Annotated in this window: 43 protein-coding genes (1 of these 43 running past the window's edge); 26 read left to right on the forward strand and 17 right to left on the reverse strand. The window is 34.3% G+C overall.

Going from position 1 to position 57,671, the window contains the following annotated elements:
- The first annotated feature begins 132 nt into the window (after positions 1-132).
- From CW751_RS09760 to CW751_RS09770, 3 genes are read left to right on the forward strand one after another with little or no spacing between them, the layout of a single operon-like run.
- Positions 133-696 carry a LemA family protein gene (locus CW751_RS09760; protein ID WP_101334824.1) on the forward strand — a complete coding sequence of 188 codons (564 nt, stop codon included), beginning with the start codon at positions 133-135 and terminating at the stop codon, positions 694-696.
- Positions 697-714: 18 nt separating this feature from the next.
- Entirely contained in the window at positions 715-1,674 is a 960-nt protein-coding gene (locus CW751_RS09765) for a M48 family metallopeptidase (protein ID WP_101334825.1), read from the forward strand.
- A 9-nt stretch (positions 1,675-1,683) separates the two neighbouring features.
- The gene (locus CW751_RS09770) at positions 1,684-2,718 is read left to right on the forward strand and encodes a helix-turn-helix transcriptional regulator (protein WP_101334826.1); all 1,035 of its coding nucleotides are present in this window, start codon (positions 1,684-1,686) and stop codon (positions 2,716-2,718) included.
- A gap of 7 nt (positions 2,719-2,725) precedes the next feature.
- Here the strand turns inward: CW751_RS09770 and CW751_RS09775 are convergent, their stop codons facing one another.
- Positions 2,726-3,346, reverse strand: a complete 621-nt coding sequence (locus CW751_RS09775) for a hypothetical protein (RefSeq protein WP_101334827.1) — start codon at positions 3,344-3,346, stop codon at positions 2,726-2,728.
- Positions 3,347-3,416: 70 nt separating this feature from the next.
- Between CW751_RS09775 and CW751_RS09780 the strand changes: the two genes are divergently transcribed.
- Complete coding sequence (locus tag CW751_RS09780) at positions 3,417-5,228, forward strand: T9SS type A sorting domain-containing protein (protein WP_133122193.1); 1,812 nt, start codon at positions 3,417-3,419, stop codon at positions 5,226-5,228.
- 73 nt (positions 5,229-5,301) lie between these two features.
- On the opposite strand, the gene CW751_RS09785 is transcribed toward CW751_RS09780, so the two are convergent.
- The 6 genes from CW751_RS09785 to CW751_RS09810 all read right to left on the reverse strand — a co-directional run bounded on the left by CW751_RS09785 (position 5,302) and on the right by CW751_RS09810 (position 13,214).
- Positions 5,302-6,246, reverse strand: coding sequence for a GNAT family N-acetyltransferase (locus CW751_RS09785; RefSeq protein WP_240612560.1), 945 nt, complete (start codon positions 6,244-6,246; stop codon positions 5,302-5,304).
- Between the two features lies 1 nt (position 6,247).
- Positions 6,248-7,066, reverse strand: a complete 819-nt coding sequence (locus CW751_RS09790) for a 1-acyl-sn-glycerol-3-phosphate acyltransferase (protein WP_101334829.1) — start codon at positions 7,064-7,066, stop codon at positions 6,248-6,250.
- A 35-nt stretch (positions 7,067-7,101) separates the two neighbouring features.
- Positions 7,102-8,346, reverse strand: coding sequence for an SPOR domain-containing protein (locus CW751_RS09795; protein ID WP_101334830.1), 1,245 nt, complete (start codon positions 8,344-8,346; stop codon positions 7,102-7,104).
- Positions 8,347-8,381: 35 nt separating this feature from the next.
- Positions 8,382-9,233, reverse strand: a complete 852-nt coding sequence (locus CW751_RS09800) for an MBL fold metallo-hydrolase (protein WP_101334919.1) — start codon at positions 9,231-9,233, stop codon at positions 8,382-8,384.
- A 190-nt stretch (positions 9,234-9,423) separates the two neighbouring features.
- Positions 9,424-10,710, reverse strand: coding sequence for a citrate synthase (locus CW751_RS09805; protein ID WP_101334831.1), 1,287 nt, complete (start codon positions 10,708-10,710; stop codon positions 9,424-9,426).
- A gap of 323 nt (positions 10,711-11,033) precedes the next feature.
- On the reverse strand, positions 11,034-13,214 hold the full coding sequence (locus CW751_RS09810; RefSeq protein WP_101334832.1) for a S9 family peptidase: 2,181 nt from the start codon (positions 13,212-13,214) through the stop codon (positions 11,034-11,036).
- Between the two features lie 550 nt (positions 13,215-13,764).
- Here CW751_RS09810 and CW751_RS09815 point away from each other — a divergent pair.
- The 18 genes from CW751_RS09815 to CW751_RS09900 all read left to right on the forward strand — a co-directional run bounded on the left by CW751_RS09815 (position 13,765) and on the right by CW751_RS09900 (position 37,581).
- On the forward strand, positions 13,765-14,787 hold the full coding sequence (locus CW751_RS09815) for a lamin tail domain-containing protein (protein WP_101334833.1): 1,023 nt from the start codon (positions 13,765-13,767) through the stop codon (positions 14,785-14,787).
- Between the two features lie 61 nt (positions 14,788-14,848).
- Positions 14,849-17,575: a TonB-dependent receptor gene (locus CW751_RS09820; protein WP_165779279.1), complete on the forward strand. Its 2,727-nt coding sequence runs from the start codon at positions 14,849-14,851 to the stop codon at positions 17,573-17,575.
- Positions 17,576-17,594: 19 nt separating this feature from the next.
- Positions 17,595-19,889, forward strand: a complete 2,295-nt coding sequence (locus tag CW751_RS09825; RefSeq protein WP_101334835.1) for an endonuclease — start codon at positions 17,595-17,597, stop codon at positions 19,887-19,889.
- Between the two features lie 39 nt (positions 19,890-19,928).
- Positions 19,929-20,615 (forward strand): 5'-nucleotidase C-terminal domain-containing protein, encoded by a 687-nt coding sequence (locus tag CW751_RS09830; RefSeq protein WP_205677814.1) that lies wholly within the window; start codon positions 19,929-19,931, stop codon positions 20,613-20,615.
- Positions 20,616-20,621: 6 nt separating this feature from the next.
- Complete coding sequence (locus CW751_RS09835) at positions 20,622-21,530, forward strand: bifunctional metallophosphatase/5'-nucleotidase (RefSeq protein WP_101334837.1); 909 nt, start codon at positions 20,622-20,624, stop codon at positions 21,528-21,530.
- A gap of 311 nt (positions 21,531-21,841) precedes the next feature.
- The gene (locus CW751_RS09840; RefSeq protein WP_101334838.1) at positions 21,842-22,339 is read left to right on the forward strand and encodes a transposase; all 498 of its coding nucleotides are present in this window, start codon (positions 21,842-21,844) and stop codon (positions 22,337-22,339) included.
- A gap of 223 nt (positions 22,340-22,562) precedes the next feature.
- Positions 22,563-23,378, forward strand: a complete 816-nt coding sequence (gene panB / locus CW751_RS09845; protein ID WP_101334839.1) for a 3-methyl-2-oxobutanoate hydroxymethyltransferase — start codon at positions 22,563-22,565, stop codon at positions 23,376-23,378.
- A 12-nt stretch (positions 23,379-23,390) separates the two neighbouring features.
- Positions 23,391-24,089 (forward strand): RluA family pseudouridine synthase, encoded by a 699-nt coding sequence (locus tag CW751_RS09850; RefSeq protein ID WP_101334840.1) that lies wholly within the window; start codon positions 23,391-23,393, stop codon positions 24,087-24,089.
- Between the two features lie 422 nt (positions 24,090-24,511).
- Entirely contained in the window at positions 24,512-25,882 is a 1,371-nt protein-coding gene (mnmE, locus tag CW751_RS09855; protein WP_101334841.1) for a tRNA uridine-5-carboxymethylaminomethyl(34) synthesis GTPase MnmE, read from the forward strand.
- Between the two features lie 373 nt (positions 25,883-26,255).
- Positions 26,256-27,242, forward strand: coding sequence for a helix-turn-helix transcriptional regulator (locus CW751_RS09860; protein WP_101334842.1), 987 nt, complete (start codon positions 26,256-26,258; stop codon positions 27,240-27,242).
- 82 nt (positions 27,243-27,324) lie between these two features.
- Positions 27,325-27,564, forward strand: coding sequence for a hypothetical protein (locus CW751_RS09865; RefSeq protein WP_101334843.1), 240 nt, complete (start codon positions 27,325-27,327; stop codon positions 27,562-27,564).
- 313 nt (positions 27,565-27,877) lie between these two features.
- On the forward strand, positions 27,878-28,231 hold the full coding sequence (locus CW751_RS09870) for a hypothetical protein (protein ID WP_101334844.1): 354 nt from the start codon (positions 27,878-27,880) through the stop codon (positions 28,229-28,231).
- Between the two features lie 96 nt (positions 28,232-28,327).
- Positions 28,328-29,863 (forward strand): class I SAM-dependent DNA methyltransferase, encoded by a 1,536-nt coding sequence (locus CW751_RS09875; RefSeq protein ID WP_101334920.1) that lies wholly within the window; start codon positions 28,328-28,330, stop codon positions 29,861-29,863.
- A 1-nt stretch (position 29,864) separates the two neighbouring features.
- Complete coding sequence (locus CW751_RS09880) at positions 29,865-30,785, forward strand: restriction endonuclease subunit S (RefSeq protein WP_101334845.1); 921 nt, start codon at positions 29,865-29,867, stop codon at positions 30,783-30,785.
- 609 nt (positions 30,786-31,394) lie between these two features.
- Complete coding sequence (locus CW751_RS09885; protein WP_101334846.1) at positions 31,395-31,967, forward strand: hypothetical protein; 573 nt, start codon at positions 31,395-31,397, stop codon at positions 31,965-31,967.
- On the forward strand, positions 31,964-33,055 hold the full coding sequence (locus tag CW751_RS09890) for an AbiH family protein (RefSeq protein WP_101334847.1): 1,092 nt from the start codon (positions 31,964-31,966) through the stop codon (positions 33,053-33,055). Before CW751_RS09885 ends, CW751_RS09890 begins: the two co-directional genes overlap by 4 nt.
- A gap of 80 nt (positions 33,056-33,135) precedes the next feature.
- Positions 33,136-33,504, forward strand: a complete 369-nt coding sequence (locus tag CW751_RS09895; RefSeq protein WP_101334848.1) for a hypothetical protein — start codon at positions 33,136-33,138, stop codon at positions 33,502-33,504.
- Positions 33,505-34,095: 591 nt separating this feature from the next.
- Positions 34,096-37,581, forward strand: a complete 3,486-nt coding sequence (locus tag CW751_RS09900; protein WP_101334849.1) for a DEAD/DEAH box helicase family protein — start codon at positions 34,096-34,098, stop codon at positions 37,579-37,581.
- 174 nt (positions 37,582-37,755) lie between these two features.
- On the opposite strand, the gene CW751_RS09905 is transcribed toward CW751_RS09900, so the two are convergent.
- Positions 37,756-39,624: a T9SS type A sorting domain-containing protein gene (locus CW751_RS09905; protein ID WP_165779280.1), complete on the reverse strand. Its 1,869-nt coding sequence runs from the start codon at positions 39,622-39,624 to the stop codon at positions 37,756-37,758.
- Between the two features lie 384 nt (positions 39,625-40,008).
- Here CW751_RS09905 and CW751_RS09910 point away from each other — a divergent pair, with 384 nt between their 5' ends.
- Positions 40,009-41,394, forward strand: coding sequence for a hypothetical protein (locus CW751_RS09910; RefSeq protein WP_101334851.1), 1,386 nt, complete (start codon positions 40,009-40,011; stop codon positions 41,392-41,394).
- 37 nt (positions 41,395-41,431) lie between these two features.
- Here CW751_RS09910 and CW751_RS09915 read toward each other — a convergent pair whose 3' ends face one another.
- The 9 genes from CW751_RS09915 to dnaK all read right to left on the reverse strand — a co-directional run bounded on the left by CW751_RS09915 (position 41,432) and on the right by dnaK (position 52,391).
- On the reverse strand, positions 41,432-42,076 hold the full coding sequence (locus tag CW751_RS09915; RefSeq protein ID WP_101334852.1) for an alpha/beta hydrolase: 645 nt from the start codon (positions 42,074-42,076) through the stop codon (positions 41,432-41,434).
- A 1-nt stretch (position 42,077) separates the two neighbouring features.
- Positions 42,078-42,476 (reverse strand): hypothetical protein, encoded by a 399-nt coding sequence (locus CW751_RS09920; RefSeq protein ID WP_101334853.1) that lies wholly within the window; start codon positions 42,474-42,476, stop codon positions 42,078-42,080.
- A gap of 56 nt (positions 42,477-42,532) precedes the next feature.
- Positions 42,533-43,144 carry a fumarylacetoacetate hydrolase family protein gene (locus tag CW751_RS09925; protein ID WP_101334854.1) on the reverse strand — a complete coding sequence of 204 codons (612 nt, stop codon included), beginning with the start codon at positions 43,142-43,144 and terminating at the stop codon, positions 42,533-42,535.
- A gap of 6 nt (positions 43,145-43,150) precedes the next feature.
- On the reverse strand, positions 43,151-44,011 hold the full coding sequence (locus CW751_RS09930) for a 3'-5' exonuclease (protein ID WP_101334855.1): 861 nt from the start codon (positions 44,009-44,011) through the stop codon (positions 43,151-43,153).
- Positions 44,012-44,298: 287 nt separating this feature from the next.
- Positions 44,299-46,461 carry a PD40 domain-containing protein gene (locus tag CW751_RS09935; RefSeq protein ID WP_101334856.1) on the reverse strand — a complete coding sequence of 721 codons (2,163 nt, stop codon included), beginning with the start codon at positions 46,459-46,461 and terminating at the stop codon, positions 44,299-44,301.
- 68 nt (positions 46,462-46,529) lie between these two features.
- Entirely contained in the window at positions 46,530-47,870 is a 1,341-nt protein-coding gene (locus CW751_RS09940) for a dihydrolipoamide acetyltransferase family protein (protein ID WP_101334857.1), read from the reverse strand.
- A gap of 82 nt (positions 47,871-47,952) precedes the next feature.
- Complete coding sequence (locus tag CW751_RS09945) at positions 47,953-49,908, reverse strand: glycosyltransferase family 2 protein (protein WP_101334858.1); 1,956 nt, start codon at positions 49,906-49,908, stop codon at positions 47,953-47,955.
- Between the two features lie 21 nt (positions 49,909-49,929).
- On the reverse strand, positions 49,930-50,307 hold the full coding sequence (locus tag CW751_RS09950) for a RidA family protein (RefSeq protein WP_101334859.1): 378 nt from the start codon (positions 50,305-50,307) through the stop codon (positions 49,930-49,932).
- A 167-nt stretch (positions 50,308-50,474) separates the two neighbouring features.
- The gene (dnaK, locus tag CW751_RS09955) at positions 50,475-52,391 is read right to left on the reverse strand and encodes a molecular chaperone DnaK (RefSeq protein WP_101334860.1); all 1,917 of its coding nucleotides are present in this window, start codon (positions 52,389-52,391) and stop codon (positions 50,475-50,477) included.
- Between the two features lie 279 nt (positions 52,392-52,670).
- Here dnaK and CW751_RS09960 point away from each other — a divergent pair, with 279 nt between their 5' ends.
- The 3 genes in view from CW751_RS09960 to CW751_RS09970 are tightly spaced (each overlapping or abutting the next) and all read left to right on the forward strand, a layout consistent with a single transcriptional unit that may run on beyond the window.
- Entirely contained in the window at positions 52,671-56,177 is a 3,507-nt protein-coding gene (locus CW751_RS09960; protein ID WP_165779281.1) for a DUF7948 domain-containing protein, read from the forward strand.
- Positions 56,178-57,176, forward strand: a complete 999-nt coding sequence (locus CW751_RS09965) for a PorP/SprF family type IX secretion system membrane protein (protein WP_101334862.1) — start codon at positions 56,178-56,180, stop codon at positions 57,174-57,176.
- A protein-coding gene (locus CW751_RS09970; RefSeq protein ID WP_101334863.1) for a tetratricopeptide repeat protein crosses the window boundary here: on the forward strand, positions 57,158-57,671 show its beginning. The gene runs 1,424 nt beyond the window's last position; the window shows 514 of its 1,938 coding nt (coding positions 1-514); the start codon lies at positions 57,158-57,160; the stop codon falls past the right edge of the window. Before CW751_RS09965 ends, CW751_RS09970 begins: the two co-directional genes overlap by 19 nt.

Consider the following 57,671-nt stretch of genomic DNA (forward strand, 5'->3'; position numbering starts at 1 on the left):
AACGGTATGCAGGGTGGTGTGAGAGGACAGGTAGGGAATTAATCCCTATCTTCCTACTCGATTTAATTTGAATGGTTATTGTAAAAATTAAATCCAAATTAGTATCTTTAACTCAAATATAAATTTAAGATTATGAGCGGAATGTGGATTGCTATAATAATTGTTGCTGTTATTGTAATTTGGGTAATATCCATTTACAATACATTGGTAAGGCTGAGAGAAAACAGAGAAAATGCTTTCGCAGATATTGATGTTCAACTAAAACAGAGACACGACTTAGTACCTCAATTAGTAAATGCCGTAAAAGGTTATATGGAACACGAAGCTGGTACTTTACAAGCAGTAACTACTGCAAGACAAGCAGCAGTTGGAGCAAGCTCAGTGAATGAAAAAATCGCTGCCGAAAAAGACCTAACTTCAGCTTTAAGCGGATTAAACATTCAAGTAGAGGCATATCCAGACCTTAAAGCAAGTAGTAACTTTATGCAACTACAAACGGAACTTTCAGATATTGAGAATAAATTAGCTGCGGTAAGAAGGTTTTTTAACTCCTCAACGAAAGAGTTAAATGTTTCTGTTCAGAAATTCCCAAATGTTATTTTTGCTGGAATGTTTGGATTTAAACAAGAACCAATGTTTGATGTTGGTCAGGCAGAGCGAGTGGTACTTGACAAAGCACCCGAAGTTAAATTCTAAAATAGTACATTTTGCTCCATGAAATATGTAGGACTGCAACAGCAGATAACTTCTAATAATAGAAAATCTATTTTATTATTGATGGCATTTCCATTTTTGGTGCTTGTGATGGTTTTTGCCTTTTTTGTAATCATTAATTATGCGCAAGAAGAGCAAAACCCATTTGACTTTGTTTTAGAACAATTCATAACTGCTATTCCTTATGTTTTCCTTGCTGTTGGGATATGGTTCTTAATTGCCTATTTTACTAACTCTACAATGATCAACAAGGCAGCGAAATCTCATTCCTTGTCGAGAAAGGATAATATGAGGGTTTATAACCTAACTGAAAACTTATGTATGAGTGTTGGTATGCAAATGCCAAAATTACGTATTATTGAAACCTCTGCACTCAATGCATTTGCAAGCGGAATTAATAAAAAGAACTTTACTGTTACCCTAACAAGAGGAATTATTGATGAACTTAATGATGAAGAATTAGAAGGTGTTATCGCTCATGAATTAATGCACATTAGAAATAATGATGTAAAACTTTTAATTGTTTCAATCGTTTTTGTAGGTATATTTTCTTTTATAATGCAGGTGGCTTTACGTTCTATGTTGTATGGTAACTTACGCTCAAACAGAAGAAAAGACGATGGCAAAGGCGGTGCAATTGTTATGATTGTCATAGTTGTGCTTGCAGCGATTGCTTATTTTTTATCTATTTTGTTTAAACTTGCATTGAGTAGAAAAAGAGAATACTTAGCGGATTCAGGAGCAGCAGAAATGACTAAAAATCCATTAGGTTTAGCCAGTGCACTCGAGAAAATATCTGGAAATCATCATGTTGATAAGGTTAAGAGTGCAGATGTGCAACAAATGTTTATAGAGAATACACCAAAAGATACTGCCGTTGGATTATCAAGTGCTTTTAAAGGTTTGTTTTCTACACATCCACCAATTGAAAAAAGAATTGAATTTTTGAGACAATTATAACATCTTTTTATGCCGCACATTAAAAATGCGTTAATTCGATACCGTGTAATAGATAAAGCGCTTGGAAATAAATACAATCCATATCCGAATAAAATGGATCTTCGGCAAGCATGTGAGATGGAACTCTATGGAGATTCAAGTGGTAAACACATTTCAGACTCAACAATTGAAAAAGACCTCTTTGCTATGCGTCATGAAATGGATGCGCCAATTAAATATTCAAAAAAGTTTAAAGGATACTTTTATGAAAACCCTGATTTTACAATCAACGAGAAGCCTTTATCTGAAGATGATATTGCATCAATACAATTTGCGTTAAGCACGCTTTCTCAATTTAAAGATACAGAGATGTTTCAGAACTTTGGTTTTGCACTCAATAAAATTATTGATCGTGTAAATGTTGATGCCGACGCCAGAAAATCAGAAACCACTAATATCGAGGAGTATATACAATTTGAGCAATCTCTAGCCATTCAAGGTAATGAATATTTGCAACCTCTTCTTTTGGCAATTCAAAACCAACATGTGGCTTATTTTACTTACGAAAGTTTTATTACGCAAATCAAAAAGCAAAGAAAAGTTACGCCCTTACTATTAAAAGAGTACAATAATAGATGGTATTTAATAAGTTATGATTCAGTTAAAGAAGGTGTTATTACCTATGCATTAGACCGTATTTCAAACCTAGAAATTGTGGAACAAACAGGAGAGAAGCCAATAGACTTTCAAGCTGACAGGTTTTTTAAACATGCTATTGGTATTACTGCTTCAGCTAATTCAAGACCTGAAAAAATTGTGTTCATTGCTTCTAATATCGCAGGTAAGTATATTAAGTCACAGCCCTTTCATGCTAGTCAGCAAGTAACTGAAGAAAATGATCTTGAAACGAAATTTGAATTGTTTGCGCTTGTTTCTGAAGAATTAATTCGTGAATTGCTAAGTTATGGTGGTGATATTCAGGTTCTTCAACCAGAGGGGTTGAGAAATGAATTGATCAAAAGGATTCAAAAGATGAATGATAATTATGGATTAAAAACTTCATAATTCAGATCTAAATTCCGCTACTTAAACCAATGAGTAACGTGTGGTAAATTGATTTTCCAGTTTTATATTGTTCAGGATATCTTGCGTAAATTAATCCAACTGAGAACCATTTAGTTTGTAGTTTAATTTCTGGATATATAACACCTATATAGTTTATATAATCGCTCATAAAACCTGGCCCAATTAGGGCTAGCCCTCCTGAAAGAGTCAAGTCTAAATTAACATCTTTAGACAGTTTAATGTTATCACCAAAACCAATATTTAAAGGTGCACTTGGAAAAAGTAAACCATCGGCCCAAACCAAACCTCCCATTATCCAATTGGTTCGAAAATACCACCTGTTTTTACTTCTAGGCGTAAAATACCAATTGCTTGAAAATCGAAAAGAAACACCAAAATGTCGATCATAAAAATCAATTTCGGTTTGCGTATAATTGTCAGATGATGGAGAGATAACAATATTTGTATTTTTTGTAATATGAAATCCACCAAGTATAAATAAGGTTTGGTTATTTCTTTTTAATCCGTATTCTTTTAATATGTCTTTTCTTTTTCTGGAATCTTTAACTTGTGAAAAGCTGATATTGTAGATTAATGAGAGCAATAAGAGCAATATTATTTTTTTCATATCCTAATATACTACTTTTTTGAACCGATTAAAATCTAGGCTGTACAAATCAGTATTAAAACAAAATATCATGAAGGATTTAAAACACATTTACATATTTATATTTCTGAATCTTCTTTCTTTTTCAATTTTTAGTCAATCCATCTCTGGAAATATGAATTCTGAACATTCAATGGCTCTAGGCTATGGAAATGTAAACATTTATAAAGGTAAAAAGATGGTTGCCTCAGTACTAACGGATGCCGAAGGAAACTTTAATGTTCAATTAGATACTGGAAGTTACAAAGTTGTTTTTCAATATGAAGGACATGAAGAATTGGTAAAGAATATTCATGTTATGGGAAATGAGAAAGGAAACTTCGCCTTGAACCATAAAGAAGATTACATTGCACCTTTTGAATTAGAAAGTAAGAAGGACATTCCCCCTCCTGACATATATGAAGAGAGCCATTCATTTTCAGTTGTTGAAAGTAAAATCGACCATAGCCATAAATCCACACGTAGAGCTACGGAAAAATCTGCCTCTTCATTAGTTGATATTTCAAAAGGACATACAAAACCTGGTCGTTTAACAGCTGGTGAGATTAATGATTTTACAAAATGGGAAATGTGGAAAGATATTGCAGCAAATGAACTTTCTAAATATCAACAAAAATGGGATATGTTTTTTACCGATCGATATACAGTTCAAATAAAAAATGAAAATGGCTATCCAATGGTGGATGTGTTGGTTCAACTTGTTAATGAATCAAATAAAGTATTTTATGAAAGTCGTACAGATAATACTGGAAAAGCAGAGCTTTGGGGTGGTTTGAGTCTACCCAATCAAAAGTTTATAAAACCATCTGCAGTTGTGCATTATCAAGAAGATATATTTACCATTAAGCGTTTAAAAAACTTTAAAGATGGTATAAATACTTTTACTCTTGATGCAAATTGTAAGCCTATTAGTGATGTTGATATTGCATTTGTTGTAGATGCCACCGGCTCAATGGGAGATGAAATTAATTATCTAAAGGCTGAGTTAAATGATGTGATTTACAAGGCAAAAAATGAGCATCCAAAGCTTACTTTTAATTTTGGAAATGTTTTTTATCGTGATCATGGTGATGACTATTTAACGCGTAGACACGATTTTACTACGGTTTTGTCATCTTCAATTGGCTTTATTACCGCACAACATGCTAGTGGAGGTGGTGATTACGAAGAAGCAGTTGACGTAGCTCTAAACGAAGCCTTGGATAGTTTGAAATGGAGTCAGGAAGCTAGAGCAAGAATACTGTTTCTAATCTTAGATGCTCCGCCGCATAATACACCTGAAATACGTCAGAAACTGAAAGCTATCGCACAAAAAGCTGCTGCAAAAGGAGTCCGCATTGTTCCTTTGGCAGCTAGTGGAATTAAAAAAGATACCGAATATCTAATGCGTTGTTTTGCTTTGGGAACCAATGGAAGCTATGCTTTTTTAACCAATCATAGTGGAATTGGAAATACGCACATAGAGCCTTCAACCGATGAATACGAGGTCGAATTACTAAATGATTTACTAGTACGCATAATTGAAACGTATTCATTTATGCCTGAATGTGATAGAGCAATTACAATTGGAGAAGTTCAGGATCCAGAAATGAATGATTCATTGATTGAGTTAGACTGGAATGTTTGGCCTAATCCAACTCAAGGAGATTTGAGTATTAAGGTAAGTGAAGATATTGACGAGATTTTTATTGCCGATATCACAGGTAAAATATTGAAGCGTTTTACGGATATAAAAAAGAACCGTGCGCTAAAAACGAACATCGCCCAATATGCAAGAGGGATTTATTTGGTGACATTTACGCATCGAGAAAAGAAGTATGTGAAGAAGATTGTTTTGCAATAAGGATATAAAACCATACCGAAGAGGGAATCGAATAGCGCCTCAACGGTGTGGTTTTTTGGCTATATTATTATCCTTACTTATTCAAAATTGGCAAAATATGTCTTTCTTTTTTGTCTTCATAAATATCAGCAATTGTTACCACAATACCTGTTTCTTCAACGCCTCCAAAGTCTGGATTTACGGCTGTTCCAAACGAACGCATAGTAGGGGAGAGGTGCATATAGATATTCATTAATGGCGGAACATTCTCACCGTTTTCTCTAACGAAATGTGTTAAGACTTTAAATCCTTCTTTAAAATCTTTATTTGCTAACAGAGCTTTGAATTTTTCTGCATCATACGATTGATTTAATGGATACATTGAAGTGGCTAAACCGTCTTTGTCAGGAAAGTACTTTTGTAGAAAGAAAAGTAAAAAATCACGAGATTCCTCATGATAATCTGGATACATCGTAACTTTGCCAAAGAAATACTTTAAATTCGGATAAACTACTGTTAAAACAGCTAAGCCATCCCATAAATTATCTAAAGCAAACAGTCCTTTTCTTGGATTCACACTAGGTTGATACATGGGTTGTACCCAACTTCTTCCTAATTCTATCGCATAGGGTAGAAACTCTTTTTTAAATTGTTCTGAAAACTTAAAGTAATGAGAAGTACTCATCGGAATAAATTGATCTTTATCGTCTGAGATGATTTTAGCACAATTTATAAAACGTAAACCGCCTATTATTTCTTCATCTTCTGGACTCCAAACAATTAATTGCTGATAGCATAGTTCTGAAGTATCGTATTGATCAATGTCAATAGCCTTTTTTGTACCTCCTCCAGCAGAACGAAATGATAATTCACGTAAACGACCGATTTCACGCATCGTATTCGGAGAGTTATGGGCGTTTATAATATAAATTTCATTTCCACCTTTTCTCGTAGTGCGCCCAAAACGCTCTTTTGTTAGCTCTTGTTTTATTAACTCACGATCGACTGGATCTATAATTTTTTCTATTTTTTCAGCCATACTAATCTTTTAATTCATAGACCTTTTCTTTTACATGCTGTGCCCATTCTTGGTGCGATTTTGATTTATCAAATTCCGCAGCATTTAAAGGTTCTCCAAATTTAATCTTTATTTTTTTATTGTGTTGTTTATACAATTCATTTACTAAGTATAACATCTCAATATTGGCTTTTATACCCAGCTTTTTGCGAAAGCTGTATAGGTTATAGAAAAAATTAGTCAACGCTCCGTCTATATAAATTGGAACAATTGTTTTTTTGTATTTTATTGATCGGGTAACAAATGTTTTTTTCCATTTTAAATCCTCAACTTTTCCATTTGTTTTTCGACTGACTAATCCTGCCGGAAATATACAAAGCAGTTCATCTCCAGCAAATGTTTCATCTACTTTACGAAGCGAGGCTGCTGCGTTTTTCGCATGTTTATTAACGCCTACAAAAATCGGTTGTAAATTTTCTAAATGCATTAGCACATCGTTAACGACAAATTTTAAATCAGACCTCTTTTTATGTAAAACAGCAACTAAGGCCATTGCATCCATTCCGCCTAAAGGATGATTCATAGTTAAGATTGCGCCACCCTCTGTAGGTACATTTTCCAATCCTTCGTATTCTAGTTCAATATTGAACTTTTTCATTACGGATAAGCAGAATTCAATAGGTGAATCATTCTTATGTTCCTGAATAAAGTCATTAACATCATCCTCATGAAGTATTCGTTGAAGATAACGGACAACAAATCCAGGCATAAACCGTAATAAATTTGGGTTCTTGTCATGAATAACTTGTTTAACATCAATGATTTTAGATTGATCACTCATTTTAACATGAATTTACTCCTTATATCTTTAAAAGCTTAGTTATTAAACAACCATGCACCACTTTTAATGGAACGTACTTTTGATAAATTTGCTGATGCAGCATTTGCTGTTGGGTAGCTTTGCGCTGAAACGAAATGTAAACCACCATATTGACCTATTATTTGAGCGTCAAATCCTTGTTGCTTGAACTCTTGAACCAATCTATTGGCGTTGCTCTTTTCACTGAAACAACCTATAATTATATGATGGTTTCCAGAAGAAGAGTTATTTACTGGTGTTTCAACAACATCTTCAACAACATCCTCAGCAGCAGCTTCATTGTCTTCTCCAGCATCAAGATCTTCTGTTTGTGATTCTTCTATTTCATCTTCAACTGCTGTTTCTGTTTCAGGTTTTAAAATTTCTTCCTCGCCTGCATTAGACTCTTCCTTTTCTAAATCCTTATCTGTTGTTTCACCTTCAAATTTATTCCAGCCCATATATTCTTCGACCTTTTCATAATTAAGTCCTACATATACGCTTCCAGCTGCTACTAAAACAAGTATGATTAAGATAATCCACAGAAAAGGACTCACTTTCCTTTTTTTCTTTTTTTCTTTCTTTTCTTCTTTTTTATTACCAGTCGATTTTTTCAAAGGTGTTGAAGTGCTAACATTTTCTTTCTTCTTCTTTTCTTTTTTAACTGGTTTAGATTTTGGGGGAGTGTCTTCTTTTGATTGCTTGTTTACTTTGTCGCTATCAGATTTTGGGAACTTATCTTTTTTCTCAACATAACTGTTCTTTTTCTTACGCGCACTTTTTGGTTCTGCTGCAGAGGGAGTTGGGTTTGGCGTTGATTTCACTTCTGAACTATTCGATTTCTTTGGTTCTTCCTTAACTACATCTTTTACCGGTTTTGGAGTAGACTTTTCATCTTTTAATGGAGTAGGAGGAATTACTTTGTTAGTTTCTTTTGTTTTCGCGGACTTTAAATTCCCGATAAATTCAATTTCTCCATCATCGTTTTTATTAAACGTTCCCAATTGAAATATTTCATAAGTTTCTCCTTTATCTAATTGAGCTTGTAACTCACGAACAAATTTAGCAACCATGTTCTTAGCTTCTTGCTCGTCTTTTTTAGACTCTTCTTGAATTAATGAAGACAGTTTACCATCATCGTAGGTCAAGTATTCATTAAACATTAATTCACCAGTTTCTTCATCTTCAATTACAATTGCTCCAAATTGTGGAAGAATAATTTTAGAGTGTAATTCAAGTAGTTGTTTAATAAATTTATCCATAATAGTGTTATTTGAATTTAAAGATAATAAAAATCTTAAAATAGTTCGTTAAAACTAAATGTTTGGTCAAGTCGAATTCCTTTCTCGGTACGTTTTAAGGTACAGCATTCGTTGTTCACATCGTGTTCCAAAAACAAAACATATTCTTCATCAACTGCTTTTTCAAGGAATTTTTCCTTTTCTGATAAAGTAAGCAGAGGACGCGTGTCGTATCCCATCACATAAGGCAAAGGAATATGACCAACCGAAGGCAGTAAATCAGCCATAAAAACCAAAGTCTTTCCTTTGTATCGAATATGTGGAATCATTTGACTCTCTGTATGTCCATCAACAAATAGTAAGTCGATATCTTTAAAAACTTCTTTTGTATAATCTCCGTTTCTTGAGACAAACTTCAACTGGCCAGATTCCTCCATCGGAAGAATGTTTTCAGATAAAAAAGAAGCTTTTTCTCTAGCATTTGGCTCTGTAGCCCATTTCCAATGTTTTTCTGTACTCCAAAAAGTAGCATTTTTAAATACCGGAGCATATTTATTATCTCCAATTCGCTCTACAGCACCACCACAATGATCAAAATGTAAATGTGTTAGGAAAACATCTGTAATATCATCAGGTGAAAAGCCTAGTTTATCTAGATTTCCTTTTAAAGAATCATCTCCAAATAAGTAATAATACGAAAAGAATTTCTCACTTTGTTTATCACCAATTCCTGTGTCTATTAACATTAAACGATCTCCATCTTCAATTAACATGCAGCGCATAGCCCAACTACACATGTTATTTTCGTCTGGTTCATTGGTTCTTGACCATAAAGTTTTAGGAACTACACCAAACATAGCTCCACCATCTAATTTAAAGTTTCCAGTATTTAGCGGATATATTTTCATATTATTCTTGACTTTTTTGTGAATATATAAAATTGCAATGAATTGATGAATGCAAAAACAGATTGATCGTAAAGATTTATCAACATCAGCCACAAGCTAATTTTAATCAATCTTGTCTTAAAGTGAAAATTGATAAGAAAAAAGTCCAAACATTTCTGCTTGGACTTCTCTATATGATTGATTTTAAAATCTATCTTTTTTCAATGGAAACGTAATCTCTTTCGTTTTCTCCAGTGTAAATCTGGCGTGGTCTTCCGATTGGTTCTTTATTTTCTTTCATTTCCTTCCATTGTGCAATCCAACCTGGTAATCTACCTAGGGCAAACATTACTGTAAACATTTCAGAAGGAATGTTTAGTGCTTTGTAGATAATTCCTGAATAGAAATCTACGTTTGGATATAAACCTCTATCAATAAAGTAAGGATCTTCTAACGCAATTTTTTCCATTTTTTTCGCCAAATCTAAAGCCGGATCGTCAACACCTAGTTGTTCTAGTACATCATCAGCAGCTTTCTTAATGATTTTAGCGCGTGGATCAAAGTTTTTATATACTCTATGTCCGAAGCCCATCAAACGGAATGGATCATTTTTGTCTTTCGCTTTTGCAATCCATTTGTCAAGGTCACCACCGTCTTCTTGAATCTTGTCTAACATTTCAATTACAGCTTGGTTGGCTCCACCGTGAAGCGGACCCCAAAGTGCAGAAATTCCTGCAGAAATTGAAGCGTAAAGATTAGCTTGAGATGAACCTACAATTCTTACTGTAGATGCTGAACAGTTTTGTTCGTGATCAGCGTGAAGAATTAATAGTTTATTCAATGCAGATGCAACGACTGGGTTTGGTTTATAATCTTCAGTTGGCATTGCAAACATCATATTTAAGAAGTTCTCAATGTAACCTAATTCGTTCTTTGGATAAATAAAAGGATGTCTAACTGCATTTTTATAAGACATGGCCGCTAAAGTTGGAAGTTTAGCTAATAAACGATGTATTGTAAGATCAACTGCCTCATCTGAACGGTTTGGATCTTGTGATTCCGGATAGAAAGTAGATAAACTCACAACCATTGAAGCTAATACACCCATTGGATGTGCTTGAGAAGGGTATGCCTCGAAAAATTGTTTCATATCCTCGTGTACCAAGGTATGGTTGGTAATACTTTTCTTAAAATCTTTTAATTCTGATTCTTTTGGCAACTCACCGTAAATAAGTAGGTAGGCTACTTCTAAAAAAGTGGCTTTTTCTGCTAATTGTTCGATGGGATATCCTCTATATCTCAAAATTCCATTTTCTCCATCAAGGTAGGTGATCGCACTGGTGGTACTTCCTGTATTTTTAAAGCCAGGATCTATAGTGATACAGTTTGTTGTACCTCTCAATTTTTTGATGTCTATAGCTTTCTCGTTTTCTGTACCAGTGATTACAGGAAATTCAAAGGTTTTCCCGTCAATTTCTATTTTTGCAGTTTCGCTCATTTGCTTACTCGTTTATTTATTTAACTATTAATTCGGCTGCCTAAGATAATAAATTCTTTCACTTTGAAGCCGTTTTTTTAACAAATTTTGCGCTAAAATAAATCTTTTTTTATGCTGGTTTGGACCTACGCTAATATTAGGTTTAAAATAATGAGCATTATGTAATTTCTAATCATTTTATTAGCTCTGAAATTCAGGGGTTCAACTAGCAATATGCTTCTTGTTTATTTTCAATATTTAATCATATAAAATAGATTTAGATTAAAATCAAAAGACGAAAGTTTATCCCTTTTTCTTTACGAATTATGAAATAAATGAGCCGTCTAAAGGTTTTTCAAAGTAAAATTCAACATCATTCTATATAAATGATTTCTAGTATTACCACCATAAATACCATGGTCTTTATTGGGGTAGATGAACTGTGTGAAATCTTTGTCCGCAGCTACCAAGGCATTAACCATTTCCATAGCATTTTGAACATGAACGTTGTCATCGCCCGAACCATGAATAATAAAGTAATTACCTTTTAATTTATCAACATGATAAATAGGAGAATTGTCATCGTAGCCTAAAGGGTTTTCTTGTGGTGTGCGCATAAATCGTTCTGTGTAGATATTGTCGTAATATCTCCAATTCGTAACGGGCGCAACAGCAATGCCCATTTTGAAATAATCAGCTCCTTTTGTTAAAGCTAAAGATGCCATATAGCCACCATAACTCCATCCCATTATTCCTATTCTTGATGCGTCTACAAACTTCCATTTACCAATTGTTTTGGCAACTGCTATTAAATCTTCTGTTTCTAGTTTACCTAATTGTAAATAGGTTGATTTCTTAAACTTTGCTCCTCGATACATCGTTCCTCGTGGATCTACACTCATCACAATGTATCCATGTTTTGCCAATAGTTGATGATACGCTCCATTTCCACCGTTGTACTCGTCTTTAACCATGTTTGAACCTGGGCCGCCGTATACGTGGAGGTATACAGGGTATTGTTTGGTGCTGTCAAAGTTTGGAGGATACAAAATCCATGCATTTAATGGTTTGTCGGCGCCTTGTATTGATATGAACTTTTTTGGTTGAAAATTGAAAGTTTTCAATCGGTCATTAAGTAAATCGTTACGCTCAAGGGTTTTAATAAGTTTGCCGTCTGATTGATGCAAAGTGTATTTATTGGGCGTGTTAATGTTTGACCAATTATTAACATAATATTTCATTCCTTTGGCAAAGGTTACCTTGTTTTGGCCTTTATTGTCGCTAATTTTGACTTTCTGACTGCCATCCAATTGAATAGAATATAGCGATTTAAAAGCTGCTCCTTCTTCAGCTGAAGTGTAATAGATCAAACCTTTTTCCTCATCTACACCCTTGAAATTAATGACGTCCCAGGCTCCTGAAGTGATTTGCTGACTTGAACCGTCTACACCAATTTTATATATGTGATTATAACCGTCTTTTTCACTCGTTCGCATAAAGTGTTTTCCATCAGATAAAAAATGGAGATTATCATCGATTTCTACATAAGCGTCATCGATTTCTTCATATATAACTGGGTTTGATTTCTTTTTGCGTTCAGCATCGATCCAATGATACTTTAAATGATTTTGGTGTCTATTTAATGTCAATGCTAATAATTTGTTTGCTGTGCTGGAGAATTTAATACGCGGAATATATTCGTAATCGCCTAAATCAACTTTTTCAATTTTATTTGTATTGATCGTTGCAATGTTTAAAGTTACTTTTGAATTGTCTTCACCTGTTTTTGGATATTTAAAGGTGTAAGGGGAAGGATAAAGATCATAATAATACATCATTGTAAACTCCTTAACTTTACTTTCATCAAATCGTAGAAATGCTAAAAACTCACTGTTTGGTGACCAGTCAAATGCTTTAACTAACGCAAACTCCTCTTCATATACCCAGTCTGTCGTTCCGTTAATGATTTCATTCCTTTTTCCATCTTTAGTAATTGCAATGATTTTATTGCTCGCAATTTCTTTTACGTATAAATTATTTTTGTGGATATACGCTATTTTTTTACCATCAGGAGAATAAGTAGCCAATGTCTGTGGTTTACGTTCAGGATCAAGTGGTGTAAGTGCTCTTTCTTTCAAATCAAAAAGGAAGTATTCGGCTGAAAAACTTCTACGGTATCTTTTTTTTCTATCTACAGTCAAAAGAATCTTGGTTTCGTCATCGTTGAAACTATAACCGTCTATATTTAACTTTTTGCCTTTATAAACAAGGTCTGATGCATCAATTATTACTTTACCCTCCGCTTCTAAGTCTTTAAAAGCGTATTTAATGATTGACTTTCTTCCGTTAATATTTTCGAATCGTGTAAAGTGTTCTCCATCTTTCATGGAGCGAAATCCATCAACACCTTTTGAGAAAAACTGGTACTTTTTCCAAATATGTTCCACATTTAGTGAGTCTTGAGGATTGGCAAGGAGTATTCCTGTTGAAAAAATAAAAAGGTATATTAAAAGTGTATTTTTCATATTTGAATTCAATTTTTCACGAAGATAAATAAAAAAAGTAAGCCTTGAATATTTGTGTATTTGTTCAGAGGAACGCTGAAATTATAACAAAGTGTATTTTTTTAAACTTTTAGATGAGGGGTACACGTTGTTAAGGGATCTTTTTTTGTTAAAAAACAGAAGTTTTTCACATGTCATATATTTAACGTTTAGCTTTCGAATATTTCACAGTTTGATTTTGTAAAGGTACGTTATAACTGAAACTGGGAGTTTTATTATTCCATTTTTTAGTTGTGTGGCATGATCATTTTTCTATGATGTAGGATGTAAATTAACTAAAAATTAAAAATTGTTAATAATTACATAATATGAGGTTCAATAAAAAGCCTTAATTTTGTAATGAAAATTGAAATGTGTTCTCCTTGATGCTAAAATTAGAACGCTGAAACCACATTTCAATAAGAACAAAAAAACGATGAAAAACAAGTTGTAATCTTCTTAATGTTTATTCAAACAATCAACTGTTTTGTTTTTTTATATTCAGTAATCTATCAATAAAAATAAAATAATTATGAAAAAAGTTTTACTTTCTTTAGGACTTCTTTTAAGCGCTTCAGTTAGTGCTCAAGATTGTTCAGATTTATTTATCTCAGAATATGTAGAAGGTTGGTCAAACAACAAAGCATTGGAAATTTACAATCCAACGCAAAGTACTATTGATTTAAGTGAATATATTATTGTTCGCTATTCAAACGGAGCATCATTTGCAGGTTCTGAAGCAGCTGTTCAGTTATCTGGTATGCTCCCTCCTTATGGTGCGTATGTGGCTGTACTCGATAAGAGAGACGAAAACGGAACGGGCCAAGAAGCTCCAATTTGGGATTCTTTACAAGTAAAAGCTGATGGTTTCTACTGTCCAGATTACAACGTGTCAAAAGCAATGTACTTCAACGGTAACGACGCTGTTACACTTGAAAAAGGAACTTTGGCTGATTTAGACGCTGGAACAACTCAATTGATTGACTTATTTGGTAAAATAGGTGAAGATCCTTTTGGAACTTATGGAGGAGTAGAGATGAACGGATGGACAACAGAGGATCCTTACGTGGGTGTAGGTGTTGTTGTAACAGAAGATCATTCTTTAATCAGAAAATCAACTGTTAAATCTGGAGTAACTGCAAATCCTGCAAAATTCAATGCTTTAGCAGAATGGGATTCTATTCCAGCTGTAATTCCTATGCTGGATCAAAATGGAGACCCTATTTTAGATGGAAGCGGGGATCCGAGAATTAAAGGTAACTGGGCAACATTGGGTGTACATACGTGTGAATGTAATCCATTATCAGTAGAGAATGAAGAGTTAATAAACTTAGCGATTTATCCAAATCCTTCTTCAAATGGTGTTTTTGAATTAAATGCAAACCAAAAAATTGTAAATGTAACTGTTTATAGTGCTGTTGGTCAAAAAGTGTTAGAACAAAAAAATACAGCAGGTATTCAATCAATCAACATTGGAAAACAAACAGGAATTTATCTTGTGAATATAAAAACAGCAAACGGTGTGGTTTCATCGCGTCGTTTAATTGTGAAATAAATAAAATAGAAAAGGGGAGTGGATGAATTTACTCCCCTTTTTTCATTTCAATATATTAGTTGTGATAAATAAAATTTTACTCCTCGCTTTCCTAATTCCTACAATTGTTTTTGCACAGAATGGAACTTTAAAAGGAAAAATCACCGATCATTCTACTAGCGAACCCATTATTGGTGCTTATATTTTTATCTCCAAGGAATATCGAGCAAAAGCTCAATTAGACGGTTCTTATAAAATAAGTAATCTTCCTTATGGAACCTACGAAGTGAAAGTTTCCATGTTCTCTTACGATACTCTGGTAACAAAAGTAACGATTAACGCTCCTGTTGTTACCAAAGATTTTGCAATGGGAGATACCCAAGAAATGGAAGAAGTCGAAGTAATTGGTCAGCTAGCTGTTGATAGGAAAACACCAGTGGCTGTTAGTAGAATTTCAGCGAAACAAATTACTGAAGAGCTCGGTTCTCAAGATTTACCAATGGTTTTAAATTCCACTCCAGGTGTTCACGCAACACAACAAGGAGGTGGAGATGGTGATGCGAGAATTAGTATTCGAGGATTTAACCAACGTAATATTGGTGTTATGATTGACGGTGTTCCTGTTAATGACATGGAAAACGGTTGGGTGTATTGGAGTAATTGGTTTGGATTAGATCAAATTACTAATCAAATACAGGTTCAACGTGGATTAGGTGCTACTAAATTGGCGATGCCTTCTGTGGGAGGAACAATGAATATCATTACGCAGCCAACAGGAGGTAAGCGAATGATCAAAGTGAACCAAGAATATGGAACAGGAAATTTCTTAAGAACATCTCTTTCATATAAATCTGGAAAATTAAAAAATGGTTGGGGTGTTTTATTCTCAGGTTCATATAAACAAGGTGATGGTTGGGTTGATGGATTATCAACACGAGGTGCTTTTTACTATTTAAAAATTCAAAAGCGTGTAGGTAAACACCTAATTTCATTAAGTGGATTCGGGGCGCCACAAGAGCATGGACAAAGATCTTATACACAACCGATAGAATATTGGGACGCAGATTATGCACGCGGATTAGGGATAGATGTACCTGATGGAGCCCCAAAAACAGATTTGGGAATTCGCCACAACCAGCATTTTGGATATTTTACAGATCAGAATGGAAATAGAGTAAAAAGATCTGAAAGAAGAAACTATTATCATAAACCGCAAATTACCCTTAAAGATTTCTGGAAAGTGAACGATAAACTTTCTATTTCAAATATGGCATATATTTCTTTAGGAAGAGGAGGTGGAGAACGCTTAAAAAACTCTAGTGGGATTGTTTACGATGAAGAAGGCCATGTAGATTGGGACAGAATTATAACCAATAATCAAGAGGTTAAAAAGTGGGGGCAAACTTTACCAACAGTTGATCCTGCACACCATCCTTCTTTATTGAAATCTTCTCAAGTAGTAACCTCTGCTGTTAACAATCACATGTGGATTGGCGGAGTTTCTCAATTTGATTATGAAATTAATGAGTTCTGGAAAGTCTCTGGAGGTTTAGATTATCGTTATTATAAAGGAGAACATTACCAGGAATTAGCAGATTTACTAGGTGGAAACTACTGGATCAATACAAATGATCAGAACGCAATGTCAAATATGAAACAAGTGGGTGATAAAGTAGGATGGAAGCCTTATCATAACCACAGAGATGCGTTGGTTCAATGGGCCGGAGCATTTGGTCAAGTGGAATATTCAAAAGGAAGATGGTCTACTTTTGTTAACTTATCAACAGTAGTAAATGGATATAAAGGTATTGACTATCACAAGAAAAGAGAAATTCATTTATCAGACACTACACTTTATATCGGTGGTGAAGATGTGGTGAATTATGATGGGGAATACTACCACCCTAATCACCCAGATTTGAAATATAATCAAACAGATTGGAAATGGTTGGCTGGATTTACAGCTAAAGCAGGAGCAAATTTCAACATTACAGAACGAATGAATGTTTTTGTAAATGCAGGTTACCTTTCTAGAACGCCGCAGTTTAGTAATGTTATTGACAATACGACAAATGAATACTTTGAAGAAATATTGAATGAGAATATCATGGCTTTTGAAGCGGGATATGGGTACCGTTCAAAAAGATTTAGTGCCAATGTAAATGGATACTTCACTTATTGGGAAAATAAACCATTTCCTTTTGGAGTTTCTGTGCCTGACCCGAACGATCCAACTGAGTTTGTGGTAGCTAATGTGAATGGAATGGATGCATTGCACATGGGAATTGAGTTTGATGGAGTTTATAAAATTCTCCCCAACTTAGCTATTGAAGGAATGGTTTCAATAGGAGATTGGACATGGCAATCTGCCGAAGAAATAGATGTTGTAGGGCAAGTTTTTGAATTTGATGCAAAAGGTGTTCACGTTGGTGATGCTGCGCAAAGTACTTATGCTGGTGCAATACGCTATGAACCAATCCCTCGATTGTATGTAAAAGCAGGATATACTTATTTTGATCGCTATTATAGTGATTTTGATCCATTCTCTCTTAGTGTTGCTAACGGAAATGGGGGAACAGAATCTTGGCAAATACCCTCTTATGGAATATTATCTTTCCATACCGGATACCGTTTCAAATTTGAAAAGTCAAGTTTAGTTTTAAGAGGAAACGTATTTAATGCGCTTAATTCAATGTACATCTCAGATGCAAGAAATAATCAAAATGGAAGTACATTTGATGCTCCTTCCGCTGCAGTGTTTTTTGGACAAGGGATCAGAGTAAACTTCTCTTTAGGGTTTGAGTTTTAATAATTGTAAAAAAAGAATAATGAAAAATAAATTTTTAATTTTCGGAGCTTTGTTTTCATTGTCAACTGTGTTCGCACAAAATGACATTGAAGATGCTAGAAGCTTTCCTGTAGGTAATGAAGTAACCATAACAGGTGTTGCTTCAGATGGTGGTGAACTTGGTAATGCTATTCGTTACATTCAAGATGAAACAGGTGGAATACCGATCTATGATTTTAACTTGACAAATAGTGTTAATAGAGGAGATTCTGTCACTGTAACAGGAACGTTGAAAGACTTTAGTGGTCTTTTAGAAATCGACCCTATTTCAACATTGACAAACCATGGTCCGGCAAACGAAGTAGATGCTTGGAACATCAATATTGTCGATCTTGGTGAAACTTACGAAGGTCGTTTGGTAAGAATAGACAATGTGACCTTCAATGATGCGGGGAGCACTTTCTCAAATAGCACCAACTACGATTTTACAGACGGAACAAATACGGGAACAATCCGTATTAATTCTGGAACTTCCATGAATGGTCAAACTATTCCTTCTGGTGCACAAACAATCGTTGGTCTATTGAGTGAATACAATGGTTTATACCAATTGTTGCCACGCGGTATGAGCGATGTTTTTGGATACATTGCTCCAGATAAAAAGATAGAAGTTTCTGTCGATGGAGTACCTGTATTAGATGGTGCAACTGTTGAAATTGGAACAAGTGCTTCAACAGTTTTTGAATTATCGAATCTAGGTGTGAATAACTTAACAGTTTCAGCTATAGACTTCGCAGGAAATGCAGCAGCAGATTTTTCAACTACATTAAGTCCTGGAGCAATCGGAGGAGGAAATACTGAGTCAGGTTCGATTAACTTCTCTACAACTTCAAATGGTTCAAGATTGTCAGTTTTAACTATAGATTCTGACGATCCAAATACGCCAACATTTACACTTAATTTATATGGAATTGGAACGGACAACTTAGCGACAGAACCTACAAATGGTGCAACAAATTTGTCTTTTGGAAACATTGAAGCGTATACTTTAAATGTAGATTATGACGCATCGGCTGATGCAGAAGGTTACTTGGTTGTGTGGAAAAAAGGAAGTGCACCAACAGGTGCGCCAGTTGATGGAACGGAATACTTGAGAGGTGATGTTATTGGTGATGGTCAGGTAGCTTATGTCGGAGAAAGTAATTCATTTACGCCAAGAGGAATTCGAGCAAATATTGATTACCATTTTACAGTTTATGCAATGAATGGTTTCGACAACTTTGTAAACTACAATCAAGTTGAAAAGCTCGAAGGAAATCAAATGTCAGGTGGTGAAGAAATTGGTAATTATTATGCAGGTATATCTTCTACTAGTCCAAACTTGATTGGAGACCTTACTAATTTAATCAATCCACATACAAGAAGTTCTTACTTTATGTACAAAGGATTAATGATGGATAATTTTGAGGTTATGGATACAACAGGTGGTGATAGTTATGTAATTTGTTGTTATTCTGCAGAAAGAAAAGTCTTCTCTGGGGCTTTTGATTGGACAAATACAGGGTTTTCACGTGAACACACTTATCCTCATTCTTGGTTTCCCACGCATCCTGCAAATTCAACTTATGGACAAGAAGAGATAGAATACGTAGATTATCATAATTTATACCCGATTAATCAACAGGAAGCCAATCAACCAAGAGGAAATTTACCATTGGGTGTGGTTGATGAGGTTATTTTTGAATACTTAGAAGGAAAAAGAGGTAAAAACGCGAACGGTGCAATGGTTTACGAACCGTCGGATCGAAACAAAGGAAATGCAGCTAGAGCTAAGTTTTATATGGCGACTGCTTATCACCAAAAGACGACTCCTGGCAATTGGGGATTACCTACGAACCAAGATCAAGAAATCTTAAAACAATGGCATTTTTCTGATTTACCTGATAGTTATGAAATTGCTAGAAATGAATTGATTTATAGCATCCAAGGAAATAGAAATCCTTATGTAGATAGTGTTGACTTTGCATGTTATGTTGACTTTAATGCTATGACTTATAACTCAAATGGATGTAATGGTTTAGGTTTGTCTACAGAATTTGTTGAAAGTAACTTAACTATTTTCCCAAACCCGAGTAACGAAATTGTTTATGTTCAGTTAAATGGAGTTGAAATTAATTCAATTGATGTGAGCGATATGACAGGCCGAAAAGTGGGTACATTTACTACTTCAAATCAGTATGTAGAAATTGATGTTACCAATTTTAATGCAGGTGCTTATTTGCTTAATATTAATACTGAACACGGAAACTTATTAGAAAGAATTATTGTTCAATAAGCATATTATTTAAGCATGAAAATTGTTCAGATTTTTTGGATGATAGTAATTGGAGCAGGTCTTTTGGCCTGCTCTTCTGCTTCCATATTTGTCCAAACCGATAAAGTAGAAATCAATACCTCAGTTCCTGCAGATGATTCGCTTCAAGCGTTTATTGCGCCTTATAAAAAAGAATTAGCAGAGAATATGAACCGTGTAATAGGATACGCAACTGAAGATCTTGTGCGCAATAGACCCGAAGGAACACTCGGGAACTTTGTGATTGACGAGACAGAAAATTATCTAGAAGAACACAATTGGCTAAAAGGTAAACATTTTATCTCTGTTATGAATCATGGAGGATTAAGAGCACCGATTTCAAAAGGTGAGGTTACAGTAGGTGATATCTATCGATTAATGCCATTTGACAATACGGTTGTTTTGGCCAAATTGCCAGCAAGTGAGTTAGACTCTATTGTGGCTTATCTTCGGAATTCTGGAGGAGAGCCAATTGGCGGATTCCAAATAACTAATGAAGATTTCAGTCTTCTTAAAGATGCCGAATTACAAGATACTTTGTATGTAATTACTACTGATTATCTTTCAGCAGGTGGCGACAATATGTCTTTCTTTAAACGCAGTTATGAAACCGTAGATACAGGAATTTTCTTGCGTGAAGCATTGATAAAAAGAGTTGAAAAAATAGATACCTTGCGTCCAATTATTGATGGTCGTATAAAACTTTAGGTAAATATGGAGCGTAGAATATTTTTACAGAAGAGTTTAGTTGTGGGATCAGGATTAGCCATTAGTCCAGGCTTATTAAGTTTTCCAAAAGTTCCTGAGTATGCTGATAAAATTACAATTCTTCATACCAACGATACACATTCTAATATTGAAACTTTTCCAGAGAATCATGCCAAATACCCAAACCAAGGAGGAGTAGCTAGAAGACATGCTTTGCTGAAAAGGATACGAAAAGAAGAGAAAAATGTTTTGCTCTTTGATGCTGGAGATATTTTTCAAGGAACACCTTACTTCAATAAATTCCATGGAGAATTAGAAATGAAATTAATGTCCCAAATGAGGTATGATTGCGCCACAATGGGAAATCATGATTTCGACATCGGATTAGAAGGTTTTAAAAACGCTTATCAACACGGAGACTTTCCTTTTGTATGTTCCAATTATGATTTCACCAATACAGAATTGAAAGACGTAACAAAAGAATACCAAATCTTTGAAAAAGGACCTTTTAAAGTAGGCGTTTTCGGCTTAGGCGTTGGACTTGAAGGATTGGTAGCCAAAACCAATTATGGAGACACCGTTTTTCAAGAACCTATTCCAATTGCTAATAGAATCGCTAAACATCTTCGCTTCGAAGAAGAGTGTGATTTAGTGATTTGTCTATCCCATTTGGGCTACAAACCCAAACAGTTCAAAGATAACGACCAAACCCTAGCTGCAGAAACAGAAAACATCGATTTAATCATCGGTGGTCATACGCATACCTTTTTGCCAAAGCCAGAAGTGCATCAAAACAAAATAGGCGAGAAGGTTTTGATTAACCAGGTTGGTTGGGCAGGACTAGCTTTGGGGAGGATTGATTTCTTTCTTGGAGAAAAGAAAAAACACAAATGTCATGAGTTGGTTTTAGTGTAGTTTTTCAACTAAACAAACGCATTTTTCGGACGAGTTGGGGCGGACGGTTACAAACCGTCCATACCACTCTCACGACTTTCGCCAAAGCGCAAGGAGCAAAAACACTTCACCTAAATTGCATAAATGCAATTTCAATGAGCTTTGGTACGGACGGTTTGCAACCGTCCTCAAAGTTTGCAACCGTCCTCAAAGTTTGCAATCGCCTTTTGCCAATGCTCATCTTAATTTTAATAACATCAATTTTTTTTAACCTAAAAACAAATTTCTAATTTATATTTTTCACTATCTTAATATTTCTAAATCAAAATATTATGAAAAAATCTAAATTACCAAATCGAAAAAGTCTTCGTTTAAAAGGCTATGATTACGCATCAATTGGCTTTTACTTCATCACTATTGATGCACGAAAGCACCTTTGGCTTTTTGGCACTATCAAGGATGGAAAAATGTATCCAAATAAACTTGGGGAAATCATTGCAGAGGAATGGGAGTTTACCCGAGAAATAAGGAAAAATGTTAAACTTCACGAATATGTTGTGATGCCTAATCATTTCCATGCACTTGTGGAAATATGCTATTCTGAAAATAAAAGCAATGTTCCTGGAGAGTATAAAGCACCATCTCAAACCTTATCAGCAATAGTTAGAGGGTTTAAAGGTGCTGTTACAAGCAAAAATAAATCTTTAAAACTAGGTAATGAAAAGGGTGTTTGGCATAGCAGCTTCAATGACCAAGTAATAAGAGATGAGCAACACTATATCAACGTTAAGAACTATATTATTAACAATGTTAGAGACTGGAAGTATTGATAATGTATTCTCTCCCTCACAACAGAAAACTTAAAGTTTTCTATTGTGCCTCTCCCTTATTCTTGAAAATTTTCAATTTTTAAGAATACCCTCTCTCTGCTTAAGAAAAATATAAATTTTTCTTAAGCGTCTCTCCCTACAAATCAAATGAGCAGTGAAATTTCCCAAATTTCACCGCTCATTTGATTTGTTCTCGTACATTTGTATCTAAACAATTTTAATTATGTCTGTACATAAGAATGTAAAACGTGTAACCACTCATGTGTTACAAGAAATGAAGGATAACAACGAGAAGATTTCGATGTTAACTGGGTATGATTTTTCAATGGCAACGATTCTCGATTCTGCAGGAATTGATGTGATTTTAGTAGGAGATTCTGCTTCTAATGTGATGGCAGGTCACGAAACTACATTGCCCATTACTTTGGATCAAATGATTTACCATGCTTCTTCAGTTGTGAGAGCAGTTGAGCGTGCTTTGGTTGTCGTAGATATGCCTTTTGGATCCTATCAAGGGAACTCTAAAGAAGCACTTTCTACTGCAATTCGAATTATGAAGGAATCAGGTGGACATGCAGTGAAGTTGGAAGGTGGACAAGAAATTTTGGAATCGATTTCTAGAATCTTAACTGCTGGAATTCCTGTGATGGGACATCTTGGATTAACGCCACAATCTATTTATAAGTTTGGAACTTACGTAGTAAGAGCGAAGCAAGATGAAGAAGCTAATCGTTTGATTGAAGATGCAAAAGCATTGGAAGCAGCGGGATGTTTTTCTATTGTTTTGGAGAAAATTCCTGCAGATTTGGCCGCACGAGTAGCCAAAGAAGTGAACATTCCAATTATTGGAATTGGCGCTGGTGGAGGTGTTGACGGTCAAGTTTTGGTGGTGCATGACATGTTGGGAATCAACAATGAGTTTAATCCACGTTTCTTGCGTAAATACCACAATTTATACGAAGAAATGACCAAAGCTGTTCAAAGTTATATCGGAGATGTCCGTTCTGGAGATTTTCCAAATGAAAACGAACAATACTAAATAGAAAATACAATGGCTGTCAACGTTGTTTATGAGGATAATCACCTTATTGCGGTAAATAAAGCTTCGGGTGACATCACGCAAGGCGATAAAACTGGAGATGAACCTTTACCAGAAAAAATCAAACGTTGGTTGGCCAAAAAATATGATAAGAAGGGCAACGTCTTTTGCGGTGTGATTCATCGCTTAGACCGCCCTACTTCTGGATTAGTTATCTTTTCAAAAACAAGTAAGGCGCTTTCTAGAATGAATGAACTGTTCAAAAAACAGGAGGTTCAGAAAGTATATTGGGCCATCGTTGAATCGAAACCCAAAGAAGATAGCGGATGTTTGCTCGATTATTTGAAAAAGAATAAGAAGCAAAATAAAAGTTATTCCGTTAAAAAAGGAACTCCAGAAGCAAAAGAGTCTGTTTTAGACTACAAACTGATTGCCCAAAGCGACAGGTATTATTTGTTAGAAGTACACCCAAAAACAGGTCGTCATCATCAAATCCGAACGCAACTTTCAAATATTGGTTGTATTATCAAAGGTGATGTGAAATATGGTGCGAAACGTTCGAATAAAGACGGAAGTATTTCTTTGCACGCAAGAAGCGCAACATTCATTCATCCTGTGAAAAAAGAACCGATTGAAATTACTGCAAAGGTTCCGAATGACCCGTTGTGGAAGTGGTTTGAGAAGGAAGTGGAAAAGACTGTAGACATTTAGATGTTAGTCATTAGACTTTGTCTAACATCTAATTTTTTAGACATGCCAGTCTTTACGGTGAATTAAAAATCCGTGATAATCCGTGTTGCTTTCATTTATTGACATTTAGGATAAGAAAAAAGAGATTCCTCGTCGTTTCACTCTGTCGGAAAGACAGTTGTTATGGGGGAAGTAATAGAAAATGGGGCGGAAGCGTAGCTTTCGCCCCATTTTCTGTATCACCACAAACTAACTGTCATCCCGAACATCGAAGATGGAGGGATCTACTTTGACTATACTATATTTAAGGATAACAATATTCTCTTTTTATGCTGAAAAACTATAATTAATTAGATAATAATAGATTTTATAACTACACTCTATTTCATTTACTTCCTTTGAATTCCCTATCTTTGCAGAATTAAACAAACAGAACATTTACCATGGCTTTATTGATTGAAAAAGATACAATTTGTGCATTATCAACTGCGAATGGAGTAGGAGCAATTGCTGTAATCCGTGTTTCTGGAGACGAAGCATTGGCATTAACTTCTAAAATATTTTCTAAAGATTTAACGAAAGTTGATTCGCATACTGTGCATTTTGGAACTATTCGAGATGATGAAAATAAAGTCATTGATGAAGTTCTTGTAACCGTTTTAAAAGAAGGGAAAAGTTTTACTGGAGAAAATACCACAGAAATTGCTTGTCACGGTTCAACTTACATTCAACAGCAAATTCTCAACTTGTTGTTTAAAGCAGGTTGTAGAATGGCAAAGCCAGGAGAATTCACCATGCGTGCCTATTTTAACGGCAGAATGGATTTATCTCAAGCCGAAGCCATCGCAGACTTAATTGCTTCCGATTCAAAAAAAGGACATGAAATCGCCATGAATCAGATGCGAGGTGGATATTCTGATAAAATTGCTCATTTGCGTCAACGTTTGATGGATTTTGCTTCTTTAATCGAACTAGAACTTGACTTTTCAGAAGAAGATGTGGAATTCGCCAGCAGAACAGAATTGAATGATTTAGTTATCGAACTAAAAGAGAAACTGACTTTATTGACAGAATCTTTCGCTTATGGAAATGCCATAAAACACGGAATTAGCACCGTAATTGCGGGACGACCAAACGCAGGAAAATCGACTTTGCTTAACGCTTTGTTGAATGAAGAACGCGCAATCGTTTCTTCAATAGCCGGAACAACCCGAGATACCATTGAAGAAATATTGACCATCGATGGTGTACTTTACAATTTCATTGATACTGCGGGAATTCGTGAAGCAACCGACGAAATCGAGAAAATAGGAGTGGAGCGTGCCATTTCTGAAGTGAGTAAGTCTAACATTTTACTCTATGTTTTTGATGTCAATGAACTGTCAAAAGAAGAGGTTCAAAATGACTTAAGTCGATTAGAGCGCGAAGGACTGTCAATAATCCTCCTCGCCAATAAGACAGAAGATATGGATGCTTCTGAATTCGCAGCTTACAGTGAGGAGTACCCTGTAATTGCCATTTCTGCGAAAAACCACGAAGGTTTAGATGCTTTAAAGGCTGAGTTAGCAAAATCGGTCGAAGAGTTAGCAACAGAAAGCGATACGATTGTGATTAATGCAAGACATTATGAAGCTTTCTCCAACGCCCTTGCCGACATGAATCAAGTAGAACAAGCCTTGGAAATGCAAATTTCTGGTGATTTATTAGCCATGGATATTCGAAGTGCGATTCGTCATTTGTCGAGTATTACTGGAGAGATCAGTACAGATGATTTGTTGGGGAATATTTTTGCTAATTTCTGTATTGGGAAGTAAAAACTGATTCCGAAGATGAAAATGGAACAGTTGTTTTGATAAAAATTTCAGAAGAAAATGAGTCTCTTCATTTTGATTACTTTGCATTGACTACAAATGATAAGAAAGAAATTATAGATCGTAAACCAAAAGTATAAGAAGCTAATAAGTGTAAGCTCAACAAAGTGAGCTAGAAAGCATAAAGAAGGATAAAATTAATGAAAAGTATGACTTTAAAAGCAGTCAAATCTTTACTCGTTATTTTTTAATGTGAATTTGAAGGTTTAAGTATCTAAGAAGGAGTACAAATAAATGCTAATTAGCCAAAGTAATTAATGCGCCTTTATCTATTAGATATTTAGCTAATTCATTATCTTCGCCAAAACACTAAATCATGTCTACAAATAAACATGCCACAATTCGATATAACGCAATAGATAAGTGCCTAAGTAATTCTGGGCGTAAATATTATATTGATGATCTCGTTGCCTTTTGTAATCAAGCTATTTATAATTTTTCAGGGTTAGATAACGGTGTAAAGAAGCGGCAAGTGTACGACGATTTACGTTTTATGAAAAGCGATGAAGGTTTTGCAGCGCCAATTGAAACGTATAAGGATGGAAGAAGAAGTTATCATCGGTATACAGATCCAGATTTTTCTATTAACAAAAAGGATGTGTCGCCAAAAGAGCAACATCATATTCAACAAGCATTAGAGATTCTTTCACGTTTTCAAGGCTTACCTAATTTTGAATGGGTGGATGAATTGAAAGTGCGCTTAAATGACCAATTACCAGGAATATCTAATCAAGATAAAAATCCACATATTTCATTTCAAGAGAACCCATATTTAAAAGGAATGGAATTTTTTACGCCCATATATAATGCGATTCGACATGAAAGAATGATTGCCGTTGAATACCAAAATTATAAAAGTGAAGTACTTCAGCATTTTGAAATTTCCCCTTATCATCTTAAGCAGTACAATAATCGGTGGTTTGTTTTTGGCCAATCTCCAGCCTATGATACCCTGACTAATCTCGCTTTAGATAGAATTATCTCAATTAATGAAATTGCAACGCCTTTTTTGCCGACAAAGATTGATTTTGAAACCTATTTTGAAGATGTAATTGGGGTAACGATTCCTGAAGATGCTCAACTTGAAAAGGTTGTTTTGAAAGTAACGCATAACTTATATCCTTACATTGCTTCAAAGCCTCTGCACGGTTCTCAAAAGGTAATAGCACGTGAGGAAGATCACATTAAACTTCAGTTAGAAGTGTATATCAATTATGAATTAAAATCTGTATTGTTAAGTTTTGGTAATGCCATTCAGGTTGAAAGCCCATTAACTTTAATTGAAAAGTTGAAAACGATTTAAATTTTGAATTAAGCTTTTTAACCTGTGCATTTCTATTGCATAGATCCCCTATATTTTTAGCTTTCATTTTCAAATTAAAACTATGAAAGTCGGAGATAAAGTAAAGTGTATAAATAACTTAAAAGGGAAGGTTAACAAACAAAATATTTGTCCCAATTGGATTGAAGAAGGAAGAATTTATACCATCAGAAAAATTGTTAGAGGATATGTACTGTTAGAAGAGGTGCACAACCCTTTATGGAAAACTTCAGAAAAAGGAGAGCTATTGGAACCTGGATTTGATCAGAGAAGATTTATTATTTATACGGAGAGAACTTCATGATGATTAACGACTTCATTGGGGAATCCTATAAACATAAAACAAAACTTAATTCACCCGTGCACTTCTACTGCACAGGTCCCACTTACATTTGAAATATCATTTAAAACGAGACCTATGAAATATACATTTTAGAACAACTATTTACAAATTATACTTAGCTACCTAACAAGTATAACATGAAACTGCAGGAGCTGAAATATGCTCCTACAGTAAAACGTAAAAGCGAAATTAGAATACGTGGAGTTCAGCAACCACTTTAAATAACGAGGCGAAACTGAAAAGCCATACGAGTAGGAATTTTAAAAACTTTATGATGAAAAAATTAATTACAATCTGCATCTTAGCATTTGCAATCACAACTGCTCAATCTCAAACAGTTAATGATGTTCCTTTGAATGAAATTGATGTTGAATACATTCAGATTGTTGGAACTTCTAAGCTCTTTAAGAATGAAGTGACTATACAAATTGACTTTGGACAAGAGAATAAATTTTTTAGAGATAACACACGAGTTAAGGATGAAAATGGTAAACTTCTTTCGTTTAATTCGATGATTGATGCTTTGAATTTTATGAGCCACAATGGATATGAGTTTGTTCAAGCTTATGCATTGACAATTGGAAACCAGAACGTCTATCATTATCTTATGAGAAAATCAGAAGATTAGGCAGAGATTTTTTTGGTGTACGGACGAATTGCAATTCGTCCGTACACCAAAAAAAAATCCTATCTTCACACCACCAATAAAACAAGAAAAAACAAAATGATTACAGGAGAACTTAAATCTCAAATAGACCAAATATGGAATACCTTCTGGAATGGAGGAATCAGTAACACCATTACCATTGTTGAGCAGTTAACTTATTTAATGTTTATCAAAGACCTTGATGAAACAGAAACCAGAAACGAACGCATGAAAAATCGTGGAATTGATGTTCAAATGATTTTTGGAGCAGACGAACAACAATTTAGATGGAAAAACCTGAAAGAATTAGACGTAGAGGCACGTCATAAAATCTTTAGTGATACGAATGATGGTATTTTTCCGTTTTTGAGAAACTTGGGTAAAGATAAAAGTATGTTTGCTCAACACATGAAAGGTGCATCTTTTGGAATCAATAAACCTCAAGTTCTTGATCAAGTCATTGAGAAATTGGAGCGCATCAACATGGATCAGCAAGATATTAAAGGAGATGTTTACGAATATTTGCTATCCAAATTAGAAGGTGGTGGAACTTCTGGACAATTTAGAACACCACGACACATTATTAAATTAATGGTTGAATTGATGCAACCCCAATTGGATGATACCATTTGTGATCCTTCTGCAGGAACGGCTGGTTTTTTAGTTGCAGCTAAAGAATATATCGATACGCATTATAGTGTAATAGATCTCGATAAAAAGAGAAAACACATCAATGAAAACATGTTTAACGGAACAGAATTCGATGCGACAATGCTGAGAATTGCTTCCATGAATTTGTTCTTACATGGTGTAGAAGAACCAAATATTCGTGATGTTGATGCTGTTTCTAAAGACAATACAGTTGCCGAAGCTTATTCTTTGGTGCTCGCAAATCCTCCGTTTAAAGGTACAATTGACAAAGATAGTATTGCTACAGGATTAAAAAATGTAACGAATACAAGTAAAACGGAATTGTTGTTTTTGGCTTTGATGCTCCGTGAATTAAAACTTGGAGGAAGAGCAGCTGTAATTGTTCCTGATGGAGTGTTGTTTGGAAGTAGTAAGGCCCACAAAAATATACGACAAGAAATTGTAGAAAACCAAAAGTTAGAGGCAGTGATTTCTATGCCGAGTGGAGTTTTTAAACCCTATGCTGGAGTGAGTACTGCGATTCTTATTTTTACAAAAACCAACTCTGGAGGAACAGACAATGTTTGGTTCTACGATATGAAAGCCGATGGTAAATCATTAGACGACAAACGTTCTTTATTGGTGGATGCTGAATTATTTGAAAAATTCTCACGAGGAGAAGGAGCAGCTGAATTAACAGCAAAACAAAAAGAAGAACTCCACGAGAACTTCAATTTACCCGATATTCTTGCGCGTTACCAAAAGAAGGACACTTCTGAAATGAAACGCGAACGTACAGACCAAAGTTTTACCGTTCCTTTCCAAGAAATTAAGGACAATGACTGGGATTTATCTATTAACCGCTATAAAGAAATTGTCTACGAAGAGGTGGAATATGATGAACCGAAGGTTATTTTGAAGAGGATAACGGAGTTGGATAAGAAGAGAGGTGAATTGTTGGAGAAACTTTCTAAATTGGATTAGTATGGATTGGAAGCTAATAAAATTAGGAGATGCGGCTACTTTTATAAATGGTTTTGCATTTAAACCTAAAGATTGGTCAACTGAGGGAAAGGAAATTATTAGAATTGCTAATTTAACAGGTAGTAACTCTAATTTTAACTATTTTAAAGGAAGTATAAATGAGAAATATTTAGTCAAAAAAGGAGATTTACTTATTTCTTGGTCTGCTACATTAGGTGTTTTTGAATGGGAGCATGAAACTGAAGGATGGTTAAATCAGCATATATTCAAAGTGGTATTTGATAAAATAGAATACGATAAAGGTTTTTTCAAGTATCAAATAGAGTCCGTTTTACATGAATTAGAACGTGCAGTTCATGGTTCTACTATGAAACATATTACTAAAAAGAGGTTTGATGCGGTCGAAATCCCACTCCCTCCCCTCAAAACCCAACAAAAAATCGTAGAAATACTAGATGCAGCAGCAGCATTAAGAGATCATACTAAAATGCTTTTGGAGGAATATGATTTATTGGCGCAATCTATCTTTTTGGATATGTTTGGGGATCCGACAGAAGGTGAAACGGTTGTATTAAAAGAATCATTAAAAATCCTAGGTGGTTATGCCTTTAAAAGTAAAGATTTTGTTGAATCAGGTGTTCCATTAATTAAGATAGGTTCTGTAAATAAAGGATATTTTGACTTAGAATCATTTTCTTTTCTCCCAGAAAACTATCTTTTAAAGTATAAAAAGTGGGTGATTAAACCAATGGATATGCTAATTTCCTTGACAGGAACAGTTGGTAAACAAGATTATGGAAACATTGAACTAGTAACATTTGATTATGATAAATACCTACTTAATCAGCGTGTTGCAAAGCTTGAAGTAAATGATCAGTATAATAATACGTTTTTCTTTCATATGTTTTTACAAAAAAAGTAAAATATATACTTACAAAGTTAAGTCGTGGAGTTAGACAAGCAAACTTAAGCAATAATGATATTTTAAATTTAAAATTAATACGACCTAAAATCGCTCTCCAAAACGAATTCGCTAAAAAAATAGAAATCATAGAGCAGCAAAAGGAATTAGCGAAGCAAGAATTGCAAGAAAGTGAAGATTTGTTTCAGGCATTGTTGCAGAAGGCTTTTAAGGGGGAGTTGGTATAATTATTCTTTGCAAGAAAGTTCCAAATACTGCGTTATGCTTGTTTTGAATTACAGTCATTTATAAGTATAAACTCCTGACAATTAAAAACTGCACAAGCCTTGTCTTTGGAAATTTCTTATCAAAGACTTGAGCAGGCTAAGTTTCCTTGTGGACACTAAATAATTAGGGATTATGTAGATATTTTAATGAGCACTCTACAGTTGAGGGAGTATCTTTTGATTCTTTAATAGGGTTTCAATGGGAATTTGCCATGGATTACGTTTTAGAGTTGCAATTTTATAGTTTTTTTATTTATCCTTTTTTTAGGACTATATGGAAGTTAGCAATGTATTTGGAGATTAAACTTGCTTAAATGAACAAAATAATTTTTTATACAACACTATGAATATTATACAACACCAAGTAATAGATTTCGTAAGAACGACACCAGTTCCTCACTCTAATTATAGGCTTTATTTAGATAGCGTTAAAAGTTGGCTATATGAAATTAATGAAGAGGGAACCAAATATGAATTGTTAAGTGAGTTGATCAAACACTTTAAGCAAGAAATGGATGAAAAAGTTGAAAATACACTTAGACCTGATAAATCAATGGAAATCGATCAATATAAAGTTTTGATTTTTCGTTTAAATGATGAATTAAATGGAATTAGAGAATATGTTTCTAAAAAAAACTTTTTTGAAAACGAAAAGAGCAAATTGGATGAAAAATTAGACGAAATTTTATGTCAGTTGCAAACTTTGAAAAATGGGCAAGAAATCATATACGAAGATCTTACTAAGGAATTGAATGAAATGAAAGAATTTTACTTTCTCAATAAAAAAACATGGAAAGAACTTTTGATTGGAAAGTTGTTTTCCATGGTTAATTCAGGAGTAATTAGCCTGACAGTTAGTCAAAAGATTGTCAATATAATTAATGATGAATATGCCAATCTAATTGACCAAATATGAACAGACTAATAATAATTGGAAATGGCTTTGACTTAGCACATGGTTTAAAGACTAAATATGAGGACTTTTTGTTGTGGTATTTGAAGTCGAAGGTAGAAATATTAAGGGATGATGAGCCAGCAAAAGACAGGCTGTGTACATTAAAACTTAAGAATGAGAATTTAAGAGGACGCAGGTTAAATATTCTTGAGAATATAGATAAAGCAAAGGGACATAAAGATGTTATTAAATCAATCACTAGTTCTAGCTATAATATTGTATATAATTCACTTTTCTTTAAGGATATCATCAATGAAGATAGATGGGTCGACATTGAAAATATATATTATTATTTTCTTAAAAACTCAATGGTTATAGGTAAAAGAACAAGAATCAATGAACCTTTTCCTAGCATTGAAGAGATAAATAGTGATTTGGATTTCCTACGTGATAAATTTATTGAGTATTTGAAATCCGAATGCAATGACTTTGATTTTGATGTTTCAGAATCGCCCTATTTAAATTTGTTCAGTAGAAAAATGTATTATGAAAATGATAATAGTGAAGTAATAGATGGAGTTGCAGATGCAATGTTACAATCTAAAACAATGATACTGAATTTCAATTACACTAACTTGATTAAGAAATATGCGGAAGTTAAAACTGGTTTATTTGAGACCGTTCAAATTCATGGTTCGTTAGATTACCCTGAGAAGATAGTTTTTGGCTTTGGAGATGAGCTAGACGAAACTTATCAAGAGATTGAAAGGTTAAATGAGAATAAGTTTTTCGAACATATCAAATCGTTTAGATATTTTCAAGATGGGAATTATCAAAAATTAATGGCTTTTGTGGATAATGATCCTTTTGAGGTTCTGGTTTTAGGTCATTCACTCGGTCTTTCGGATAGAACCATGCTTTCACAAATATTTGAAAATGACAATTTAAAAAGAGTTCAATTGTATTATCATCAAGGTCAAAAAGATTTTACTGAGAAAACATATGAAATATCTCGCCACTTCACAAGTAAAGGTCGAATGAGGGAATTGATTGTTCCTTTTACTAGATCAGAGCCAATGCCGCAGGTGGAAATGAATTCTAAAGATTGATTATTAAACACTTTCGTAAATGATAAGAATTATTAATTGTAATAATATTTGTATTTTTGCAGTATAACTTGATTTAAAACATGGAAGAATTAATAGATTTCACAGAAACATTTCGTGTAAAGAAAGGTGTTGTCTCGGCACGCTTATTAAGTGTAAGTGGCAAGGAGGATGATAGTTTCGTGATTTTTGCACCTACGTTTAATTTAAGTGGTTACGGTAACACAAGGGGGGAAGCAGAAGAAATGATTAAAGAATCATTTGATGATTTTGTGCATTATTTTCTGACTTTAACTTCTAGCGAGAAAGAGTTGTATTTATTTCAACATGGCTTTTCAAAAGAGAAGTTTAAATCTAAAAACTTTTCAAAAGCTTATATTGATGAAAACGGTGAACTTCAAAATTTAAAATTGGAAAATCAATCTTATGAGTTAACAAATTTAGTGGCCTAGCCTATGGGGAATAATCGACCTATAAAAACCAAATGTTTTATTAAGTACCTATTGTATTTAAATTGTATTAAAAAAGGAGTTAAAGCTTCACACCATAAATACAAATGCCCCAACTGCCATCGTCCTATTATGATTAGAGAGGCAGATTAGGATGTTCCTCCGATGCATTTAAGAAGTTGTGCAAAGACCTTAGGAGTAACTGTTGATGAAATATACCTTTGGGTTGAAAAAAACTGCTAATCTTTTATTTATTTCGTTTCTGTCTTTTCTAATAAATTTTTGTTTGTTACCAAAACAAGTGAATTTTCTGTGATGATTTCTAACCTGTGCATGTATACTGCACTCGTCTGTTCTATATTTATTTCATATTCATTTGTAAAACAATTAAGATGAACATTATTCAAGAACAAGTAAATGACTTTTTAGTCCATACAAGGTATGTAAGTGGAAAGTACAATGACTATATAGACAAGACTTTAATCAATTAAATTACTTTTTTTGCTCTAAAACCTACGCTCAACCCTAAAAATCTAACTTCAACTAAAAAAATATTATATTTGAGAAAACGATATTGCAATTACCCCTAGACCTATGAATACAAACTTTCATTTTCTTAAAAACGAATGGCCAACTTTCTTCGATAGAGCAAGTAGAGCTGAAGGTTTTGTAAGAACAGACCCAAGAGCATCACTGTCTTATGCAAGAATGGCTTTAGAAGTAGCGGTAAATTGGATGTACCGCAACGATGAAGAGTTGGAGATGCCTTATGATGATAATCTGAGTGCATTAATGGTCAATAGAGATTTTAAAGATCAGTTCAACTATAAAATGCTGAATGAACTCCATTTAATTCGTAAAACGGGAAACCTTGCCATCCACAACAAGGCAGTCAGTGATGTTGATTCTTGTACAATCATTGAAAATCTGTATTATTTTGGAAAATGGTTTGCTAAGTCATACCGCAAGGGAGAAATTGATGTTCCTGGACCTTTTGATTGGGATTTAATTCCAGAAAGAAACACAGCATCTATCACCAAGCGACAACTTGAAGCGCTACAAAAGGAAATGGAAGAAAAGCTTGCTCGTTTTCAGGAACAACAAAAAAAGCAACAAGAAGAACGAGAAGAGCTTTTAGCGAAAAATGAATTGTATAGACGTCAAATTGAGGAACGTACAAAAATTACCGAAGCTCAAAAAGCCGAAGCCAATCAAGAAGATGATTTACAACATCCAAGAAATGAGGCTGAAACCCGTAAATATTTTATTGATGTTTCTTTGCGTGAAGCAGGCTGGGATTTAAGTGGCGCAAATGTAAAGGAATTTCCTGTGAAATTTATGCCGTCATCTACCAATAAGTCTACAACTGGAAATGTAGATTATGTGCTTTGGGATGACGATGGAAAACCGCTGGCAGTTGTGGAAGCCAAAAGTACCATGGAAAATGCTTCAAAAGGAGAGAATCAAGCGCAATTGTATGCAGAAGCATTAGAAAAAATGTTTGGAAAGCGACCAGTAATGTACTATACGAATGGATATGATACTTTTTTATGGGATGATCAGTTCTATAAAAAGGCGAGACTCGTTCATGGCTTCTATACTAAATCAGAATTACAAACCTTAATGTTCAGACGTGAAAACCGTAAGGATATTCGCAAAGCTGAAATTGATATAGATATTGCAGGAAGACCTTATCAAATGCGTTCCATAAAAAGTATAGCAGAACACTTTGCAGGTACAGATAAGCGTACAGGTGAGTTGGTAGGAACGAACAGGGGAGCTTTACTTGTTTTAGCAACAGGAACAGGGAAAACAAGGACTTCTATTGCCTTTTCTAAGATTATGTTGCAATCCAACTGGGCTAAGCGTATTTTATTCTTGGCTGACCGTGTCAGTTTGGTGAAACAAGCGAAAGCTAACTTTGTAAAATTACTTCCTGAACATGCATCAGTAAATTTAATTGAAGAAAAGGAAAACCCTGATGCTAGAATAGCATTTTCAACCTATCAAACCATGATGGGGTTAATTGATAAATCACGCGATGGCGATGCTCGTTTTTACGGTGTTGGACATTTTGACCTTATTATCGTTGATGAAGCTCACCGTTCAATTTATCAAAAGTTTCATGCTATTTTTGAATACTTCGATGCATTGTATTTAGGTTTAACCGCTACTCCAAAAGACAGTATTGATAAGAATACGTACAGTGTTTTTGATTTACCAGATAAAACACCAACAGACTCCTATGGTTTTGATGAAGCAGTAAAGGAAAAGCATTTGGTACCTTACCACAGCATTGATATGCCAACAAAGTTTCACTCAGAAGGAATTCGTTACGAAGACTTGAGTGATGAGGAAAAAGAAGAGTTTGAGAATGAAATTTTAGATGGAGAAGAAGCTACGGGGAATGAATGGATTAAACCAGGTGAATTAAATGAATGGTTATTTAATAAGGATACTGCGGTTAAAGTCTTACAATATATACTACAAAATGGAATAAAGAAAAGAGGTGGTGAAGAGTTAGGAAAGACAATCATATTTGCGAAAAATCAAAAGCATGCACATTTTTTAAAAGATATGCTTTTAGATATGGATAAAGAGCAATTTGGAAATGATTATGTGAAAGTGATTACTCACAATGAACCTAAATCACAAGAATTTATTGAACGTTTTTGTGACGAAGAAAAAGACCGCTTACCACAAATTGCAATCTCTGTTGATATGATGGATACTGGAATTGATGCGCCAAGCTGTGTTAACCTTGTTTTTTATAAGCCAGTAAGGTCATACGCTAAATTTTGGCAAATGATTGGTCGAGGTTCGCGATTAAGGCCGGATTTATTTGGTCCAGGAAAAGATAAAACCCATTTCTTGATTTTTGATTTGTTCGAAAACTTTGATTTTTTCAAATTAAATCCAAAAGGTATAGAATCAAATGCTCAGCAGAGTTTAACAGCTCAGAATTTTATTTTAAGGTTACAACTCGCAAATTATCTTGGATCAAATTCTTTTTTAAAGGATGAAGATTTGCAAGCGCATAGAAAATCACTTTTAGATGCTTTACATCATGAAGTTGCATCATTAGATTCTTCTCGATTTGATGTTAAAATGAAGTTTGAAATTGTTACAGAATTTGGAATTAATCAACGTTCTAAATGGGATAGTTTATCTAAAAAAGAGATCCGAACGATTGAAAATGAACTCGCAAATTTAATTCAACCACCAAAAGGAGACTCTGATTTGGCTCGCTATTATGATAAAAGACTTTATCTTTTAATGCTTAATCGTTTGGAAACTCCAGATTCAGATTTGTTCAAAAATAATTTTGCACTTCCTATTTCTAAAGTGGTAACTTTATCAAGGAAATTAGAAAGAAAGACAAGCATACCTATTGTTAAAGAAAATTTAGCATTGATTCAAGCGCCTCTTGATGATGCTTTCTGGGAGAAAAAAGGAATTGCTCATTTAGAGAAAATACGTTCTGGTATTCGAGACTTATTGAAATATATTGACCGCGAAGACGAACGTTATGTAATGACTGATTACGAAGATAAACTTGGTGAAATTAGAGTGAATAATGCGCTAAGAGTAGGTGAAGAAGATATTGAATATGAAAATCCTTTTGCTTCAACAGCCAAAAGATTGGAGCAATTGATTAATGAAAATAAAGAAAATATCACCATCAGCAGAATTCGTAAAGGAGAAAAGATCACACAAGAGGAGCTCGCAGGTTTGGAAGATATTTTGTTTACAGATAAAATTCAAAAGGAGAAACTCATTCAAGAGGTTGGCGAAAATTTTAATCTTGTATCTTTCATTATTTCATTAATGGGAATTTCCAAAGAGAAGGTGGATCAGGCTTTTGCTGAATTCATTAATAAATACCATTTAAGTTCTATTCAAATTGAATTTTTAAATACGATAAAAACCTTCCTAACAACAAATGGAAAGCTAGATCCCAAGAAACTGTTTGAAGAACCTTTTAGAAATTTCCATTCTCAAGGGGTTGAGGGAGTCTTTAATGATCAACAAACAGATGATTTGTTTAGGATTGTAGGAAAGATGAATGAGATTGGGTAGCATAAACCAATTGGTTCTAAAAGCAAAAAGCCTAGAACATATTATTGTTAACCCCCTTTCAAAATAACTTACACAGTTCTTAGGATACTCCCTCTTAAGTTGTGAAAAACAAAAAAGCAAAAAAGCCAATTGACTTTTTTGCTTTTTTTGCCTTTGTTCAGTAAAAAATATTTTCTACTGCTTAACTATTCTTCTTCTAACAATTCCCTCTTTTGTTGTGATGTTTACGATATAAACACCAGGTGTTAAGTTTGAAATGTCAATTGAATGATTATTAGTAACTTTTAAGGCAATAGTTTGACCGTTAAGTGCAGTTAAACTTATAGCTTCTATGTCTTGGTTGGTTTCAATGTTCAATTGATTATTTGCTGGGTTTGGATATAATTTAAAGTTTTTCAAATCATGATTCTCTAATCCAACATTGTTTAGTACCATACAAGAAGAAGTGTCGATACAACCTAAATTATCAATAATTACAGCATAGCTTCCATTAGCTGTTGGGGTAAACGATTGGTTGGTTGCTCCCGAAATAGGGGCGAATCCGTTATTGCAATCTACCCATTGATAATCTACTCCGCTGGCATTTGCACTAAATGTTCCATGAACTGATAAGTTTATTGTCGTATCGATATCACAAAGCTCGAATAGTTCAATTCCATTTGTTCCATCATCACCTCTAAATAAAAGTCTACCTAAACCATAACGAATATTAGAAGGGTCACCGTTTGCCACTCCTGGATTAAGTTCTAACATCGTTAATGTATTTCCGTCATAAACAAATAATTCTCTACCATTTGCGTCAGTATTAGCAACGAGATACATTTTATTATTAAAAACGGTAAATCTAGAAGGAGTAGAACTGTTTGGTCCTGCGTTAATATCCTCTACTAAAGAAGTCGTATTACCGTCATATTTGTGAAGTTCTACACCATCAGTACCAACTTCAGCCGAAAAGTACATTTCATTATTAAATAAAGTAAAGTTACTTGGGTATGAAGGATCTGTTCCAGGATTAACATCAATTAATGTCAATGTTCCATTATCATATTCCCATAGTTCAGAACCATTTGTTCCATCATCAGCCTTGATGTAAACTTTGCCATTAAGCCCTTCAAAAGCTCTACCTACACTTGACCCCGATGTACCAGGATTAATGTCATGTGCTGTTAATGTTGTACCATCATAGGTATGTAGTTCAGGTCCTACAGAATTTTCTGTCGCACCCATAAAAAGAACACCTCCAATATCGGTTAACAAATACGCATAAGAATCATCAGTTCCTGGATTTATATCAATAACATCTACAGTTGTACCGTCAAAACTTCTCAATTCATTTCCATTTGTTGGGTCGTTGGCTGTAAAATATAATACACCATTTGAAACTGCTGGATTTGATGGATAAGAACTATCAGTACCCGGATTTATATCTTCAACCAAAGTAACAGAAGAACCATCGAAAACATGTAGTTCACTACCTACAGAAGCTTCTTGAGCAGAAAAATAGAGTTTTCCATCATATTCTTGGAACTTACTAGGAAATGAACCAGGTGCTCCAGCGTTAATGTCAATTAAGTTAAGGTTTGTTCCATCAAATTCATGTAATTCTACACCGTCAGTGCCATTGTCAGCAGAGAAGTATAGTTTGTTGTTAAACTCAAAGAAATTGGATGTAAATGAACCGATGTTTCCTGGGTTAATGTCAAAACTATTGACTGTTGTTCCATCGTATGTAAACAGTTCCTCTCCCGTAGTTCCATCGTTAGCGGTGAATACTAACAGTCCATTCAAATTATAAAGATTACTAGGGAAAGAACCAGTCGCTCCCGAGTTGATGTCAATTAAAGATGTATTCGTTCCATCGTATTCCCAGAGTTCACTTCCGTTAACACCATCGTCGGCTGAAAAATAATATTTATTACCCACTTGTGTAATAAAGTTTGGAAAAGATCCGGAACTGCCTGGATTAATGTCCTCGACCAGCGTTTGCGAGTGTGCAAAAATTGTCGATGCAATTGTTGCAAGTGTAAAAATTGTTTTTTTCATAATAATATAATTAGATTTAATCATAGCACGTTTTAAAATGAAATAGGGTTGGAAAAAAATGAATAGGATTTACAAAAATGTTCATATTCTTCATCTCCTAGATTTTAAATAATTGATTATGAGTAGTTTGAATTCTTTTAAGGTCAAGATGGGAAAACCTTAACAATTGTTAAATAAATGATTACTGAAAAGGAGTAAGATTGTTATAGAATAGCTCCTGTCTTAAAAAAAACACCTAATAATACTTATTTTAGCATCTATAGGTTATACGGGTAATGAATATTTGTTTTGATTGAAGAATCAAGGCGTACAGCGTATTAATGATATATTTATAGAAAATATTTATGGAATTGTTCAAATGCTGACATCTTTAAGGCAAACGATATGAAATATTTAAGTATAATTTTCTTTTTTTTGACGCTTTCAGTTCATAGTCAAACTGCTCTGGTGAAGTTGTCCGTTATAGATCAACAAACTCAAAGTACCCTTGATTCTGTACAATTTATATTTTCCAATCAAGATGGACAATCCTTGGTGTCGGGCATGATTCTCAGCGACTCTGTACTTGAAATAGAGTTGAATAATGCTGAAAAACTACAAATTTCTTTAACAAAAGAAGGATTTTATGCTTTGGATACCTTAATTGATATATCTAGATACAAGCAGAAAATAAAACGAAAAAAACTGATCCATTTGTCTTTGCCTATGGTTTTCGACGGACAGTACACAGCAGCTTTTGATATAAATGCACAGTATAAACCCGCAATTGAGTTTTCTTCTGATCGCATCAGTGTAACTGATTACGTTGTGCGAAATGAACAGGATATTTTATTATTGGCGTATCCAAAACGCTTAGAGAAATCAAGTGAACTCATTTGGTTTAAAAATGAGGTATTATATGCTAAAATAAAGGCGCCTGCTGGAACTTATCAATTGGATGTAGATTATCAGAATAAGATTTATTTGCGTACAAAATATTCAGATTACTTGGTGAATGTAAATGAGGATTTAACGATTTCACCGATAGAAAAAGGGTATTATCAACAATATTTGGCGCCTATTATAGATACAAATCGTGCGAATCAATTGTTTTTTGATAATTACCAATATCATTATCCAGCCTTTGATTTTTTTAAAGTGAATTTATTAGACACCCAGCATGTCTTGCTACATAGTGTTGTAGATGATGAAATGATGGAGCACTACAGGGCTGAATATAAATGGGCGGACGTACGCACGAAATTATGGGCTTGGGATAAAGAAAGTGAAACAGGAATCGATCGTGAAATTTGGATTGGAGCGAATGTTTTTGCACATTCTATTTATTACGAAGACACTTATGGTGAGTTGTTTGTGCTTGATGATGAGGTTGTTGTGTTCGATTTCTACACAGATTATTTGTATTTTTATCATCAACGGACAGGAGAGGCTATAGACAGTGTTTTAATAAATTTTCATAAAAATTCGCGACAGCATGAGTGGGAAAGGCGAGTGGTTCAAGATCCAATTACAAAAAAGATATATACTTTTTATGATGATGGTGGATATTTAGATGTTTTTGAAATCAATATGTCTACTGGAGAACTGAAAACAGCATTTACTCTTTTTTATAGATACGCTGAGAATATTCAAATTTATAATGATAGAATTTATTACGTTTATAGACCTTTTGAAAGTCTTCAAAAGAAATATCTCTACAGTGAAGATTTAAGTAATGAAAATCGAGATCTTTCAGGTCAAAATAGGTTTGAAAACTCCTTTTCAAAGTGAAAAACATTGTATAATACAGATTAAGTTACAATTTCACTTATTTAGTCTCACACTCCTGAGCAATTTCGTGTAGCATTTCAGTTTGAATATCATGTTTCCCGTCAAACGTTTTTATTTGAATATTAAAGTTTTGAGCGGCAAAAACCTGTTGTACTTCATCGTGCTTTCCATCAAAAAAGGGATCTTCATTACCAACAACAAAGTAATTATCAGAAACGTTTAATGTATTTTCATCTGCTTCAAAGGAGATGTCTTCAGGAAAAACACTTGCCCATAATATAAAGTGGTTTGCTTTAAAGTTACCCGAATTATGCCATCTAGAGGCTGTTGCTCCACCTTGTGAGAATCCCAACAAAAAACGTTTTTTATAACTTTTTTTATTTAACAAAGTAGTAGCTAATTGATTAAGAAAAGCATGATTATCTTGAATATCGTCTTCTCGTGCTTCTTTTGTCATCCACGATGCGCCAACACGACCACTTGTTCCTTTTATATATAAACGATGGATTCCTTCAGGCGCTACGATGAAATTTTTTTCAGGATCCAAAGTATTAAATTTTCTAATAAAATAAGCTGGGAGTTGTGCATATCCATGAAGCACTATCCATATATTTTCGGCTGTTTCCTGATTCCCAAAAGTAAAGAAACGTGCTGTTTTGTTGATGTTGATTTTGTGTTCCAATTCAAATTATGATTAAAAAAAACCATGGAATATGACCTTCTATGGATTTTATGATGTTACTACTACTATTTGATCTTCCCTTGTACAGAAATTCAGTATCATAGGTGTAGAGTATGTTACTAGAACTTGTTGATCTTTCCTTGAAAATATATGTGCCATCAAAAGTAAATAGTACGTTACTACTACTCGTTGATCGGCCTTTTAAAAGATAATCTCCGTCAAGCGAATAAAGAATGTTGCTGCTACTTTTCGATCGACCTTTATATACATATTCACCATCAAAAGTGAAAAGTACGTTACTCGAACTTACTGAGTTTCCCTTGTATAAATAAAGACCATCCCATGTAAATAATATGTTACTACTGCTTGTCGTTCTTCCTTTTAAAATATGTGATTTCATAATTACCTTTGTGTTTGAATTTCTGAAATATAACAAGTTTACAGTGCAACAACTTTTTATTTTATTCTTAATGAAAGAATATGCTCATCAGCTAAAAAGCCATTCAGTTGATCTCCTATTTTAACTGGTCCTACTCCTTCTGGTGTTCCAGTAAATATTAAGTCTCCTATTTTTAAGGTCATAAATTGTGAAACATAAGCAATAATTTTATCGACAGTAAAAATCATATCACTGCTGTTTGCTTGTTGAACAATTTCCCCATTTTTTTCCAATCGGAAATCTATATTTTGAATATTTTTATCTTTCAAGCTCAAAAATGTTTTACTTAAAGGAGCACTGTGTTCAAAGGCTTTTGCTATTTCCCATGGATGACCTTTTTCTTTGCATATTTTTTGAATATCTCGTGCTGTAAAATCGATTCCTAATCCTACTTCATCATAATATTGGCTAGCATATTTTTCGGCTATATTCTTCCCTAAACGATTAATTTTAATCACCAATTCGCATTCAAAGTGTAGATCTTTGGTAAAGTTTGGATAGAAAAAAGGATTATTTTTTGGCAAAATTGCTGTGTCTGGTTTTAAGAAAAAAAGCGGTACATCGGGTAGGGGAGCATTCATTTCTTTGGCATGATTAACGTAGTTTCTGCCTATACAAATAATCTTCATGATGTCTTAATTTCCAAATTTATTTTTAAGCGCTTCTAATTTATTTTCTAAACGTTGTGCTTCTCTTTCTTTTTTGATTTTTTTATCGGCTTGACGTTTGGCTTTTATTTTTTCCATTTCATTTTTTAATACAGCCTTCGTATATCTTGGAAAGTTACCGTTCATCATCCAACCATAGTAGCCTGGTTCTTTTTGGTCAACTTCCTCAATTGTTTTTCCCTTGTGTTTTCCGAAATTGTATATGGCCTTACCTTCATCATTTTCAGCTAATCTTCCTGCAAAATCAATGATTTTAAATTTATTTTGTGTTGAAAAATCAGCTAAAAAGTTTACATTGTTTTCCAAGTCTTCGTAGCGTTCAACTTGTGCTTTAAGAACCTCATAAGTTGCGATAACATCAGCTTCTGCACTATGCGCGTCAACGAGATCTTTATTACAATAAAACTTGTAGGCAGCAACCAATGTACGTTGCTCCATTTTGTGGAAAATATTTTGTACATCAACAAATTTTCTCTTACTTAAATCGAAAGGATGATTAACCCTTAGAAACTCTTCCGCCAACATTGGAATATCAAACTTGTTAGAGTTAAAGCCAGCTAGATCTGCATCTCCGATAAATGTACTGATTTGATCTGCAAGAGCTTTAAAAGTAGGCTCATCTTTAACATCCTCATTGGATATGCCATGAATTTCTGTACTTTCCTTAGATATTTCTATTTCTGGATTCACACGAAGGGTTAATTTTTTTTCTTCTCCGTTGGTGTTTATTTTAAGCATGCTCAATTCAACAATTCTGTCTTTTGAAACATCTAATCCTGTTGATTCGATATCAAATACACACAGGTCGTTCTGTAAATTTAAATTCATAGTTATTTTTATATAAAGTGATTAAGTTTTCACCTTATTATTTGTGTATGGCAAATATCATGGCTTTAGATGTAAAAAACAAGTAGAATTGACAACTTCCTGATAAACCTAAGTTTTAAACTTTAGAATCGACTCATAAACGTAACCTTTAGAAAGAAGTATCTATGGGAGTCGTGTTGCTTAAAGGTAAAACATATTGAATAATGTCTAAATTGGCTTTTATCAATTAAAGATTTTACTGAGATGTATTTCACTCAGGTAATTCTTCTTCACGAATAGCATTCTAATTAATCAAGGGACGGCATATTTTTAAGTTCTTTATCTTTCGATTTAATAACTTTTGTTTTACCCTCTTTTTCACCTTGCAATTGAATGATTACATATTGATAGGGCGCATATCTTTCTTGCTGTAAATGCGTGCCATATTTATATGCAGGACCATTCACGCCAACTTCATTTATTTTTACAGTTATTTTATTTTTTAAGATTTCATGTTCTGCAATAAATTTTTGAAGCATTTTAGATACATTTTCAGCTCTTAAATTCGCCAAGTTCATATTGTTTTTATACGTTTTGGTAGGAACTTTGGAAGCAGATGAATTCACTGTAATTTCAAAAGTTTTACGACCTTTTTCTGCTTGTTCTAATATTTCATTAAACATAACTTTAAGTCCGTCTTTTTGCGGATCAAGTTTGTTATTATTATAACCAAAATAATGCTTAATCTCTAATGGTGCGTAAACAAATGGAAGTTCTTCTTTTGGTTCGTCTTCCTTGTTTTTTTCAACGGTCATGTTGTCTAAATTGATAACAATTGATTTTTCTGTTTTGTCAAAACCATTTTCACAATCTGTCTTAAATGTTTCTCTGTGGAATTGGTTGTTTCCGTCCTCGTTATGAAAAATCATTTCGTATTCCTTACATTTCTGTAAAGTAACAAAGAATCCGCCATCTGAAGGTCTTAAGTTGATATCTCTAGAGGATGCAATTCCACAATTCAAACAGTTAATGGTAAATGAAATATCTTCTGGAAGTTTTTCGCCGTTTGATGCAATCACATTTCCAACTAATACAGTTGCATTTTCAATTCCTAAATAATCGTTTCTCACTTCATAAATGTCTTTTTCACCATAGCCATCTGGTCTAAAAGAAGTATAGTAACCTGTTAATCCATCTGCGGTTGTTGTATAATAAATATCATCACCTGTTGAGTTTAATGGAACACCTAGATTTATTGGATCACTCCAACTTTGGTCTTCTGGATTTAAAACTGAAACAAAAACATCAAATCCACCAATACTTTTTTCTCCATTATGAGAAAAGTATAGGGTTTTGTTATCTATCGAAATAAAAGGAGAATCTTCATCATAAGGTGTATTAATTGTTGGTCCTAAATTCATTGGTTGACTCCATTCACCATTGGGGAGTTTCGTTATTCTGTAGATGTCTCTTCCTCCAAATCCACCTTCTCTATCAGAGGAGAAATACTTATACCTTCCATCGGCACTTGATGTGATATGTGGTTCCCAAGCATCAGTATTTACTCCATTTAATTCAATAGGTTTTAGGTTTTCGAACTGCTGGTCTTTATATTGTGTTTCAAATATATCTCCATTCCCCGCATCATCTTTGTAAATGTAAAAAGAACGTTCATCCGCACTAACAGCAACCGTTGCTTCATTTCTTTCAGGCAGAGAAAATTCCATAACTTCTGGTTCTTCCCATTTATCAATATCTTTTCGTATAGATCGATAAACATCTTCATTGTAAAGGTTGTTTACAGGTTCTTTAATGTGTTTGTTTGAACCATCTTTTCTTAATCTTCTAGAGGTGAAGTAAAGTACCGAACCATCTAGCGAAATTATAGGTGCATAATCTGGGTATTCCGTATTTATTCCTTCCCCCAAATTAATTATTTCATATTTTCTGGGTGTTTCGAAAAAGGTTTCAGCGTTTTTACATTGTTTTAGCATCAAAGCTGTTCTAGCTTTCATTTCGTCATCTTTTGAATCTGAATCTAAATACTGCTGGTATAATTCTTTTGCTTTTTCTAATTTATTGGTAAGGTGGTATGATCTACCCAAATAATGAAAAACTTCTAAAGGCGCCGAAGTTTCTTTGGCGGACATAACATCTGTATTGACATCAGTTTTTTGCTTCGCTTTTTCAAAGTATGGAATGGCTTTTTGGAAATCAGATGTTGAATTGAAAACTGCAAATCCCATCCGGTAATTGAAATTAGCATTATCGTTTTCTTGTTTAAGGAGTTCCTCTGCAATAACGATTGATTGTTGGTAATAACCTTCTAACATTAAGAAGGTGTTTTTTTGAACGAGTTCCTTTTTATTGGCACTTTTGATAAAAGATTGAAGTTGCTCGTCAGTCATTTGTGCATTAACAGTTGTAACGCTCAAAACAAGAATTATAATAGTGTTAATTATAGTTTTCATGCAGCAAAAATAATAAAAAAAACCGTTTAAAAAATTAAACGGTTTTTTTATAGTAACGCTATTTCAGTTTATAATTTTGTATTCGGATCGAAGCTTTCTAAATACTCCGCCACACGTTTTACAAACATACCACCTAATGCACCATCTACAACTCTGTGATCATAAGAGTGAGAGAGGAACATTTTGTATCGAATGCCTATGAAATCACCTTCTGGAGTTTCAACTACAGCAGGAACTTTTCTAATTGCTCCAGTAGCCATAATTGCTACTTGTGGTTGATTAATAATAGGAGTTCCCATTACGTTTCCAAAGGTACCTACGTTCGTTAATGTGTAGGTTCCACCTTGAATTTCATCAGAAGTGAGTTTGTTATTTCGTGCTTTATTGGCTAATTCATTTACCTTTTTTGCTAAACCATAAAGGTTCATTCTGTCTGCTTGCTTTATAACAGGAACGATTAAATTTCCTGAAGGTAATGCAGCAGCCATTCCAATATTGATGTCTTTTCTCTTTATTATTTTATCTCCCTCAACACTAATGTTAATTAATGGGAAGTCTTTTATAGCTTTAGCAACTGCTTCGATGAAAACTGGAGTAAAAGTAAAGTTTTCACCTTCACGTGCTTTAAAGTCACCTTTTATTTTATTTCTCCATTTCCATATTTCAGTAACATCTGCTTCAACAAAAGATGTGACGTGCGGAGATGTGTGCTTTGAACGAACCATGTGCTCAGAAATGAGTTTTCTCATTCTGTCCATTTCAATAATTTCATCACCTTCCATTGGCGCAACAGGTGGCGCTTTTGGTGCTTCGGATTGAACTTGCTTTGCTTGTTTTAGTGCTGTTGATGTATTTGAAGTACTGGCAGCAGCTTGAGGTTGCTTTGCTCCATTTTCAATATATTCGAAAATATCTTTCTTGGTTACCCTTCCGTTTTGTCCAGAACCAGAAATGCTCTCTAATTCATCCATTCCAATACCTTCCTTTTCAGCTATACTGCGTACTAATGGAGAGTAAAACTTACCGCTCGGACCTGTTTTATCTAGGTCTGAAGAGGTTTGTACTGTTGAAACAGCATCAGTAACTGTTTTTTCAACAGCTTCTATTGAGCTTTCTTGTGAATTATTAGCTTCGTTTGCAGTCTCATTGGAAGTATTATCTACTTCACCATCAGTTGAGATGAGCGCAATAACATCTCCTACTTGTGCTACTTCGTCTACCTCAAATAATATTTTTGCTACCGTACCAGAAACTTCTGAAGGTAGCTCATTATCAACTTTATCTGTTGCCACTTCAACAAGTGGTTCGTCCATTTCTATAGTGTCTCCTACATTTTTTAACCAATTGGTAATGGTTGCTTCGGTAACACTTTCTCCCATTTTCGGGAGTCGAATTTCTACTTGTGACATATTTTTGTTTATGATATAATTATCTATAAGAGTTGCACAAAAATAATTGAATTTTCGGTTTTATCAAACCAAATGCCTTGATTTATCGGTCTAAGTTTCTCCAAAACTTGCTTATAATCTTAAGATCTGTTAGGATGGAGTAATTTCTTGCGTAGATTAGATTGAGTTTAGAAAATGTTGATCGATCACCTTTTTCTTTCATTTCTTCTGCGGGTGTAAGAATCCCTTGTTTTAACCTGGGCAAACTCCTGTGGTTTTGCTCAGCTGCTAAAGCATATCCTATCCATGTTTTTTTTCCAATAAACACGTGCCATGTATTCTTTAAAAACTGAACTTTATCACTATAAAACCAGATTGATAGGGGAGCGCATAGGAGTAAGATAAAAGCAGATATAAAATCAAAAGTTCGTTTGTTCCTTCTGTTGGCAGTAGATGAAATGTTGTCAATTTCCATCAAATAAAGATCGCCTGCTGTATCAATTGAATTACTTCCAATTAAATACGTGCTGTTGGGTTGTGCAATTTTGAATTCTATGCTACTGGCTGATGTTTTTGACATCCAATGAATAATTGTTTCGGCGCTTGTGTTTTTAGCACAAAATATTACTTCATCAATTTTATATATGTCTATAATTTGATCCAATTGATTTATCGCTCCACTGTCTTCCTCAGATTTATGTTTGTATGGGGAGACGCTAAATATTTTATTTACCTTTTGTGGTGTGTTTTTTAAAATCATTTTAACACGTTCAATTTCATCTGTTTCCCCTACAACAGCGAAGTTTTTATTTTTTACTCCCCGTAAATCAAATTTTTGCCCTATTAAATAATGTAAAGCGGTTCTGGAGAGTAAAAAGTAAACCAAAACGATTAATGCACTAATTAAAATGAAAAGCCTAGAAAACTGTAGATCTTTAGGGAGTAAAGCATATACGACTAGTATAATGATTGTTCCCACAAAGGTTCCTTTAAAAAAGGATTTTACTTTAATTGGAAAGTCATAAGAACCCGCATAGAAATTGGTGATTAACCAAGTTAAAATATAACTTGGAAGGGCGTATTTAATTACTTCTATCGGAAAATTGATTTGTTCAAGTGACCAGAGCTTTTTTAAATAGTACAAACTGATCATTAAAACGCTAAAATCTAAAACAGGAAGGAGAATACGTTTGATAAAACGACTCAAAATGGCAATCCCAGCACGAAAATAAATAGCTAAATTGATGAAAAATGAAAATAACTTTGCGTTTTTCTGAGAAAAATGTTTTTCTGCAAAAATTACCATTGCACGGTAAAAAACAAAAACATAATTAATACTGCTTTTTTTTGTGCTTTCACCTTTGTAATGAATAATTTGTGTTTTTGGAAAGTAATAATTTTTATATCCTCCTTTTATGATTCTATATGAAAGGTCGATGTCTTCTCCGTACATGAAAAATGCTTCGTCAAGTAATCCCACTTTGTCGAGTGCTTCTTTTCTCATAAACATAAAAGCACCACTTAATATCTCCACTTCATTGGTTTCAAATTCATCTAAAAAGCCTAAATGATACTTACCAAATGTCTTATTTTTTGGGAATAAACGAGAAAAACCAAATATTTTGTAAAAAGCAACTGCCGGGGTTGGAAGTCCTCTTTTACTTTCAGGTAAAAAGTTTCCTTTTCCGTCAATCATGTGAACTCCCAATCCTCCACCTTCAGGGTGTTGATCCATAAAGTCAATACATTTTCTAAAGGTGTCTTCTTCTACAACGGTATCTGGGTTGAGTAAAAGAATGTACCTTCCTTTTGCGACTTCCATGGCTTGGTTATTGGCTTTTGAAAAGCCGACATTGTCCTTGTTTTCTATTAACTTAACTTCCTTAAAACGTTCTTTTACCATGGCTACGGAGCCATCAATAGAATTGTTGTCAACCACGAAAACTTCTCCTTCGATGCCTTTCAATGCATCAAAAACAGAGTTTAAACATTGTTCCAGGAAGTATTCAACGTTATAATTAACGACAACAACCGATATGCTAATGTTTTTGTTTTCCAATTCTTCTTATGTAAAATGAAATCACTTTATGGCGATACATGAAATTTCAACTGAAACATCCATTGGAAGCTTCTTGACTTCTACCGTTTCTCTAGCGGGTGGTGCGGCATTAAAATATTGCGCATAAACTTCATTTACTTCTGTAAAATCGTTCATTGATTTTAAAAAAATACTACACTTTATAATGTCAGACATTTCGAGCCCTGCTGTTTCAACTAAAGCTTTTATATTTTCCATTACCTGTTGTGTTGCCACTTTGATATTGTGATTTTGTAAAACACCTGTCTTTGGATCAATTGGTATTTGACCGCTGACATATAAAGTATCATTTTTCAAAACTGCTTGACTGTATGGACCAATTGGTTGAGGTGCATTTGGAATGGTAATCACTTTTTTCATATCAACAATTCATGGTTTTTCACAAGTTTAATAATTTTGATTGATTTTAGGTAGGCATATATGAAAATTATATGAATGTGATTCAATAAAAAAGCTGTTCTAGAATTCTAGAACAGCTTTTAAATTTAAGGATGTGTTTCGACGAATTAATTTTCGCCTAAGTCACATTATTTTTTATCATCTTCTACTTCCTCAAAGTCTACATCTGTAACCTCGTCGTCAGCTGTGTTTTCTCCGCCAGCTGCTCCTTGGTCTGCTCCAGCTGCACCTCCTTGATTAGCACCTTCTTGTTGATACATCTCTTGTGAAGCCGCTTGGAACACAGTGTTTAACTTTTCCGATGCAGTGTTGATTTTATCAATATCTTTTGCTTCATATGCTGATTTTAACTCAGCTAAGGCATCTTCGATTGGTTTTTTCTTCTCTGCTGGAATTTTATCTCCGTATTCTTTCAATTGACGCTCAGTTTGGAAAATTTGAGAATCTGCTTTGTTGATTGTTTCAATCTCTTCTCTCTTTTTCTTATCTGCTTCCTCGTTCGCCTCAGCTTCGTTTTTCATTCTTTCGATTTCTTCCTCGCTTAGACCTGAAGACGCCTCAATCTTAATTGATTGCTCTTTTCCAGTTCCTTTATCTTTTGCAGAAATGTTCATGATTCCGTTTGCATCGATATCGAAAATCACCTCAATTTGAGGCTCTCCTCTTCGTGCTGGTGGAATATCTGTCAATTGGAAACGACCTAATGTCTTGTTGTCATTTGCCATTGAACGCTCACCTTGCAATACGTGGATGTCAACCGATGGTTGATTGTCTGCCGCTGTAGAGAATATCTGAGATTTTTTCGTTGGAATCGTTGTATTTGCATCGATTAATTTCGTCATTACTCCTCCCATAGTTTCAATTCCTAATGAAAGTGGAATAACGTCAAGTAACAATACATCTTTAACTTCTCCAGTTAAAACTCCTCCTTGAATCGCTGCACCAATTGCAACTACCTCATCTGGGTTAACTCCTTTTGAAGGATCTTTCTTGAACAAGTTCTTAACTGCATCCTGAATCATAGGAATACGTGTAGAACCTCCAACTAAAATCACCTCGTCGATATCGTTTGTTGATAATCCAGCACTTTCTAAAGCTCTACGACATGGTGCTATAGTTGCTTCTACGATGTCTGAAATCAATTGTTCAAACTTAGAACGTTGTAATGTTCTTACCAAGTGTTTTGGTACACCATCTACTGGCATAATGTAAGGCAAGTTAATTTCTGTTGATGAAGCTGATGAAAGTTCAATTTTTGCTTTCTCTGCTGCTTCTTTCAAACGTTGAAGTGCCATTGGATCTTTTCTCAAGTCAATTCCTTCGTCGTTTTTAAATTCTTCAGCCAACCATTTAATGATTACCTCATCTACGTCATCACCACCTAATTGTGTGTCTCCATCCGTAGCCAAAACCTCAAATACTCCATCTCCTAATTCAAGGATAGACATATCGAAAGTACCTCCACCAAAGTCAAATACTGCCACTTTTTGGTCAACATTCTTTTTATCTAATCCGTAAGCCAATGCTGCTGCTGTTGGCTCGTTGATAATTCTTTTAATCGTTAAACCAGCAATTTCACCAGCTTCTTTCGTTGCTTGACGTTGCGAGTCATTAAAGTAAGCAGGAACAGTAACTACTGCTTCTGTAACTTCTTGTCCTAAATAGTCTTCAGCAGTTTTCTTCATTTTCTGAAGTACCATTGCTGAAATTTCTTGTGGTGTATATGTACGGTCGTCGATCTTAACACGTGGCGTGTTATTGTCTCCTTTTACTACTTCGTAAGACATTCTTCCATCTTCGTTGTTCACTTCATCATAAGTTACCCCCATGAATCTTTTGATTGAAGAAACTGTCTTTTGTGGATTTGTAATGGCTTGACGTTTTGCTGGATCTCCAACTTTACGTTCACCTCCTTCCACAAATGCAACAATTGAAGGTGTCGTACGTTTTCCTTCTGCGTTTGTAATTACTACTGGCTCGTTACCTTCCATTACGGAAACGCAAGAGTTGGTAGTACCTAAGTCAATTCCAATTATTTTTCCCATATCAGTTTTTGTTTTTTCTAATTTTAATTTTTAAACTCATTCTGCCTTAATCAATCCTTGTGCCACTAGCTTTTTCTACAATTTATGTTGCATTTTGTCATATTTAACGTATTAGTAATGAATTATAACTGACATCTTGTCTTAAAACTGTCAGGATTTAAAAACCTCTTGTTGACGTATAGCGTTTTTTCATTTGTTTTAATTATATTTAGGGTTATGTTAAGGTATATGCTATTACTTATTATGTCGTTTGTCATCTTGAATTCGAAAAGTCAGGAGGTGACACATATTCATTCAGTTCATTATTCATTCATTGAGAATAAAGGACAGTGGGGAGAGGAAGTTTTGTTCCAAAAGAAAATTAACGGAGGAAATATGTGGATCGAACAAGGTCGGGTTTTATTTCAACTTCAAGATTATTCAAAATTACAAGCCGCTCATTTTTCTAATTCTAAATTTTCAGATGAATTAACTTTTCGTGAACAATTGGTGGAGTTAAAATTCAAAAATGCTCTTAACGTTTCTCAAATTGAGACAAAAGGAAAAACAAACCATTATTATAATTACTTTTTAGGAAACAACAAAGCAAATTGGGCTTCTGATGTGCGCGGTTATAATGAGTTTACAATGAAGAACTTATACGCTGGTGTCGATTTGCGTTTTCTTGAACAAGAAAATGAAATAAAATACGAGTTTATATTATCTCCCAATGCTGACCCAAATAAAATTCAATTAGAATATGGTAATCATACTGATTTAAAAATTGACAGAAAAGGCAATCTAATTATTAAAACAGAACTTGGAGAAATTATTGAAAAAAAGCCATATACGTATCAAATAGTCAACGGAAAGATAGTTGAAGTTTCGTGTGCATTTCAATTAAATGATAATGTGGTTACTTTTGAATTAGGTGAATATAATCCAAGGGTCAAATTAATTATTGATCCCACTTTAGTATTTGCAACCTATAACGCAGCTATTTCTGATAATTTTGGAATGACAGCAACCTATGGTTATGATGGCTCTGCATTTACGGGCGGAACAATTTATGGAAATTCGCATCCTATGCCTGACCCAAATGTATTTGATCCTAATTCAAATATGACTGTTGTCAATGTAAATATAGTTACTACAGATGCTTTTATTGTAAAATATAATGAAGATGGATCTACAATGCAGTGGGCAACATTTTATGGAGGAGGTGATAATTCTAAAGGAACAGATGTTCCACATTCTCTAATTTGTGATCAGGATAATAATGTTTATGTTTTCGGATCAACTTCCTCGTTAGATTTTCCTACACAAAACGCAATTCAATCTTCTTTTGCTGGAGGAACACCTTTTACTGTTACCTACAATGGTATAAATTATGGAGCTGAGGGGACCGATATTTATGTTTCAAAATTTAGTGCAAATGGTCATAATTTATTGGGGTCAACCTATCTTGGAGGAAGTGAAAATGATGGTATAAATTACATTGTTAGTGCTGGGAATTATGGCGTAGCAAGTGCTTACGACAGTTTAACAATGAATTATGGGGATCAATTTAGGGGTGAGATCATGTTAGATTCTGTGAATAACATTCTTGTAGGTTCTGCAACAAGATCTGCTGATTTTCCAACCTTAAATCCTTTTCAACCTGCATTAGGAGGGCAACAAGATGGTGTGATATTCAAATTGAAGAATGACTTTTCGAGTCTTTTGTTTTCTAGTTTTTACGGTGGGTCAGAGGCTGATGCGATTTATTCAACCAAAATTGATTCGAGTCAGAATATTGTTTTTGCAGGAGGAACCGCCTCTAATGATTTGGATATTACTACAGGAGCGTATCAATCAACAAATCTTGGTGGAGTGGCAGAAGGCTTTATAGGTAAACTTTCAACTGATGGATTGAGCTTAATGCATTCCACTTACATTGGAACCTCAGATTATGATCAGGTGTTTTTTGTTGAGATTGATCGATTAGATAATGTCTTTGTTCTAGGGCAGAGTAATGGCGGATTGTTCCCCGTCAATAATGCGAATTTTTCAAATCCAGGATCGAGTCAGTTTATAGCTAAATTAGATCCAAGCTTAGGAAGTATTTCGGGATCAACGGTCTTTGGAAGTGGAAGCCCTATTTTTGATTTGTCACCTTCTGCTTTTTTAGTTGATATTTGCGGAAATATGTATGTATCGGGTTGGGGAGGAAGTGTTCTTCAGGGAGCACCACAAATGACCGGAATGGCCGTTACTCCAAATGCATTTCAAAGTAATCCGCAAAGTGGATATGATTTTTATTTAATGGTTGTTGAACGTGATTTTAACAGTTTACTTTACGGAACTTATTTGGGAAGTAGATCTTCTAGCGAACATGTAGATGGCGGAACAAGTAGATTCGATAAAAACGGTGTTGTTTATCAAGGAGTTTGTGGTGGTTGTGGAGGTTTTAGTGATTTTCCAACTACTCCTGGTGCTTGGTCAAATCAAAATTTAGCAAACAACTGTAATGCCCTAACTTTTAAATTTGATTTTAATCTTATTCCGAATGCTGAATTTACGACAGATAATACAATCGGTTGCTCTCCATTTACTGTCAATTTTGAAAACTTCTCTTCAGATTCAGATCGTTATATATGGGATTTTGGCAATGGAAACTTAGATTCTACAACTTACGAACCACAAGTTACCTATACTACACCAGGAAGTTACGAGGTGATGCTTACGGTAACGGATTCAATATGTTTGATTACTGACACTGCTTTTATAACTATTGAGGTTTATCCTGAACTTGAATTGGAAAGTATTGCAGATATTAGTCTTTGCGAACCTCAAGTAATAACATTAACTGCAGATGCGAATGGAACAGCAAATACTTTTATTTGGTCATCAGATGCCAACTTTTCTGATACGCTGAATAACTCAATAGCAGACTCTACAGTCACAATTAATACACCAACTGAAGGGTATTATTATATTTCAGTGGCTAATAATGGCTGTGAAGTGATTGACAGTGTGGCGGTTAATTTTACAAGTGCAAGTCTTGAGCTAACAGGTGAAACCAATTTATGTTTGAATGATGAAACCACCATTTCAGCAATGAGTAACAATCCATTGATAAGCTATACTAATTTCGATTGGAGTCCAGATTCAGTAATTGTTTCCGGAGACGGAACCTCAACTGTAGTTGTTCGACCTACTTCTACGCAGTATCTGTATGTATATGCAACTGCGAGTAATGGATGTAATTTTTTAGACTCAATTTTGATTTCTGTAAGTGATATCGATGAAACTTCCGTTATCGCTACCGCTTCAGAATCGAGTGTACCTGTTGGAGGAGAGGTGGAACTTTCTGCTGAACCGAGTGGTTATAACTATACTTGGATTCCAGATGAAAGTATTGAGCAACCATACAGTCAAGAAACAACAACAACGATATACGAATCAACCGATTTTTTAGTTTTCGTTTCTGATGGGATATGTACAAAATCGGCTTCTGTATCCGTAAAAGCTTATCCTTATGTATGCGATGAACCGTTTATTTTTGTTCCCAATGCTTTTTCACCTAATGGTGATGGAAAAAATGATGTATTGAGGTTAAGAAGTGCAGTTGTGGCAGATGTTATTTTTCGTATTTATGATCGATGGGGTGAGTTGGTATATGAGACCAATACCATGCATGGAGGTTGGGATGGAACTTTTAGAGGTAAACGATTAGATCCAGATGTTTATGATTATTATTTGGAAGGGCACTGTATTGATGGTCAAGAATTTTTGAAAAAAGGTAATATTACGTTAATTAGATAATTGAAAGCAATTAAATACATATTGTTTTTTTTGATATGCGCCCATTTCACTTATGGTCAGGATATTCATTGGTCTCAGTTTGATCACAATCCAGTATTTCAAAACCCTGCCAATGTTGGTCGATTTCAAGGAGATTATCGAATTCATGCCAATTATCGAGATCAATGGAGAAATGTAACGGTACCTTTCCAAACACTTTCCATTACTGGCGAGGCAAAACAGTTGTATAAAGATTTTAATTTAGGAGCTGTTTTCATGAATGATGTGGTTGGAGATGGATCTTTTCGAACGATTGAATTTATTCCTTCTGTTTCATATACTTATCAATTAACAGCAGATTCTACCCATTTATTAAGGCCTGCACTGCAAGTTGGAGTTAATTTTCGTTCTTTAGATGCAACCGCATTTAATTTCGATAGTCAATGGAATGGTCAGCAATTTGACCCTACTTTACCGACTAATGAAAGTTTTCAGACCCAAAAGAAGACAAATTTTACATGGGGAGTCGGTGCTGCTTATGAATATCAAAGAGGCAAACGTGAACGATTTATTGCAGGAATCGGGTTGTTTAATATTAATCGACCCAATCAAGGATTTTTTGGGGATAAAGTAAGGCGAGATATGCGGTTCAACCTCTTTGCTCAAGCAGAATATAAAATTGGGTTTGATTGGGATATTTTACCAAGTATCCAACTTAATCTACAAGGAAAATATAGAGAATTTATAATGGGATCACAGGTTCGCTATATTTTGATAGATCGCATGGGAGAGTATCGCGCAATTTTAGGAGGTTTATATATGAGGAGCAGTGATGCTTTTTATCTAACAGCAGGTATGGAATATCAAAACTGGTGGGCAGGATTATCATACGACATTAATTTTTCAAAATTGACACCAGCAAGTAGAGCGCGTGGTGGTTTAGAACTCAGTATTCGCTATATTTTTACGCGTTTTAATCCAAAAAACATAAAACATAGGGTATGTCCAGACTATATTTAATTTTGTCATTTGTACTTATTGGTTGCTCTGTTAATGCCCAACAAGATTTAAAAAGGTATCTTACGTTTGCCCAAGAAAAATATCAAGATGGCGATTATGTATATGCACTTCAATATTACAAGAAAGCCCTGCAAATTGATTCAAATAGTATTGACATCCTTTGGCAGTATGCAGAAACCTTACGCGCCTACAAAGATTATCCTAAGGCTGCGTATTATTATGGAAAGGTATATGAGAGAGAAGGTGCAGAACTTTATCCATATAGTCTGCTGTATTATGGTTTAATGTTGAAGCAATGTGCTCGATATGATGAAGCATTAACTGTTTTTAAAAAAGCAAAAAAAACATACCGTAGAGATAGAAGAGGGTATCTTTATCGCAAAAGTAGAACAGAGGCACAATCATGTGTTTGGGCAAAGTCTAACCAAGGAGACTCTACAGATCATATTTTTGAAGCGCTTCCGAGTCACATCAATACTCCTAATGCTGAATTTG

Origin of the sequence: Brumimicrobium salinarum, assembly GCF_002844555.1 — a bacterium.
Classification (GTDB): domain Bacteria; phylum Bacteroidota; class Bacteroidia; order Flavobacteriales_D; family Crocinitomicaceae; genus Brumimicrobium; species Brumimicrobium salinarum.

Excerpts from the sequence above, each read along its gene's own strand:
- CW751_RS09760 (WP_101334824.1), top strand. The coding sequence starts at position 133 with ATGAGCGGAATGTGGATTGCTATAATAATTGTTGCTGTTATTGTAATT.
- CW751_RS09765 (WP_101334825.1), top strand. The coding sequence starts at position 715 with ATGAAATATGTAGGACTGCAACAGCAGATAACTTCTAATAATAGAAAA.
- CW751_RS09770 (WP_101334826.1), top strand. The coding sequence starts at position 1,684 with ATGCCGCACATTAAAAATGCGTTAATTCGATACCGTGTAATAGATAAA.
- CW751_RS09775 (WP_101334827.1), bottom strand. The coding sequence starts at position 3,346 with ATGAAAAAAATAATATTGCTCTTATTGCTCTCATTAATCTACAATATC.
- CW751_RS09780 (WP_133122193.1), top strand. The coding sequence starts at position 3,417 with ATGAAGGATTTAAAACACATTTACATATTTATATTTCTGAATCTTCTT.
- CW751_RS09785 (WP_240612560.1), bottom strand. The coding sequence starts at position 6,246 with ATGGCTGAAAAAATAGAAAAAATTATAGATCCAGTCGATCGTGAGTTA.
- CW751_RS09790 (WP_101334829.1), bottom strand. The coding sequence starts at position 7,066 with ATGAGTGATCAATCTAAAATCATTGATGTTAAACAAGTTATTCATGAC.
- CW751_RS09795 (WP_101334830.1), bottom strand. The coding sequence starts at position 8,346 with ATGGATAAATTTATTAAACAACTACTTGAATTACACTCTAAAATTATT.
- CW751_RS09800 (WP_101334919.1), bottom strand. The coding sequence starts at position 9,233 with ATGAAAATATATCCGCTAAATACTGGAAACTTTAAATTAGATGGTGGA.
- CW751_RS09805 (WP_101334831.1), bottom strand. The coding sequence starts at position 10,710 with ATGAGCGAAACTGCAAAAATAGAAATTGACGGGAAAACCTTTGAATTT.
- CW751_RS09810 (WP_101334832.1), bottom strand. The coding sequence starts at position 13,214 with ATGAAAAATACACTTTTAATATACCTTTTTATTTTTTCAACAGGAATA.
- CW751_RS09815 (WP_101334833.1), top strand. The coding sequence starts at position 13,765 with ATGAAAAAAGTTTTACTTTCTTTAGGACTTCTTTTAAGCGCTTCAGTT.
- CW751_RS09825 (WP_101334835.1), top strand. The coding sequence starts at position 17,595 with ATGAAAAATAAATTTTTAATTTTCGGAGCTTTGTTTTCATTGTCAACT.
- CW751_RS09830 (WP_205677814.1), top strand. The coding sequence starts at position 19,929 with ATGATAGTAATTGGAGCAGGTCTTTTGGCCTGCTCTTCTGCTTCCATA.
- CW751_RS09835 (WP_101334837.1), top strand. The coding sequence starts at position 20,622 with ATGGAGCGTAGAATATTTTTACAGAAGAGTTTAGTTGTGGGATCAGGA.
- CW751_RS09840 (WP_101334838.1), top strand. The coding sequence starts at position 21,842 with ATGAAAAAATCTAAATTACCAAATCGAAAAAGTCTTCGTTTAAAAGGC.
- panB (WP_101334839.1), top strand. The coding sequence starts at position 22,563 with ATGTCTGTACATAAGAATGTAAAACGTGTAACCACTCATGTGTTACAA.
- CW751_RS09850 (WP_101334840.1), top strand. The coding sequence starts at position 23,391 with ATGGCTGTCAACGTTGTTTATGAGGATAATCACCTTATTGCGGTAAAT.
- mnmE (WP_101334841.1), top strand. The coding sequence starts at position 24,512 with ATGGCTTTATTGATTGAAAAAGATACAATTTGTGCATTATCAACTGCG.
- CW751_RS09860 (WP_101334842.1), top strand. The coding sequence starts at position 26,256 with ATGTCTACAAATAAACATGCCACAATTCGATATAACGCAATAGATAAG.
- CW751_RS09865 (WP_101334843.1), top strand. The coding sequence starts at position 27,325 with ATGAAAGTCGGAGATAAAGTAAAGTGTATAAATAACTTAAAAGGGAAG.
- CW751_RS09870 (WP_101334844.1), top strand. The coding sequence starts at position 27,878 with ATGAAAAAATTAATTACAATCTGCATCTTAGCATTTGCAATCACAACT.
- CW751_RS09875 (WP_101334920.1), top strand. The coding sequence starts at position 28,328 with ATGATTACAGGAGAACTTAAATCTCAAATAGACCAAATATGGAATACC.
- CW751_RS09880 (WP_101334845.1), top strand. The coding sequence starts at position 29,865 with ATGGATTGGAAGCTAATAAAATTAGGAGATGCGGCTACTTTTATAAAT.
- CW751_RS09885 (WP_101334846.1), top strand. The coding sequence starts at position 31,395 with ATGAATATTATACAACACCAAGTAATAGATTTCGTAAGAACGACACCA.
- CW751_RS09890 (WP_101334847.1), top strand. The coding sequence starts at position 31,964 with ATGAACAGACTAATAATAATTGGAAATGGCTTTGACTTAGCACATGGT.
- CW751_RS09895 (WP_101334848.1), top strand. The coding sequence starts at position 33,136 with ATGGAAGAATTAATAGATTTCACAGAAACATTTCGTGTAAAGAAAGGT.
- CW751_RS09900 (WP_101334849.1), top strand. The coding sequence starts at position 34,096 with ATGAATACAAACTTTCATTTTCTTAAAAACGAATGGCCAACTTTCTTC.
- CW751_RS09905 (WP_165779280.1), bottom strand. The coding sequence starts at position 39,624 with ATGAAAAAAACAATTTTTACACTTGCAACAATTGCATCGACAATTTTT.
- CW751_RS09910 (WP_101334851.1), top strand. The coding sequence starts at position 40,009 with ATGAAATATTTAAGTATAATTTTCTTTTTTTTGACGCTTTCAGTTCAT.
- CW751_RS09920 (WP_101334853.1), bottom strand. The coding sequence starts at position 42,476 with ATGAAATCACATATTTTAAAAGGAAGAACGACAAGCAGTAGTAACATA.
- CW751_RS09925 (WP_101334854.1), bottom strand. The coding sequence starts at position 43,144 with ATGAAGATTATTTGTATAGGCAGAAACTACGTTAATCATGCCAAAGAA.
- CW751_RS09930 (WP_101334855.1), bottom strand. The coding sequence starts at position 44,011 with ATGAATTTAAATTTACAGAACGACCTGTGTGTATTTGATATCGAATCA.
- CW751_RS09935 (WP_101334856.1), bottom strand. The coding sequence starts at position 46,461 with ATGAAAACTATAATTAACACTATTATAATTCTTGTTTTGAGCGTTACA.
- CW751_RS09940 (WP_101334857.1), bottom strand. The coding sequence starts at position 47,870 with ATGTCACAAGTAGAAATTCGACTCCCGAAAATGGGAGAAAGTGTTACC.
- CW751_RS09950 (WP_101334859.1), bottom strand. The coding sequence starts at position 50,307 with ATGAAAAAAGTGATTACCATTCCAAATGCACCTCAACCAATTGGTCCA.
- dnaK (WP_101334860.1), bottom strand. The coding sequence starts at position 52,391 with ATGGGAAAAATAATTGGAATTGACTTAGGTACTACCAACTCTTGCGTT.